This is a genomic window from Nocardiopsis sp. NPDC101807, from assembly GCF_044766605.1.
Taxonomy (GTDB): Bacteria; Actinomycetota; Actinomycetes; order Streptosporangiales; family Streptosporangiaceae; genus Nocardiopsis; species Nocardiopsis tropica.
In genome coordinates this window covers 488,554-543,879 of sequence record NZ_JBIWMK010000001.1, presented here as the reverse complement: position 1 = coordinate 543,879, position 55,326 = coordinate 488,554, and the positions used below count along the sequence as shown (strand labels likewise).

Below are 55,326 nucleotides of genomic sequence, written 5' to 3'. Positions count from 1 at the left end.
CTCCTCGTGACCGGGGTCTGAGCCAGGGACTCCTTCAGGACCGCGGCGATCGTGTCGATGTCCTCCTCGGTGTGGGCCGTGCTCAGGAACCAGGGCTCGTCGGGGTTGGGGTGGAAGTACACCCCGCGCAGCTGGCAGGCGGACTGCAGGGCGCGGTGTCCGGCGCGGTCCACCGCCGACGCCTCGTCCAGGAGGGCCATCGACAGCACGGATCCGACCCGCTCGAACAGCACCGACCTCCCGGCGGCGGTGGCCGCCTCGCGGACGCGCTCCTCGGCGTACGCGCCCAGGGCCTCCAGGTCGTCGTAGAGGTTCGGGGCGGAGCGGATCTTGGTCAGCGTGGCGGCGACGGCGCGCAGGGCGGCGTGGTTGCCCGCGTAGACGCCCGCGTGGAACGCCTCGTAGGTGGTGAGCGGTTCCATGGCCTCGCGGGACCCGCCGAAGGCCGCCACGGGGAAGCCCCCGCCCATCACCTTGGACAGCACGGTCAGGTCGGGGACGACGCCGTACCGCTCCTGGGCGCCTCCGCGTGCCACGCGGAACCCGGTGATCACCTCGTCGAAGACCAGCACCGCGCCCTTCTCCCGGGTGCGCAGCCTCAGCAGCTCCAGGAAGCCGGGGGCCGGGGGCACCACCCCGGCGTTGGCCAGGACCGGCTCGCAGACGACCGCGCCGAGCGCGCCGCCGTACTCGGCGAACACCCGCTCCACGGCGGCCGCGTCGTTCCAGGGGACCTGGACCGTGTGGTTCATCGCCTCGGGGATCATCCCCGCCGCGCCGGGGCGGGGGCGGTCGCCCGCGGTCCCCGGGGCGCGCAGCAGGGTCTCGCTCCATCCGTGGTAGTGCCCCTCGAAGGTGAGGAGCAGGGGGCGGCCCGAGGTCGCGCGCGCCAGCCGCACCGCCGACATCAGCGCCTCGGTGCCGGAGTTGGCGAACCGCAGCTGCTCGACGCCGGGGACCAGTTCGGCCACCAGGCCCGCCGCCTCGCGGTCCAGGCGGTGCGGCAGCCCCGTGAGGTGCCCCCGCCCGAACTGGTCGGCGATCTGGTCGGTGACCTCCCGGTCGGCGTAGCCGAAGACGTGCGGACCGTACCCCATGTTGGCGTCGATCAGCTCGTTGCCCTCCACGTCGCGGATGCGGCAGCCGGACGCCGACTCCACGACGATGGGCGTCACGACGCCCCTGGCCCGCATGTTGCTGCTGACCCCGCCCGCGACGACCGTGTGGATGCCGTCGTAGGCGACCTTGTTGGAGGCCGGGGCCGTGGCGTTCGTGCTGGTGTCCGTCATCGGTGTCTCTCCTACTGTGTCGCGTTCGCGGTCGCGTGGCGGGCTCCGGAGCCGGTCGGGGTCTGCGTGCCGAACCGGTCGGGTGGGAAGGGGGCGAGCAGGGGGTCGCGGCGGTCGTACACGATCTCCTCGGCGGCGAGCCTGCCCAGGAGCGGGCCGAGCGTCGCCCCGCTGTGGCTGACGGCCTCGTAGTAGCCGGGCACGGCGTCCAGGAACCCGACGCTGGCGTGCCCGTCGGCCGGGTAGGCGCGCGTCCCGAGGCGCACCCGCTCCGGGCGGGCGCCTCGGAGGCCGGGCAGGACCGCGGCGGCGCGGCCGACCAGCTCGGCGAGGAGTTCGTCGAGCCGCCGGGCGCAGGGGCGGGCCGCGCCGATGCGTGCGTCGACGGCGTCCGACCTCACCAGGACGGAGTCCGGGCCCGACGGGCGGACGCTGATGTCCGGCCCCAGCAGCATGGCGTCCGTCGCGCCGGTCAGGGGGAGGTCGGCCAGAAGGCCCAGGGTGGGCCCGAGGGTGAGCGGTCCCCCGACGAGTGCGGCGACCTCCTGTCCCTGCGCCCCGGCGGCGTTGACCACCACGTCGGTCTCCACCGTGCCGCCGTCGGCGAGGCGGACGGCGCGCACGGCCCCGTCCGCGCCGGTGCGCACCCCGGCCGCCTCCGCCCCGAACCGGACGTCCGCCCCGCGGCCCCGGGCCTCGCCGAGCATCCAGGCCGCCATGGGGGGCAGGTCGACCCACCCCTCCTCGGGCAGGCGGGCGACCGGCACCGACAGCGCCCCGGGGCCGACCCCGGCCGGGAGTCCGGTGCGGGCCGGGTCCGCGCAGTGGGCCGCGTACCCCCACTCCGCCGCGGTTGCGGCGGCGTCCTCCAGACGCGGCGGGTCGCCGCCCCAGACCAGGCTCGGGCACGGGTGGAACCCGGGGACGCCCCCGGCCCGCAGCCGGTACAGCTCCCGCAGTCCGGCGTGGTTCAGCTCGAAGTAGGCCCGGGGCGCCTTGCCGAACGCCGTGGCGCGGGCGAACGAGGCCGCGCTCGTGACCGAGGCCGGGACCGGCTCCCGCTCCAGGACGGTCACGCGCGCCCCGATGAGGGTGAGGTTCCATGCGACGGAGGCGCCGACGATCCCCCCGCCGACGACGGTCACCTTGCGCATGCGTCGCCCTCCTCCGGTGTCGTCCGCGCGCCCTCGGCGGCCGGGGGCTCCCCGTCCCAGCCCACGGGCCCCTCGGGCCAGGCCGCGTCCACGACGCGGTGGCGCGAGGGGGTCGGCCACCCGGTGCGGTCGCCGCCGGTGAGGTTCACCAGGACCGGGGCGTCCGGGGGGAGCGTCCCCTCGCGCCGCATGCGCACCGCTCCGGCCAGGGCGGTCGCGCTGGCGTAGCAGGCGCTCACCCCCTCGGTCTCCTCCAGCAGGGCGCGGGCCTCGCGGATCTCGGACTCGCCCACCGCGAGGATCCGGCCCCCGGTGGCGTCGCAGACGTACCGGATGTAGGGGTAGGTCCGGGTGGGGTCGCCCCGCAGGATGGCCTCGGCGATGCCGTGCGGCTCCCTGACGACGTGCCGCCCGGAGATGGCGGAGGAACCCTCGCGGTAGGCGTGCGCCATGGGGGCGCAGCTCTCCTGCTGCACGGCCACGAACCGGGGGAGCGCGGACAGCCGGCCCAGGAAGCGGTACTCCAGGGCGCCCTTGTAGGCGCCGAGGAGGCCCATGCCGCTGCTGACCGCCTGGAACACGTACGCGGGCGGCGGGTCCATCTGGTCGAACGCCTCCAGGTAGGCCAGTTTCAGCCCCTCCCGGCGGGCGAGGTTGAAGAAACCGCCCTCGAAGAAGGCCCCGGTGCGGTCGGCGAAGCGGCGTGCGGCCGCGCCCGCCGAGACGAAGTCCCCCTCGACCAGGTACGTCGAGACCGCGTCGTGGTCCGGGTAGTTGAGCCGGTGGCGGAAGCGCCGACCGCAGAAGAGCGCCATCTCGACCCCGTCGAGGAGCTGGACCCCGCGCGCGTAGGAGGTGGAGCTGTTGCCGGTGGAGGCCATCACGAAACGCTTCACGCCGAGTTCGGCGAGGCGGGACAGGCCCACGGAGGCGATGCGGTCCTTGGTGCTGAGCGTCGGGTTGGCGCTCTCGTCCTTGAGGACGAGTCCGGAGAGTCCGACGCGGCGGCCGAAATCCTCCGCGGGGAAGCACGGCGTGTTCCCCTCGCCGAGCCAGGTGGCACTGCCACGGGAGCGCAGGGGGAGCAGGTCGAAGTAGGTCTGGAGGGGGTTGTGTCCCTTTTCGAGGGATACGGAACCGAGGTCATGAATGGCGTCGACGGCCCCACCGCATTTGCCGCAGCGGTTCGCCGGCCCGTCGTCCTTCCACCGGCCGCAGACCACGCACGCCAGTGAGAAGCCGCATCCCCGGCGGATGGACGAGGAATCTCTCATGAGTGCTTCGTAGTGCAGGTTGAACCCCATGGGAACCTTCCGATGGTGATGCCTGAAGACTGTCCGAAAACGCCGTGAGGGCACCCGGGGGAACGGTGTGAGGAAAGGGGCCCGTCCGTTCCCGGCGTCGAGGGGATTCGGCGTGGAATGTGTGGAATCCGTCGGTTGTATCCCCTTGGGGAGGAGGCCGAAGGGGTGCAAAATAATTGTTTCCCTGCAATCGCCGACGGGAATCATTCGTCCGGAGATTTTCTGACGGACGACGGCTTGCCCTGGTCGAGCTCCCCCGATAAGGGAAAGAACGCACATGATCAACGGTGTTTTTCCGGGTGTCGGAGAATGGTCCGATTTTGACGGTTTGAAAGGAATGTGGGAGGAGCGGATTCCCGAGGTGCTCCGCCGGGCCGAACGGAGCGACTTCTACCGCGGGCGCCTCGGCGACGGCCTCCCCGGCAGGGTGGCCGACCTGGAGGGCCTGCCCCTCACCACCAAGGACGACCTGCGCGCGGGCTACCCCTTCGGGATGGTCGCGGTCCCGCGCCGCGCACTCGTCTCGTACCACGAGTCGAGCGGCACGTCCGAGGGGGCGCCCACCGCCTCCTTCCACACCGAGGCCGACTGGGCGGAGATGCTCGACCGCTTCGGCCGGAACACGATGGGCCTGGCCGACACGGACACCGTCCTGGTCCGCGTCCCGTACGCGATGGTCACCATCGCGCACCAGGTGCACGCCGCGGCCAGGGCGGCCGGGGCCCTGGTGGTGCCGGCCGACGCGCGCTCCACGGCCATGCCGCTGCCCCGCGTCCTGCGCCTGCTGCGTGACCTGCGCGTCACCGTGGCCGCGGCCCTGCCCACCGAGCCGCTGCTCTGGGCCGCCTGCGCCCGCCTGGCCGGGGAGTCCCCCCGCGCCCACGCCCCCGGCCTGCGCGCCCTGCTGAGCGCCGGGGAGCCGCTCAGCCCGGCCCGGCGCCGCCGGATCGAGGAGCTGTGGGGCTGCGGGGTCCACCTCAGCTACGGCAACTCCGAGTGCGGCGCCAACCTGGGCGGGGAGTGCCCCGAGGGGAACCTCCACCTGTGGGCCGACCGCTACCTGCCTGAGGTCCTCGACCCCCTGACCGGGACGGCCTCCTTCGAGGGGCGCGGGCGGCTGGTCCTGACGACCCTGTACCGCGAGGCGATGCCGCTGGTGCGCTACGACACCGGTGATTTCGTGGAGCTCTCCTACGGCGGCTGCCCCTGCGGCTGGGCCCTGCCCCGGGTGCGGGTGGCCGGGCGCTGGGACCACGGCGTCTCCCTGCGGGGGCGCCCGGAGCGGGTGTTCGCCTCGGAGGTGGAGGAGGCCGTGTTCTCCCTGCCGTCCGAACTGGGCGTGCTCTTCTGGCGGGCCGTCGAGGACGAGGGGGTTCTCCGCGTGCGCGTCGAGGCGGCGGACGAGGCCGCCGGGGAGGTCTCCGCCGCGCTGACCGGTGAGGTCGAGAGGGTGCTGGGGGTCGAACCCCGGGTCGAGGTGGTGCCCGCCGGGACCCTCGTGCCGCTGGAGGAGCTCACCCGGCGGTCGTTCACCGCCAAGCCCCGGTACCTGTCCCCGGCGGGCGCGCCGGACGGGGGCGGGGCGATGTACCAGGGGCCCGCGCCGGGGTCCGGCGCCGTCGCTCCCGCACCGGAGCCGCACGCGGCCCGGCCCTGAGGCCGGTGTCCCGCCGCACCAGAGGAGAGGGAACCCCCCATGACGAAGACACCAGTGCTGGACGCCCTTGCCGCCGACCGCGACCGCGTCGCCTTCCTGGACGGGCGGGGGGAGGTGGCCGCGGGAGAGGCCCTGGACCTCGTGTACAGGGTCGCCCGCACCCTCCTCGACGGCGGTCTGGGGCCGGGGGGCACCGCGGTCCTCCTGGGACCGGTGAGCACCCGGCTGTACCTGGTCTCCCACGCGGTCGAACTCCTGGGCGCGGCCCAGCTGGACGTCCCCGTGGCCCTGTCCGCCGGGGAGCGGGCACGGCTCGTGGCGGAGTCCGGGGCGACCGCCGTGGTCGCCGACCCCGATGCCGTCGGCGCCGATGCGCTCAGGGCCGCCGCCGACCTCCCCGGCGTCCGGCTCTGGGCCCTGGCCCCGTCGGAGACGGGGGAGGACCTGTTCACGGTGTGCCGGGGGCACTCGGCCCTCCCCTTCGGTTCGCTGGCCCGGCCGGGCGATCCGCGGGCGATCACCCTGACGAGCGGGACCACCGGGCGGTCCAAGGCGGTGGTGCGGCGGTTCCGCTCCGCCCCCGGCTCCAACGCGTCGTGGCTCGCGCGCCTCCTCGCCGGCGCGGACGGCCCGGTGCGCACGCTCCTCACGGACCGGCTCGTCGGCCCGATCCGGGCGCTCGGCGACGCCACCGTGATCACCGGGGGCCGGGTCTCCTCCCTCGCGGACTGCGAACCGGACTCCCTCCGCGGCGCGGTGCGGGACCACGGGATCACCCACACGGCGATACCGGCCACCTACCTGCGCCCCCTGCTGGACCACCCCGCCACGGCCGACGCGGACCTGTCCTCCCTGCGCTGCGTCGTCACCGGCGGGGGGCCGGTCAGCCCCGCCCTGCTCGGGCGCGCGACGGCCCGGCTGGGGCCGGTCGTGCACTGCTCCTACGGGCAGACCGAGGCGGGGCACATCGCCTGGCTGGCCCCGGAGGACTACGCCGACGCGGACCCGGAGGTCATGCGCAGCTGCGGCCGCCCGGTCACGGGGGTCCAGGTCGAGGTCCGCGGCCCCGACGGGCGGGCGCTCGGCGTGGACGAGCGGGGCCGGGTGTGGGTGCGCACGCCCCTCCTGATGGACGAGTACCTGGGGCGGCCTGAGGAGACCGCGCGCGTGCTCCGGGACGGGTGGCTGGACACCGGGGACGTCGGACGCCTCGGGGAGGGGGGCCTGCTCACCCTGCTGGGGCGGGCGAGCGCCGCCGTGGTGATCGGCGGCGAGACCGTCTTCACCGCCGAGGTGGATGCCCTCCTCCAGGAGCATCCGCACGTGCTCGACGCGGCCTCCTTCGACGTCCCCGGCGAGGGCGGCGCGACCCTGCACGCCGCGGTGGTCGCCGCGCCGGGCGCCGAACCCGCGGAGTCCGAGCTGAGGGAGCTGGTCCTGGGACGGCTCGGACCGAACCACGCGCCCTCGTCGGTCATGTCCGTGCCGCGCATCCCGCAGACCCCCGCCTACAAGGTGTGCCGGGAGACGCTGCGGAGCTGGCACGCCTCCCCGCCCGCCCCGGCGGGGTGACCCGCGGCGCGGCCCGGCGCGCATCCCCTCGTGCCGGGCCGCCCGCCTCCGGGGCCGCGCCCGCCCCCGCGCGCCCGCCCACCACCGGGCCGTCACCGGCCCGGGAGCACGACGGCACGGTGGTCGCCCGCGAACTCCTGTTCCTCCGGAACAGCGGCGCACCCCTGGCCCGGCCGGTGCCGCGGACGGGGAAGACCGCCGCCGTCCTGCCGGCGGACCGGTACAGGACCACCCGGCCGTCGAACCCGCGCGCCCTCCTCGCCCGCTACTTCGACGTGAGCATGCGGCACCGGGAGGTCAACGGCGTCGTGTTCCGCGACGCGGCCGTGCTCACCGAACTCGGTCTCGGCGCCCGTGTCCTCGACTGGCGCCGCCGGATCACCGTGCTGCTGGTCGGGGCCGACGCGGGCCTCGCCGAGCTGGCCCGCGCCACCGTCGCCCTGGGCGGGCTCGGGGACTGCGTCGTCATGTTCGGGGACCGCCCGGCCGCCGAGCTGCGGTCCGCCGCCCTCGACGCCGCCTACGCCGCGCTGGGGCTGGACGACGTGGACCGCGCCGCCACGGTGTGAGGGCGCCGGCTCCGGCGGGCGCGCGTACGACGGCGAGAGCCCCGACCCGGCCGCGCCCCCGGGGCGGCGGCCGTCCGCGCGGAAGGCGCGGACCGCGTGGAGGGCTCGTCCCCCGACGCTGTGGAAGAGTGTTCCCGGCACACCGGGAACCCCTCCCCGGCGGACCCGCCCGGGCGCCGGCGGCCGGGCCCGGACCCCCGACACGGAACAGCCTGGAGGCAGCATGGCGACCACGTCCGCCGCACCCGTCCACGACGTCCTGGTGGTGGGCGGCGCAGGGGTGGACACCGTCGTCCGCGTCGACGCCCTGGAGGTGCCCCCGGGCGACTCCGTGTTCGTCCCGCCGGCGCACGACTACGTGGGCCACACCGGGAACGGGGTGGCGCTCGGCTGCCACGCGCTGGGGCTGGCGGTGAAGTTCGTGGACTTCCTCGGGGACGACGTCCAGGGCCGCATGGTCCTGGAGCGCTACGCCGCGCTCGGCCTGGACTTCGAGCACGTCGTCTCCCCGCACGGAACCCCCCGCGGGATCAACCTGGTGGACCCCGAGGGGCGGCGCTTCTCCTTCTACGACGGCCGCCACCCCGCCGACCTGCGGCTGCCCCGGGAGTTCTACCTGCCCCACCTGGAGCGCGCCGCCCACGTGCACCTGTCCATCGTCAACCACAACCGCGACGTGTACGGGGACCTGGAGGGGCTGGAGGCCACCAGCTCCACCGACCTGCACGACTGGGACGGGGAGGACCCCCACCACCTGCACTACGCCCTGCGCTCGGACCTGGTGTTCATGAGCGCGGCGGCGGTTCGCGGCCGGGTCGGCGAGGTGCTGCGCGGCGTCCTGGACCGCGGGCGCGCCCGCCTGGCCGTGGCCACCGACGGGGCCGAGGGCTGCCACGTGCTCGTGCGCGGTGAGGAGGGGCCCCGGCACTTCCCGGCGGTGCGGCCGGAGCGCCCCGTGGTGGACACCAACGGGGCGGGGGACGCCTTCGTGTCGGGGTTCCTGTACGCCCATCTCGGCGGCGCCCCGGTGGAGGAGTGCGTGCTGGCCGGTTCGGTGGCCGGGGCCTTCACGTGCGGGAGCGCGGGGACCCACAGCGACTTCGTCGACCGCGACGGCATGGAGCGGCTGGTCGCCGCAGCGCGCCCCTGAACCGCGCGCGGGGGCGAGCCCCCCGCGCGGCGGACCGGGCCGCGCGGGCGCCCGGTCCGAGGGCTCGCGGCCCCGCCGACGGGACGCGTCCGCCGCACCGGCCCCCCGTGAGTCACCCGTCACAGAGCGCGGGGATTTCACGCCCGAATTCACGTCCTGGCCGGTGCCCCGCACGGAACGTGCCCTAGGGTTGGCCGCTGGGGAGGCTTCTGTGGAGAACGCGTGGTTCGGACGTCGCACGTACCGGTCCTCGGACTGGTCGGTCGAGCGGCTGGTCGAACTCAAACACCGGGGGCGCGGCACGGTCAGCCTGGTGCTGCCGGCGCGCGACGAGGCCGCGACCGTCGGGGGGATCGTCTCCCGGGTCCGCAGGGAGCTGGTCGAGGACGCGCCCCTCCTGGACGAGATCGTCGTCATGGACTCCGACTCCGCCGACGACACGGCCGCCGTGGCCCGCGAGGCCGGAGCGACCGTCCACCGCGTCGGCGACGTCCGGCCCGACCTCGGCCACCACCGGGGCAAGGGCGAGGCGATGTGGAAGTCCCAGTTCGTGACCTCCGGCGACATCGTCGCCTTCCTGGATGCCGACCTCGTCGAGTGGGGCCCCCACTTCGTGTCCGGCCTGCTCGGCCCCCTGCTCGCCGAGCCGGAGGTGTCCCTGGTCAAGGGCTTCTACGACCGCGTCCTGGACCTGTCCGGGGACGGCGGGGCCGCCGGGGGCGAGACCTCCTACGAGGGCGGCCGGGTCACCGAACTCGTCGCCCGCCCCACCATCGCCCTGCGCTGGCCCGCGCTCGCGGGCGTCGTGCAGCCGCTGTCGGGGGAGTGGGCCGTGCGCCGGGAGCTGTTCTCCCAGCTGTCCGTGCCCACCGGCTACGGCGTCGAACTCGCCGTCCTGGTCGACACCCACCTGCGGCGCGGCGTGGACGCCGTCGCCCAGGTGGACCTGGGGCGCCGGGCCCACCGGCACCAGTCGCTGCGCGACCTGGGGGCCATGGCCACCGAACTCCTCGCGGTCGCCGACCGCCGCTCCGGCCTCGACCGGGGCTCCGACCGGGTCGAGCTCCGGCAGTTCGGCTCCGGGGAGGGGAGGGGTGCGCCTCGCGCGACCGAGGTCAGCCTCGTGGAGCGACCCCCGGCGGCCGAGGCGGGGGCGCAGGGGCCGCCGGAGGGCGGCGGAACCGGGCGCGCGGTGCTCCCGGACGGACTGGAGGGGGTGATCGGCCGGTGCTGAGGCTGAGGGGCCGGGAGTACGGCGCGGACACGGCGCTGGTCATGGCGATCGTCAACCGCACACCCGACTCCTTCTACGACAAGGGCGCCACCTGGGACGACGGTCCCGCGTTCGAGCGCGTGCGCCGGGTCGTCGACGAGGGCGCCGACATCGTGGACATCGGCGGGATCAAGGCGGCCCCGGGGGAGGAGATCGGCGCGGACGAGGAGAAGCGCCGGATCGTCGACTTCGTGGCCGCGGTCCGGGCCGAGTTCCCCGACCTGGTCATCAGCGTGGACACCTGGCGGGCGTCTGTGGGCCGGGCGGTGTGCGAGGCGGGGGCCGACCTGCTCAACGACGCCTGGGGCGGGTACGACCCGGGACTGGCGGAGGTCGCGGCCGAGTTCGGCGTCGGCCTGGTGTGCACCCACACCGGGGGCGTCACCCCGCGCACGCGGCCGCACCGGGTGCACTACGAGGACGTGGTGCGCGACGCCGTCGACCGCACCGTCGCCCTGGCCGAGCGCGCGGTGTCCCTGGGGGTGGACCCCGCGTCGGCCCTCATCGACCCGGCGCACGACTTCGGCAAGAACACCTGGCACTCCCTGGAGCTGACCCGGCGCCTGGGCGAGATGACCTCGACCGGGTGGCCGGTGCTGGTGTCGCTGTCCAACAAGGACTTCGTCGGCGAGACCCTCGACCTCCCGGTGGGCGAGCGCCTGACCGGGACGCTCGCGGCGACCGCGGTGTGCGCCTGGCTGGGCGCGCAGGTCTACCGGGTCCACGAGGTGGTGGAGACCCGCCAGGTGCTCGACATGGTCGCCGCCATCCGCGGGGTCCGACCCCCCGCGCGCACCGTGCGGGGGCTGGCGTGAGGAGCCGTCCGTGATCGTGGGAACCGTGGTCTGCCCGCACCCGCCCCTGCTGCTGCGCGAGCTCACCGGGGGCCAGGACGTGGCCGCCGAGCTGCGCAAGGCGTGCACGGAGGCCCTGGGGGCACTGACCGAGCTCGCGCCGGACGTGGTCGTGGTGGTCGGCGGGCACGACGCCCCGGGCGAGCACGCCGGGGACGCGGCACCGGTCCGGCGGTTCGGCGGAACGGGGGAACAGGGGCCCCGGGAGCGGGAGCTGCCGTTGAGCCTGGGCGTGGCGCGCCGGCTGCTCGACGGGGCCGGGTACTCCGGGCCGGTGGAGATGCTGACGGTGGCCTGGGACGCGTCCGCCGCCGAGGCGGAGGCCGCGGGGGCGCGGATCGCCGGGCGGAGCGGCCGGGTGGGCCTGCTCGTCATGGGCGACGGAGGGGCCCGGCGCGGGCTCAGGGCCCCCGGTCACCTGGACGAGCGCGCCTTCGGTTTCGACGAGGGGATCCGCCGGTCGCTGGCGGCGGGGGACTGGACCGGCCTCCTCGGCCTGGACCCCGGGACGGCGGAGGAGCTGATGGTGGCGGGCCGGGCGGCGTTCCAGGTCATGGGGCACGCGGCGGCCTTCAGCGGGACCCCGGTGCGGCCCGGGCTCCTCTACGCCGACGACCCGTTCGGCGTCATGTACTTCGTGGCGACGTGGCTGCGCGGGGCGGGATGAGCCGCGCGGCGCCCGCCGTCCACGGCCCCTCCCCGAGCGCGGCGGCGACCCGCCGGGGACCCGAGACCCTGGAGGCACGGTCGTGCGCCTGCTGTTGAACGACGCCCTGCCCGGGGTCGCCGCCCCGGGCGAACACCTGGACGCGGCGGCGCTGGAGGGCCTCTACGCCTATCCGGGCGGGGCGGGCCGTCCCTGGGTGCGGGCGAACATGGTCGCGACCCTGGACGGCGCGGCGGCGGGCGGCGACGGGCGGACGGGGACCATCAACACCCCCGCCGACCGGCTGGTGTACACCCTGCTCCGCGACCTGGCCGACGTCGTGCTGGTCGGGGCCGGTACCGCCCGGGTCGAGGGGTACCGGCGCACGCGCCCCCGTACCGGGGACCGTGCGGCGCGCGCCGTCGCCGAGGGCCGTTCGGCCTGTCCCGAACTGGCCGTGGTCAGCCGGACGGCCGCGGTGCCGCCGCTGCTCGCGGCGGGCCCCGGGGGCGGGGCCGACGGGGGCCGGGGCGGCGTGCTGATGGTGACCTGCGCGGCCGCGGGCGCCGAGGCGATCGGGCTGGCCCGGAGGACCCTGGGCGCGGACCGGGTCCTGGTGGCGGGCGGCGACTCCGTGGACCTGCCCGCCGCCGTCGGGGCGCTGGCCGCGCGCGGTCTGCCCCGGATCCTGTGCGAGGGCGGTCCGCGCCTGCTCGCCGACGTGGCCGCCGCCGGACTGCTGGACGAGCTGTGCCTCACCGTGGCCCCCGCCCTGGCGGGCGGCGTCGAGCAGCGCATCGCCGTGGGCGCCGTCGCCGACCGCCCGTTCGTGCCCCGGGTGCTGATCGAGTCCGAGGGCACGCTGCTCCAGCGCTGGACCCGCCCCGGGGCCTGACCTCCGCGCTCCGCCGCCCGCGCGCTGCCTCCGGGCGGCCCGCGTGTGCACCGCCGCCGCCCGTACGGCGCCGGGGCCCGGCCTGCGGCGGGGGCGGGCCCGTGACCGGGTGCGACGCCGACCGCTGTGATCCTGGCGTGCCGCGCTTCTTCGGACCCCGCGGGAAGCGGGCCGTGCCGCCGCCGACCCCGCCTCGGACGCGGGGCGGTGCGGCGGACGGGTCAGGCGGAGTGCCCGGCGTACAGCGCGGCCCGGTCCTCGGCGGCCTCCACCATCCGCTCCTGCCTGTCCCCGACGGCCGGCTGCTCGGGCCGCGCGACCCGCTGGAGCTCGCGTCGCCGCCCGTGCCGCGTGGCCAGGGCCACGGCCGCCGACCTGCGCATCCCGAGTTCTTCCGCCTCCGAGGCCAGCGCGTCGCGCACCCGGCGCCGGTGGGCGCGCCGCACGGTGAGGTAGACGGCCGCCGTCGTCGCGAAGATGACGGCGACCTTGGCCAGGACGCCGAGGACGCCGTCGAACAGGGGCGCGTCCAGGAGCCAGTGCAGCGCCATCGCGAGCACCACCAGGAGGGCGGCGCACACCGCCCGGCGGGTCCTCGGCCGCCAGCCCACCGCGGCGAGCAGGCCGACGGCGGTGCCCGCGACGGCCGACATCGCCCAGTGCGACCCCGGGCCGGTCAGCCCCACGCGGATGACGGCGGTCTGCACCACGGGAGCGAGGCCGCCGGTCCCGCCCGCCATGAGCACCGCGTTCATCGAGTAGATGAAGTTCTCCGTCACCTCGAACCCCAGGCCCACCAGGGAGCCGATCGCGAAACCGTCCACGGGCCCGCGTACGGAGGCCGGGAAGGCGACCGCGACGAGCACGATCCCCGCCAGTTTCAGCACCTCCTCGTTGAGCGGCGCGGTGAGCGCGGCGCCCCAGAGCCCCGCCAGGTCCAGCCCCAGGCCCTTGGCCCAGACCGCGCCCAGGCCGCCGTTGGCGACGACCCCGGCGCCGGTCGCCGCGAACAGGCCCCAGGCCACCGCGACCACGGAGGCGTCCGCGTCGGGCTCCCGCACGGGGCGGATGCGGCGCAGCACCCAGAACCCGAAGGCCAGGGTCACGATGCCGAGGGCCGCGGCCAGGAGCGCCTCGGGGGGGAAGGCCAGCACGGGCAGCGTCAGCTGCAGCGCCAGGTAGAGCAGCCCGGCCAGGCACAGCACGGTGATCAGGACGAGGGAGGCCAGTGCCGGCAGCCGCCGGCCGCGCGCGGACCGCCCCTCGCCGGGCCGCGGCGCGGGGACGCGCCGCGGGCCCGGAGGGGGCTGGGGCGAACGGCGCGGGGACGGCACCGTCCCCCGGTCGGTGGCGGACCGGGCGGGCCGGTCGTCGGGTGCGTGGTTCATGCGGCTCCCTCCCTGGTGAACGAGACGGACCGGACGACGTCGGCGACCGCGGCGAGGTCGGCCGTCGTCGCGTCCCGCCCGGCGAGCGTCATCTCCACGGCGAAGCGGCCGTCGGGGGAGGGGTAGACGACCGCCGCGCCCTGCTGGGAGTCGCTCTTGAAGGCGCCCGTCAGCCCCTCGGCGCCGTCCTCGGTCGAGATCGCCTCCGGTTCGCTCAGCCGGGCGGACGCCTCGCCCGCGCGGGCGACCCGGCGCATGCCGTCCCACAGCTCCTCCGCGGTGGGCGGCGGCGAGGTCGTGGGGGTGACGGAGTTGAGCGTCAGCCGCACGGGGCCGCGGTCGAAACGGTAGACCTGCCCGGCCTGGCTGACGCCGGTGTCCAGGAGCCAGCCGTCCTGGGGGAAGGTCAGCGACGCCCGGTACTCCCCCGCGGCGCCGACGGTCACGGGTTCGCCGGAGGGGACGCTCTCGGAGCCGGGCAGGAGCGCGTTGACCAGCGGCCAGCCCACGACGAGGGCGGCGACCGCGGCGGCGGCCAGTCCCAGTGGAACCCAGTTGCTCAGGGATCCGCGCTCCTGCGCGCGCGGGCCGTCCCCTGTCGCCTCCGTCATGGCGCCCCCTCCGTCGCTCACGGTGAACCGTCACCGCCAGCGAAACACCCGGGGGTGCGGGGCGGGGCGGCCCACGGGCGACTTGGCGCACGTTTACGGCGATTTCACCAATCCCGGGGCTTCCTGGGCGAAACGGGCCCGTGTGCCCTGCCGTGACCTCCTCCCCGGGCCGGCTCTCCCCGCCTCCGCGGGCCCCTCCGGTACGCCGACGGCTCCGCCCCGCGCGCCGCGGGGGCGCCCGCCCGGGGCGGGGCCGCCCCGGTCAGGCGATGCCGCCGTTGGCGTAGACCGTCTGGCCGTTGATCCAGCGCCCGGGGCCGGCCAGGAAGGCGACCGACTCCGCGATGTCCTCGGGCAGGCCGAGGCGCTCCAGCGGGGGCTGGGCGGCGAGCCGGTCGACGGTCTCCCGGTCCTTGCCCTCCAGGAACAGCGGGGTGGCGGTGGGCCCGGGGGCGACGGCGTTGACCGTGACGTCGCGTCCCCGCAGTTCGCGGGCGAGGACCGGGGTGAGGGCGTCCACGGCGGCCTTGCTCGCCGCGTACCCCGCGTAGCCGGGGAAGGCGAGTTTGACGACCGAGGACGAGAAGGTGAGGACCGCTCCTCCCCGGCGGACGCGGCGGGCCGCCTCGCGGGCGACCGCGAACGTGCCGCGCACGTTGGTGCGCAGGAGGTCGTCGAGGTCGTCCAGGTCCTGTTCCGCGACCCGGGCGAGCCTGAGCACCCCGGCCGTGTGGGCCACGACGTCCACCCCGCCGAAGGCCCTCTCCGCGGTGTCGAAGAGCGCCTCGACCTGGTCGGCGTCGGCGACGTCGGCACGGGCGGCGAGGGCCCGCCCGCCCCGGCCGGTGATGGAGGCGACGGTCTCCTCGGCGCGTCCGGCGTTTCCCGCGTAGTGCACCACGACGGACATCCCGTCGCGGGCGAGGCGTTCGGCGACGGCGCGTCCGATGCCGCCGGAGGCCCCGGTGACGAGGGCGACCCGGTGGGTGTTCTGGTTGTCCATGGTGCTTCCCCTGGCTTGTATCAGTGTTCCGTTTTTCTGTTATCGAAGATAACAGCAGAAGCGTACCTCCAGTACGTGTTTTACGTAACCCTGATATCGTCGGAGGCTGCGCGGGTGCGCGGAGTGGCTATCCTCGGCACGTGGACACGCGTACGCAGATGCTCGAAGCAGCCGAACGCCTGCTCGACGAATCGCCCGACCGGGACATCGCGACCCGGGCGGTGTGCGAGGCCGTCGGCGTGGGCGCCCCCGTCCTCTACCGGCTCTTCGGGGACAAGAACGGTCTGCTCAGCGCGCTCGTGGACTACGGCTTCGAGCGCTACCTGGGCGCCAAGCGCTCGGCCGGGCACACGGAGGACCCCGTCGCGGACCTGCGCCGGGGATGGGACGCGCACAACGGCTTCGCCCTCGCCCACCCGGCCGTCTACCGGCTGATGTTCTCCCCGCACCTCGCGCAGGTGCCGGGCGCGTCGAAGGAGGCGTTCTCCCTGCTGGAGCGGACCCTCGTCCGCTGCGCGGCGGCCGGCCGCCTGCGGGTCGGCCCCCACCGCGCGGCCCAGGCGATCATGTCCGCCAACGTCGGCGTCGCCCTGAGCATGGTCAGCCAGCCCGACGTCTACACCGACCCCGGCCTGTCCCACCGCGTCCGCGACGCCGTCTTCGCCGGCCTGCTCACCGAGGACCCCGCCCCCGGGGACGCCGGCCCCGCGGAGCCGGAGGCGGGCGCCGCCGCTCTGCGGCTGGCCGCCCTGCTGCCCGACGGCTCGGACGCGCTGACCGGTGCGGAGTCCGCCCTCCTGCGCGAATGGCTCGACCGCATCGCCGCGGGCGCCTCCGCGTAGTCCCCTGGCCGGAGTCCCGCCCGTCCTCCGACGCGGCACGAGGGGCGCCCCCGCGCGCAGCCCGCCGGGCGGCGGTCGCACGGGGGGCGGAGGCCCCCGGCCCGGCCGTGGGGCCGTCCCGGCGATCGGCGGGCGACACGGCCTCGCGGACATGGCGCCGGACCCCCGGCGGGAACACGATGGGGGAGGAGCGTCCCGACCCGAGAGGACAGACATGGCCGAGACCGTCGCCGGAGTGACCGTCCCCGACACCGACCTCGTCCGCGACGCGACCGCGCTGGTCCGCGGCGCCGTGGACGACCTCCTGTTCCACCACTCCCGCAGGGTCTTCCTCTTCGGCGCGCTCCGGGGCCGGGGCCGCGGGATCGGGGCCGACCCCGAACTCCTCTACGTCGGCGCGATGTTCCACGACCTGGGGCTGACCGCCGGGTACGGCAGCGCGGACCGGCGGTTCGAGGTCGACGGGGCCGAGGCCGCGCGGGCGTTCCTGCTGGACCACGGGTGCTCGGAGGCCGATGCCCGCAAGGTGTGGCTGGGGATCGCCCTGCACACCACGCCCGGCGTGCCGGAGTTCCTCGAACCCGAGATCGCCCTGGTGGCCGCCGGTGTGGAGGCCGACGTCCTGGGGCTGGGCCTCGGTGAACTGGCCCCGGACGACATCGGCGCCGTCACCGGGGCGCACCCGCGTCCGGACTTCAAGCGGCGCATCCTGGCGGAGTTCACGCACGGCAACGCCCACCGGCCGCGCACCGTCTTCGGCACCGTCAACGCCGACGTGCTCGCCCACTACGTCCCGGGTTTCGTGCGGGACGACTTCGTGGAGGCCGTCCTGGGCAGCCCCTGGGCGGAGTGAGCCGGGGCGGCCCCCCGGGGCCGTCCCGGTGTGGGCTCCGACCCTCTATGCCTACTTTTCCTACTTGACATATGGGTTTTGTGGGGAAGAGAATTCGGGGGCGGCCCGAGCCCCGCCCCCACGGGCCGCACGACAGCGAGAGCGAGGCCGCCCATGGGTCCACCCCGGCCCGCGCCGCCGGAGGCCACCGTCCTCCGGGTCGCGCGCATCGACGATCCCCTGGCCGCACCGCTGGTGGACGAGCTCCGCCGCGAGTACACCGCGCGCTACGGCAGCGCGGCGGGCGAGGAGATGACCCGGTTCCCGGTCTCCGACTTCGCCCCGCCGCACGGGCTGCTCCTGCTGCTCCTCCTGGGCGGACGGCCCGTCTCCGGAGGCGCCTTCCGCCGCTACGACGAACGGACGGCCGAGGTCAAGCGTATGTGGACCGCCTCGGCGCACCGGCGGCGCGGTTACGCGCGCCTGGTCCTGGCCGCCCTGGAGAGGGCCGCCGCCGCGGCCGGGTACGGCCGCGTGCACCTCACCACCGGACCGCGCCAGCCCGAGGCGCGCGGACTCTACCTCGCCGCGGGGTACACGCCGGGCTTCGACGTCGCGGCCGACCCCGAGAGCGTCGGGCCCCTCGCCTTCGGCAAGGACCTGCCCCCCTTCCCGCAGCGCCCGTGGAACCCGGGGACGGGCGCCGCGGCGCGCGGTCGGCAGACCCGGCGCACCGCCCCGGGGCGGGCCGCGCCCGCCGCCGGGGACACCCCGTGGACCGCCCTTCCCCCCGAACCCGGCCGCGGCCCCCTCCACCCCTGCACGGGCCCCTTCCGGAACGGGGACGGGAGGTGAGCGCCCCGACGGCCACCGGGGCCGCCCCGCCCGTCGGAGGCGGCAGCGAGCCGGCGGACCTGGCGGGACTCCCCGTCCGGCCCGCGCTCCACCCCCTGCGCTGGGCGGCCGGAGCCGTCGTCGCCGTCCTGGTCGCGATGTTCCTCAACATGCTCGTCACCAACCCCGCGTGGAAGTGGGACGTCGTCGCCGAGTACATGTTCGCCGAGTCGATCGTCGACGCCCTCTGGCTGACCGTCCGGCTCACGGTCTACGGCACCGTCATCGGCTTCGCGGTCGGCGGCGTTCTCGCCCTCATGCGGCTCTCCCGGAGCCCCCTGCTGGCCGGGGTCGCCTGGGTCTACGTGTGGGCGTTCCGGTCGATCCCCCTCATCGTCCAGCTGCTGTTCTGGTACAACCTGGCGATCCTGTACGACCGGTTGTCCTTCGGGATCCCGTTCGGCCCGGCGTTCGTCACCTTCCCCACCATGGAGCTCATCAGCCCCATGACGGCGGCGGTCCTGGGACTGGCCCTGCACCAGGCCGCCTACGCGGCGGAGATCGTCCGCTCCGGAGTGCTCTCCGTCGACCAGGGCCAGCGCGAGGCCGCCGCCGCGCTCGGCCTCCCGCGGGGGCGCCAGATCCGCCGGATCATCCTGCCCCAGGCCATGCGCACCATCATGCCGACCGCCGGCAACGAGGTCATCGGCCTCTTCAAGGGCACCTCCGTGGTGTACGTGATGGCGCTGGGCGAGCTCTTCTACCGCGTGCAGGTGATCTACAACCGGACGGGCGACGTGGTGCCCATGCTCATGGTCGCCACCCTCTGGTACATCGTCCTGACCACGCTGCTCTCCGTCGCCCAGTTCCACGTCGAGCGCCACTACGCCAAGGGCTCCGTGCGCGTCCTGCCGCCCACACCGCTCCAGCGGCTCCGCTCGGCGGGGGACGCCCTCGCCCGCCGGGCGGAGCGCGGCGGACCGGCACCGGGAGGAGGAACCCCGTGAGTACCCCCATGGTGGAGGTGCGCGGCGTCCACAAGAGGTTCGGGGCCCTGGAGGTGCTGCGCGGCGTCGACCTGACCGTCGAGGCGGGCCACGTCACCGCCGTGCTCGGCCCCTCGGGCTCCGGCAAGAGCACCCTGCTGCGCTGCGTCAACCACCTCGAACGCGCCGACCGCGGCTACGTCGCCGTCGACGGCGAGCTCATCGGCTACCGCCGGGGCCGCGGCGTCCTGCACGAGCTCAAGGAACGGCAGATCCTGCGCCAACGAGCCGCCATCGGCTTCGTGTTCCAGAACTTCCACCTGTTCCCCCACATGACCGCGCTGGAGAACGTCGTGGAGGCCCCCCGGTTCGCGCTCCGGCGTCCCGCCGCCGAGGCCGAGGCCGAGGCCCGCGCCCTGCTGGACCGGGTCGGACTGGCCGACAAGGCGGACGTCCACCCGCGGCGGCTCTCCGGAGGCCAGCAGCAGCGGGTGGCGATCGCCCGGGCCCTGGCACTGCGCCCCAAGGTCCTGCTCTTCGACGAGCCCACCAGCGCCCTCGACCCCGAACTGGTGGGCGAGGTCCTCGACGTCATCCGGGACCTCGCGGCGGGCGGGACCACGATGGTCGTCGTCACCCACGAGATCGGGTTCGCCCGCGAGGTCGCCGACTCCGTCGTGTTCATGGACGAGGGGCTGGTCGTGGAGTCCGGGCCGCCCGCTCAGGTGCTGGACGCGCCCCGCCACGAGCGCACCCGCGCCTTCCTCGACAAGGTCCTCTGACCGGTGGGGCGCTCCCGTGCCCCACCCTCCGCCCCCGCCGCCTTCCCCCGCCCGGTCCCGTCCGCACACGGGACCCGTCCCCCGAGGAGCCCCATGCCGATCCCGACCCCCGTCCCCTCCACGAGGGCCCCCGCCGTGCTGGCCGCCCTCGCGGCCCTCTCCCTGACCCTCAGCGCGTGCGCCGACCCCGAGGAGGGCGCCGCCGCGGCGGACGGGGCGGGGGAGGAGAGCCCCTTCAACCTCACCCCCGACCAGGACAGGGTCCGGGCGGAGGCCGTCCCCGAGATCGCCGCGCTCGTCCCCGACGGGATCCGGGCCTCCGGTGAGCTGAACGTGGGCCACTCCAGCGGCGGGGCGCCGCCCCTGGCCTTCTACGCCGACGACGACGAGACCGTCATCGGGGTGGAGACCGACGTCGCCCAGCTCGTCGCCGACGTCCTGGACCTGGAGTACGTCCCCGAGGCGACCGGCTGGGAGAACCTCTTCCTCTCCGTGGAGAGCGGCCGGTTCGACGCCGCGTTCTCCAACGTCACCGTCACCGAGGAGCGCAAGGACCTCTACGACTTCGCCACCTACCGGGTGGACACCGTCTCCTTCGAGAGCAGCGTCGGCAGCGGCATCGGGGAGGTCGACGGGCCCGCGGACGTCGCGGGGCTCTCGGTCGCGGTCAGCTCCGGCACCAACCAGGAGGAGATCCTCCTGCGGTGGGACGAGCAGAACCAGGAGGCGGGCCTGGAGCCCCTCGACCTCCAGTACTACGAGAACTCGAGCGACTACTACCTCGCCCTCCGGTCCGGGCGCATCGACCTCTACCTCGGCCCCACGCCCAGCGCCGCCTACCACGTCGAGGTCGCCGAGGAGACCGAGATCGTCGGCACCGTCTCCGGCGGCGGTGAGATCAGGGCCGAGATCGCCGCGATGACCCTCAAGGACAACGGCCTCGTCGCGGCGCTGGAAGCCGCCCTCGACCACGTCATCGAGGGCGGCGAATACCAGGAGGCGCTGGAGCGCTGGGCCGTCGGCGGCGAGGCCGTCACCGAGTCCGAGACCAACCCGCCCGGCCTTCCCAGGAGCTGAACCATGCCCTACCCACTGCACATCGGCGCCGCCCTCGACGGCGTGGAGGACCCGTTCGACCTCGCCTCGTACGCCGCGGCGGCGCGCCTCGCCGAGGAGGCGGCCCTCGACTTCGTGGCGCTGGACGACTCCCTCACCGGGGCGGACCGGCCCGACGCCCTCCTCACCCTGGCCGCCGTCGCCCCGCTGACCGGCCGGATCGGCCTGGTGCCGACGGTCACCACCACCCACACCGAGCCGTTCCACGTGGCCAAGGCGGTGGCCTCCCTGGACCACGCGAGCCTGGGGCGGGCCGGCTGGCGGGTGGAGGTGTCGCGCACGGAGGCCGACGCGCGGGCCGTCGGGCGACGGGAGACCGCCCCGGACGCCGCGCTCTGGGCGGAGGCGGAGGCGGTCGCCGACGTCGCCTCGCGGCTGTGGGACAGCTGGCAGGACGACGCGGAGATCCGCGACACCGCCACCGGGAGGTTCGTCGACAGGGAGAGGCTGCACTACGTGGACTTCGAGGGCCCGGGCTGGAGCGTGCGCGGCCCCTCGATCACCCCGCGCCCGCCCCAGGGGCACCCGCTGGTCGTGGTGCGCGCCGACGGCGAACCCTCGCTGCGCGCGGCCGCGACCACCGCCGACGTGGTACTCGTGGCCCCCGCCACCCTGGGCGGGGCCCGCACGTCCCGGGACCGGGTGCGCGAGGCGGTGGCGGAGGCGGGGCGCGACCCGGAACGGGTGTCGGTGCTGGCCGACGTGAACGTCTTCCTCGCCCCGGACCGGCCCGTACCCCCTCGGGCGGTGGCGGGGCTGACCCACACCGGCTCCCCGGGGGCGCTGGCCGAGACCCTCCTGGAGTGGGGGCGGGTCGTGGACGGGTTCACGGTCAGGCCCTCCTCGGCCGCCGCGGACCTGCCCGTGTTCGTGGAGCGGGTGCTGCCGCTGCTGCGGGAGTCGGGCGCGTTCCGGGGGGAGTACGCCGAGGACACCCTGAGGGCCCGCTTCGGCCTGCCCCGTCCCGCCAACCGCTACGCGCCCGCGTGAGCGGGGCGGGGCCCGGGGGCGGCGAGGCGGCCGCGCACCGGTACTGGATGGGACTGGAACTCGGGGTGAGCCCGATCCCGCCGCCGCGGGAGCCGGAGGCTCGCACGGGGGAGGGGGCCGGGCCCCCGGCAGCGACCCCGGCCCCGGGGCGCGGGGACCGCGCGCCGGGGGGCCGCGGCAGGGCCCGGTGCGGCCGGATCACAGGGACGACCGCTGAGGCGGGAACCGCGGAGACGGACGAAGGAGAACGTGATGGGCGCCAGTGAGTCCGAGGTCCGGCAGGTGCGGCTGGTCGCGCACTTCCCGGGCGTGAACAACACGACGGTGTGGAGCGACCCGGCGTCGCTGAGCCAGATCGACTTCTCCTCGTTCGAGCACCTGGCGCGCACCGCCGAACGGGGACGGTTCGACTACCTCTTCCTGGCCGAGGGGCTGCGCCTGCGGGAGCACCAGGGACTGATCCACGACCTCGACGTGGTGGGGCGGCCGGACACGCTCACGGTCCTCGCCGCACTGGCGTCGGTGACCGACCACCTCGGGCTGGCCGGCACCCTCAGCACCACCTACAACGAGCCCTACGAGCTCGCCCGCCAGCTCGCCACCCTGGACCACCTGAGCGGGGGGCGCTCCGCGTGGAACGCGGTGACCTCCTCCGACGCGTTCACCGGCGAGAACTTCCGGCGCGGCGGCTACCTCGACCACGCCGACCGCTACGAGCGCGCCTCCTCCTTCGTGCGCGCCGTCCGCGCGTTCTGGGACGCGGCGGGGGAGGACGCCGGCGGCACGGGGGCCGGCACGGCCCGCCACCACGACCGGTTCTTCGACATCGAGGCGCGGCCCACCCTTCCGCGGGCGCCGCAGGGGCAGCCGGTCGTCATCCAGGCGGGGGACTCCCCGCAGGGGCGGGATTTCGCGGCGGCCTCGGCCGACGTCGTCTTCTCCCGGCACGGCGGGTTCGAGGAGGGCAAGGCGTTCTACGCCGACGTGAAGCGGAGGGTGAGGGCCCACGGGCGCGATCCGGAGTCGCTGCTGATCATGCCCGGCGTCACGTACACGGTCGGCGACACCGCGGCCGAGGCCGACGAGAAGGCGCTGCACGTCCGCTACCAGCAGGTGAGCGGGCAGACCGCGATCCGGTTCCTGGAATCGGTCTGGGGCAGGGACCTGTCCGACCACGACCCGGAGGGTCCGCTGCCGGACGCCGACCCGGTGGCCGGGGACACCGGCATCACCCGGGGCCGCACCAGGCTGGTCCGCGACCCCGCGGCCACGGTGCGCGAGTGGAGGGAGCTGGCCGAGGCCAAGCGGCTGAACATCCGCGACCTGGTCGTGGAGGTGTCCGCGCGTCAGACGTTCGTGGGCACCCCGGAGTCGGTGGCCGCGGACATCGTCACGCACGTGCGCGAACGCGCCAGTGACGGGTTCGTGCTGGTCCCGCACCTCACCCCGGGAGGGCTGGACGAGTTCGTGGACCGCGTCGTGCCCCTGCTCCAGGAGCGCGGCGCGCTGCGCGCCGAGTACACCGGCGCGACGCTCCGCGAGAACCTGGGGCTCCCTCCCCGCTGACCCCGCGCTCCCCGCGGCGGTGTCCGGACCGGGAGGGGGGACCGCCCGAGGACCCCTCCGGGCCGTGCGCGCACCCTTCGCCCGTGCGCCGCCCGGAGGCCTCCCGCGCCCCGGCCCCGGGAGCGCCGCCCCGTGCCGGGGCGGCGAGGGCCGCGCCTACCTGTCGGCGGAGCGGTGGCTGACGACCGTGCCCTCCAGCGGCGGCCCGCTCGGCGCCGCGGCGTGCGCCACGACCTGCGGTCGGTGCGGGGCCTGACGGGGCGACGGGCCGGGGCCCGTGTCCCGGACGCCGTCGGACTCGGCGTCGGCGTCCGCGCCGGGCTGCCCGTCGGCGCCGGTGGCCTTGAGCTCCGTCTTCAGGATGCGTGCGCTGCGCCCCAGCGAGCGGGCGAGGGCGGGCAGACGCTTCGCGCCGAACAGCAGGAGCGCGATGACGAGCAGTACCAGGATCTCGCGTGCTCCGATGCCCATGTGCGGCTCCTCAGGTGGGTTCCCGTAGCGACGTCGCGCGCCTTGTCCCGGTGGACGCGGGTCCGGGCGTGACGGATCGATGGTAGACCCGTCCCCGCCGGTCGCGGCGCCGGGGGCGTCCTGTGGGACCGCCGGGGCGCCTCCCGCGGTCGGGAGCCCCGGCCGCCGGGGCCCGGGCGGCCCGGGCCCGGTCGCGGGCGCGCTCCCACGGCGGCGCCACCCCCCGTGGGCCCCGCCCCCTCAGCCCCGGTGCTCCCCGCCCACCCTGCGGTCGCTGCGGCGGGGGAGGGGCGGGGCGTGGCCGGCGCGGTGCTCGACGACGGAGTCCACCAGGAGGTGGAGGCGGTCGCGGTGGACGTAGCGCCAGGTGCCGTCGCGGTTCTGGTAGCCCCAACTGAAGCCGTTCTTGAGGCCGATGGAGACGTTGCCCAGGTAGGCGGGCCCCACCAGGGCCCGGTCGACCTCGGTCCCGGGGGTCCAGGGGAAGCGCCGCCACTCCACGGTGAAGGCGAGTCCCCTCAGGTCCATGAATGCCTCTGCCGCCCTGGCGAACACGTCCGTGTTCAGGTTCGTTCGGTCCATGTTCCCAGCATCGTGGAGAAGCCCCTCACCGCACCAGCGATAGGAATTTCTCCCGGTCCGTGTGGTCGAATGTGCACCACGGTGCTTCAATTTCCACCATGGGTGCAAATATTTTCGGGACATCTCTGCGTAAGGCACGTGAATTGAACGGCTACACGCAGCGCCAGTTGGCCCAGAGGCTCGGTTCGGGCGTCGCCGCCTCGACCCTGTCCCGGTGGGAGAGCGGCAAGGCGCGCCCCCGCCAGGACAGGGTGAAGCAGCTGAGCGACCTGCTCGGCGGCAACGGGGTGCTGCTGCGGGAGTGGCGCCTGGAGGTGTCCGGGGCGGAGATCCCCTCGTTCATGCGGTCCCTGGGGGACCTGGAGAACGAGGCGGTGACGATCGACACGGTCACGGTGTCGGTGGTCCCGGGGCTGGTGCAGTGCCTGTCCTATGCGCGCGAGGTGTTCCGTGCGGGGCGTCCGACCGAATCGGACGACGAAATAGAGCGTTTGTCGCAATTGCGGGTGAGTAGGCACGAGGCGCTGGTGGGCAGGAACAATCCTCTGATCACCGCGGTTTTTCCGCAGTTCGCGCTGGAATGGATGCCGGAAACGGTCAGGAAGGAGCAGGCGGAGTCGCTCCTGCACATGGTGGCGCGCGGCCGGACGACCGTACAGGTGTTCCCCAACGGCTCCCTGTACCTTGCATCGGTTGCTCCGGTCCAGGTGTACAGGTTGCGCGACGGGACGATCATTGCGTCCTCGGACCACGGAGGGGGAAACTTCGTGCACCAGGCGCCCTCCGAGACGGCCGTCCTGGAGAGGAAGGTCCGCGACGCGCTGAGCATGGCACTTCCCGTGAGCCACACGGTCGAGTTCCTGCGGAGGATGCTGTGAACGCCTGGCACAAGTCCACCTACTCCGAGAGCGGGTCCCACTGCGTGGAGGCCCGCGAGCACGAGAGCGGGGCCGACGTGCGCGACGCCCGGAACCGGGAGGCGGGGTTCCTGTCCTTTCCCGCCGACGAGTGGCGGGTGTTCCTCGGCTGTTCGCAGGCGGCCCGGCAGCGGGGCTGAGGCGGTCCGCGGCCCGGCTCCGTGACGCCGGGCGCACGGGGCGGGGACGCGCCACGGGGGAGCGCGGAGCGCGGCCCGGCGGCGGCCGGTATGCCCTCCCACCTGAGGAGATGCGATACTTCCGTGATGCACGACACTCCCGCGCCACTCGATCCCCGGGCCCAGCGCGCGGTCGTCGACCTGCTGGCCCGGGTGGAGTCGGGCGACCAGCTCTCCGCCGAGGACGTGCGCTCGCTCCTGGGACCGGTGGACGACGGGGTGGTCGTCCGCGCGCAGCGGGCCGCCGCCGGGTTCGGCAGGCTGCGGCGCCGCGACGGCGAGCTGTCCGCCCTCATCGCCAGCACACGCGACCTGGTCGAGGTCCGCGACGTGCAGGCCCTGCTGCGCAAACTCGTGGACCGCGCCCACGACCTGGTCAGCACCGACGTCACCTACCTCTCCGTCTACGACGAGAGCACCGACGAGCTGTTCGTCCGCGCGAGCCGGGGCACGGTCTCCCCGCGCTTCCAGGGGCTGCGCGTCCCCGCGGGGATGGGCATCGCCAGCCGGGTGGTGCGCACCCGGTCGCCCCAGTGGACGGCCGACTACGGCGCGGAGCACGACCTCGACCGCGACCCCGAGATCGACGCCGCCGTGGGGGAGGAGCGCCTGCGGTCCCTGCTCGGCGTGCCGATGGCCGCCAACGGCGAGGTGCTCGGGGTCCTCTTCGCCGCGGACCGGGCCACACGCTCCTTCGCCAGCGACGAGATCGCCCTGCTGTCGGCCTTCGCCGACCACGCCGCGGTCATCCTGCACACCGCCCGGCTGTTCTCGGCGGTGACCGACGCCGCCGACCGCGCCGAGGACGCCCAGTCCCGCGCCGAGCGCCACCTGGAGGCCATGAACGCCTCCGCCCGCGTCCACGAGCGGCTCACCGCCCTGGTGCTGTCCGGCCACGGCCCCCGCGAGGTCGCGGCCACGCTCGCCGAGTCGCTGGGGCGGCCCGTCGCCATCGCCGACCGGGAGCTGCGGCCGGTGGCCGCGACCGCCGAAGGGGGCGGCCGCTGGTGGACGCGGGGGCGGCTGGCGGCCCCGGCGGTGCGGGCCGCCGAGCGCAGCCGCGCCTCGGGCCACTGCGCCCCGGTCGGCGCCGAGGGCCTGGACGTCGTCGCCGCCGCGATCGCGGGCTCGGAGCTGCTGGGCCTGCTGCTCGTGGGCGTCGGCCCGGCCCCGCTCACCGACGTGGAGCGCCGCACCATCGAGCGCTCGGGACAGATCGTGGCCCTGCTGACCATGCAGCGCGAGGCCCTCACCGACGCGGAGGAGCGCGTACGGGGCGAACTGGCCCTGGACCTGGTCTCGGGCTCGGCCGACATGGACGCGCTGGAGCGGCGGGCCGCCGCACGCGGCATCGTCCTGGACCAGCCCTGGTCGGGGGTGGTGGTGCCCGTCCCCGACCGGGCGCGCCATCCGCTGCTCCGCGCCCTGTCCTCCGCCAGCCGCAGGTGGCTGGTCGCGGCCCAGGGGGAGGGGGTGGCGGTGCTGGTCCCCGGAGGAGACCCCGGCGAGGCGGCCCGCCAGGTCCGCCGGGGCCGGGGAGCGCGGGAGGAGGGGCCCATGCTCGCGGTCGCCTCCCGGGTCAGCGGCCCGGACGGCATCGGCGCGGCCCTCGCCGAGGCGTGGGAGTGCGCCGGCCTCCTCCCCGCGCTGGGCGTGTCCGACGGGGCGCACGAGGCCGACGAGTACGCCCCCTACCTGGCGATGTTCGGCACCGACGGCGCCCGGGCGCTCGCCTTCGTCGACCGCATGATCGGACCCGTCGTCGACTGGGACCGCGACCACCGCACCGAGCTGGCCGCGACGATCGCCGCCTACGCGGACAGCGGCGGCAGCGTCTCCCGTGCCGCACGGGCCCTGTACGTGCACCCCAACACCGTCAAACAGCGCCTGGAGAGGGTCAACGCCCTGCTCGGACCGGACTGGAGGTCCCCCGACCCGATGTTCCGGGTGGGCGTCGCCGCGCGACTCCACCGGCTGCGCGCTGCAGGAAACAGACATGTGAACGCGGCTCCCGTTGTCTGAACCGGACATGTCGTCCGTGTGACGTTCGCTGCTTACATGGACCGGACAGCAGTGACGCACCGCACACCGGTGCCCGTTCCACGGGGGAAGCACGCAGTGGCTCAGAACAGCAGGTTGACCGGGTTCCGCACGCTCACGGTCCAGGAGCGCCGGGAGGCCGTGGCGAGGGAGAGCGGCGTGGAGCCCGCCGTGTTCGACGCCCTGGAGCCGGGCGGGCTGGGCGTGGAGGCTGCCGAGCACATGATCGAGAACGTCGTCGGCGTCATGGGCATCCCCGTCGGCGTCGCCACCAACGTGACCGTCAACGGGCGGGACGTGCTGGTGCCGATGGCGACCGAGGAGCCGTCCGTGGTCGCGGCGGCGAGCAACGCCGCCCGGATCGCCCGGGTGCGGGGCGGTTTCACCACCAGCAGCACCGGACCCGTCATGCAGGCCCAGGTGCAGGTCGTGGACGTCGTCGACCCGGCCGGCGCCCGGCTGCGGGTGCTGGAGGCCCGCGACGAGCTGATCGCCCTCGCCGCCGCGCAGGACCCCAAGCTCGCCGAGGTGGGGGGCGGGGTCCTGGACCTGACCGTGCGCACCGTGGAGGCGCCCGGCGCCACCTACGTCGTCGCGCACCTGGTCGTGGACGTGCGCGACGCCATGGGCGCCAACGCCGTCAACACCATGGCCGAGGCCGTGGCCCCGCGCCTGGCGGAGATCGCGGGCGGCCGGGCCGTGCTGCGCATCCTCACCAACAAGGCCGACCTGCGGCTGAGCCGGGCCCGCGCCGTCCTGGACGCCGAAGCCCTCGGCGGGGCCGAGATCGTGGACGACATGATCCACGCCTACCGGCTCGCCGCCGCCGACCCGTACCGGGCCGCCACCCACAACAAGGGCATCATGAACGGCGTGTCCGCCGTGGTCCTGGCCACCGGGAACGACACCCGCGCGGTCGAGGCGGGCGCCCACTCCCACGCCGTGAACGCCGACGGCGTCTACTCCTCGCTGTCCACCTTCGAGAAGAACGCGGACGGCGACATCGTGGCCACCCTGGAACTGCCGATGCCGGTCGGCCTGGTCGGCGGGGCGACCCGCTCCCACCCGGCCGCGCGCGCGGCCATCGCCGTCACGGAGGTGACCACGGCCCGGGAACTGGGCGAACTCGTCACCGCCGTCGGCCTCGCCCAGAACATCGCCGCCGTGCGCGCCCTGGCGGGCGAGGGCATCCAGCGGGGCCACATGTCCCTGCACGCGAAGAACATCGCCATCGCCGTCGGCGCCGCCGGCGACGAGGTGGACCGGGTCGTGGCGGTCCTGATCTCGGAGAAGGCCTTCCGGCACGACCGCGCCGAGGCCGTCCTGGCCGAGCTCCGGAGCCGGTGACGCACCGGACCCCGTGCCGGGGCGCGGCAGCCGCCGCCCCCGCACGCCCCCACCCGGCGCGGCGCCCGGGGCCGCAGGGCCCTCCGCGCGTCCGCCACCCTCAGTGAACGGAACCAACCATGTCCAACCTCCTGGAGATCTGGGGCGACACCGTCGACTCCCGGCACACGCTCGGCGCGATCGCGCTCGGCGTGGGCATCGCCACCCCCCTCTACCTGGTCGCCGACCTCTTCTTCTCCCGCGGCTCCGGCGACGACTCCCTGTCCGGGTCCTACGCCCTGCTCGTGGGCCTGGCCGGCTGCCTGATCGCCGGGTTCGTCGGCGCCCGCCTCTTCGCGCCCAAGCGCGTGGTCACCGAGCAGCAGTCCTCCCGCGAGGGCCGCGCGGAGGCGATGGACGCCATCGAGGCCGAGTACGGGCCCCTGGGCGACCCCGGCGAGCTGCCCGGCCCCGTCCAGGACGAGATCCGCGCGCTGGGCCTGTACGAGGACCTGCGCGCGCAGCACGAGCGCCGCGGCGGGGCGGTGGCCGAATGAGCCCCGAACTGCTCACCGACGCCGCCTGGGCCCTGGGCATGGGCCTGGTCGGCGCGATGGTCTTCGCGCTGATCGGGCTGGTCTCGGGCACCGACGAGACCGCGACGGTGGCCCCGCTGACCCTGCTCGTGGTGCTGCTGGGCGTTCCCGCGCCCGGGGTGTTCACGTTCTTCATGGCGGGGATCGTCGCCAAGCACATCACGCACGCCATCCCCACCACGCTGCTGGGCATCCCCGGCGACACCATGGCGGTGCCGATGCTCAGGGACGCGCAGATGCTGCGCGAACTCGGGGTGCCGCACATCGCGCTGCGCAAGGCCATCTCGGGCGGTGTGGTCGCCGCGTTCATCTCTGTGCCGCTGGCGGTGCTGTTCGCCTGGCTGCTCAGCCCCTTCGCCGACACCATCGGCAAGGCGGCGCCGTGGATCTTCGTGGCCGCGGCCGTGCTCATCGCCTACACCTCCAAGGGCCGTCTGGCCTCCGTGCTGGCGCTGGTGCCGTTCGTGCTGCTGGTCGTGGGCCTCCAGGCCTTCGTCACGAACACCACCGGGACGTCCTTGTCGATCAGCTTCTTCCTGGGCATCGCGACCGGCCCGCTGATCGCCGACCTGCTCATGTCGCTGTCGCCGTCGGGGCGCGCCTCGCTGCGCCGGGAGGCGCCGCGCACCTTCGACCTGGCCCCGGACACCCGGACCTGGAAGGGGCGGGTGCCTAACCCGCTGAAGGTGCTCGACCGCAAGCAGCTGGGGTACACGAGCGCGGCGGCCGGCGTCTCCAGCGCGACGTTCGTGTTCTCCCCGGTGGCCATGACCGTGCTGATGGGCGAGATCGCCGGCGCGCGCATCAAGAACGGCTACCACCGGCTGACCTCGGTGATGTCGGTGCGCAACGGCACGACCGAGTCCACCTACATCGCGGAGACGCTGATCCCGCTGATCGCGCTGGGCCTGCCGCTCTCGCCGATGGCCGCCGGTCCGGCCGCGCCGCTGTTCAACGCGCCGCCCGTGTACACGGTGGACACCGAGACCGGTGCCACGAACAACCTGCACGACCTGCTGTCGGGCGGCGAGTTCCTGGTGTACGGGCTGCTGGGCGTGGCGCTGGCGTCGGCGGTGGCGTACCCCTTCGCAATGACCTACGCGCACCGCGCCGCGTCGTTCGTGATGCGCAAGGTCTCCCACGAGGCGATCATCGGCGCCTTCGCCGGTCTGATCATGGTGATCTGCCTGTACGAGGGCGGGTTGCTCGCGGTCGGCGTCACCCTCACGGTGGGCCTGGTCGGCGGGCTCCTGAACAAGTTCCTCAACATGCACACGGGTGTGCAGTTCATGGGCTTCTACGTGGCGGTCCTGACCGTCCCGGCCCTGCTGGCCCTGGCCGGCTGAGGGGCGGGGTCCGATGGCCCCGGTCGCGATCACGCGGCCGGGGCCCTCGCATGCCCGGCCGCCGGTTCCGCCCTAGATCCGGGCGCCGATGGCCCCGGCGGCGCGGGAGATCTCGGGCAGCAGGGCCAGGAGCTCCTCCGGAGCGGTCGTCTCCGTGGTCGTCACCAGGTTGATGGCCGCCGCCGCGCCGCCGTCGTGGCCGGGGACCGGCCGGGTGAGGCTGAGCGCACCGAGCTCGCGCTCGGACTCGGCCAGGTGGTAGCCGGTCTCCCTGATGCGGTCGAGCTCCGCGCGCAGGTCGTCCGGGGTCTGCACCCGTCCGTCCGCGAGCCGGGCGTCGGGCAGGTCCGCGAGGTAGCCGTCGAGTTCCGCGTCGTCCCCGTGGGCGAGGAGGACCTTGCCGCCGCCGAGGTCCAGCGGGACCCGTCGCCCGATGGGGAACTGGTAGCGCAGGGGGTCCACCCCGTCCACGCGTGCGACGAGGATGCGTTCGAGCCCGGAGCGCACGAAGAGCGACGAGGTCAGCCCGGTCGAAGCCGACAGCTCGGTCAGGATCGGCGTCGCGACCGTGCTGAGCCGGTCGTTGACGACGAACGCGTGGGCCAGCGACAGGATCACCGGACCGAGCGAGTACCCGAGGCCGTCCTGCTGGATGTACCCGCGCCGCACGAGCTGGTTGACGGTCCGCTGGGTCGTGGCCAGGTGGAGGTCGCTCTCCCTGGCGATCTCGCTGAGCCGGAGCGGCCCGCGCGCACGCTCCAGGCACTCCAGGACGTCCAGGGCCCGGTCGAGCGTGCGTCCCTGGTTCCCGGTCCCGGTCGGGGCTCCCATACTCGCTGTCCCCAGCCCTTCCGTTGCGATTCCGGCTTGTCCCGGGGGTCGTTCCGACGCCTTCGTGAGGGCCGCGGCCCCGGCGGGCACGGCGGTTCCGCCGCTCGGTCCTCGCTCCCAAGGTAGCGGACGGGTTTCCGCCGGGTTGACAGCGTGAAGCGTCGCAGGTCACACTTCCTCTCAATTGGTAATAGTAACTATCACTGAATGATAGAAGGTGTGACGATGAAGGTCGCCGTCCTCGGGTTGGGCGAAGCCGGAGCCACCTACGCCACGGCGTTCGCGGCAGCGGGTTGGGAGACCTCGGGCTACGACCCGGGCGAGACGCCCACCCCCGCCGGAGTGGGGCGGGCCGACTCCACCGCCGACGCCGTCGCGGGCGCCGACCTGGTCCTCGGACTCACCACGGCGGCGCACGCGGTCGCGGCCGCCGACGCGGCCCGCCCCGCACTGCGCGACGACGCGGTCTACGTGGACCTCAACGCCTCCTCGCCGGAGACCAAGATCCGCGTCGCGCAGGCCCTCGGCGCGTCCGCGCGGGTCGTGGACGGGGCGATCATCGGATCGGTGCTGGTGCTCGGCGCCAGGGCCAAGGTGCTCCTGTCCGGCGCGGCCTCCGATGACGCGGTGCGTCTGCTGGGCGCGGTCGACGCCGGGACCGAGCCCATCGGCGGCGAGGTCGGCGACGCCACGCGCCGCAAACTGCTGCGCAGCGTCTTCATGAAGGGCCTGGGAGCCCTCATCACCGAGGCCGTGGACGCCGGCGCCGCCGCGGGGGAGGAGGCCTGGGTGCGCGAGCAGATCGCCGACGCCCTGTCCGAGGGCCCGGCCGCCCTGGACCGTCTGAACAAGGGCACCCGCCTGCACGCCCTGCGCAGGTCCAACGAGCTCCGGGCCAGCATCGACCTCCTCGCCGGCCTGGGCGTCGACGCCCCGGTCAGCGCCGGAGCCGCCGACCGCCACCTGGCCCTGGCCCGCCGCGCCCAGGACGACACGCGCGCCCTGGCCGACGCGTTCGCCGGGATCCCCACCGCCGCCATCGGCGACGGCCGCGACCGCCTCGGCTTCGTCGCCCCCCACATCCGGTCGGTGTGGCCCGGCGCCCGTGTCGCGGGGCGCGCGCTCACCGTCCTGACGCGACCCGGCGACAACCGGGCCCTGCACCGGGCCCTCGGCCAGGCCCTTCCCGGGGACGTCCTGGTGGTCAACGGCGGCGGGGACCGCTCCCGCGCACTGCTGGGCGAGCTCATCGCCGAGCGCGCCCTCAACCGCGGCATCCGCGGCATGGTGGTCGACGGGGCGGTCCGCGACGTCGACGAGCTCCGCGACCTCGGCTTCCCCGTCTGGGCGGCCGGGGTCTCCCCGGCAGGGCCCTACAAGGACGGCCCCGGCCACGTCGGCGTGCCGATCGCGGTGGGCGGCGCCGTCTGCGCCACCGGGGACATCGTCGTCGCCGACGGCGACGGCGTGTTCGTCGTCCCGCGCCTGGAGGCCGAGCAGGCCCTCCGCGCCGCCCGGGGCGTCGTCGAGGACGAGGCGCGCCGCCGCGACGCCATCCGCGGTGAACGCGGATGAGACGCCGCCCCGGCCCGTCCGCCGTCCTTCCCCCCGCCGCCGCGGGTCCGGCGCTCCCCGCCGCCGGAGCCTTCTCCGCGGCCCTCCCGGCTCCCACCGCCCCCACGGCCCCCGCCGTCCTCAGCGGCTCCGCAGCCCCCACGGCCCGTGCCGGTGCGGAGCCCGCGGGTACCGGACACCGCCAGCACCAGCCCGCCCCACCCCCGAAGGTCGCACCATGCCCACCGCACTCCTAGCCCTCGCGGCCTTCATCGCCGTGATCATCGTCTGGAACGTCGTGTTCAAGAGGAACATGGGCGAGGCGATGCTCCTCGGGATGATCACCACCGCGCTCTTCGCCGGGGCGCAGGCCCCCGCCTACCTGCTGGGCGGGCTCGCCGACGCCCTCACCCACGACGTGCTCTACGCCGCCCTGGCGTTCGTGTTCATGGCCCACCTGATCGACGTCACGGGTCTCATCCAGAAGATCCTGGCCATCCTCAACTCGGTCTTCGGGCGCATCCGCGGCGGCCCCGCGTTCATCGACACGGCGGGGTCGGCGGTCTTCGGCTCCCTCTCGGGGTCCAACTCCGCCAACACCGCCTCCAGCGGCTCCTTCACCGGGCCGTGGATGGTGCGCACCGGGTGGACCCCCACCCGCGCGGCGACGGTGCTCGCGGGCAACGGGGGCATGGGCGCCGCACTGCCGCCCAGCGCGTCCATGGTCATCATGGTCGGGTTCACCGGCGGCATGGTCACCACGGGCCAGGTCTACCTGGCCCTGCTCGCGGCCGGCGCCTACCAGATCCTGCTCAGGATCGGCCTGGTCATGTACTTCGTCCGCAAGGACGGCATCCCCAAGGCCGACAGGCACGACCTCGTCCCCCTGCGCACGTCGCTCAGGGAGGGCGCGGGCGCGCTGTCGATCTTCCTGGGCGCCCTCATCCCCATCGTCGTCACGATCGGCCCCCTGGCCGACTTCCTCGCGACGTCCACCCCCGTCGGCGACGCGCTGGGCGAGATCTCCCTGCTGACCTGGATCCCGATCATGATCATCGGGTTCTCCCTCGTCGCGGGGCGCGACCGGCTGCCCGGGAACCTCCGCGGCTGGTCGGCGCTGCTCGACGGCGCCATGCCCAAGTTCGCCACCATCGGCGCCCTGCTGTTCTTCGCGATCGCGTCCAGCGAGATCCTCGGCCGGCTGGGGCTCGCCGAGGACGTCAACGCGCTGCTCGCGGACCTGCCGGTCAACCGCTTCCTGCTCGTCGCCGTGGTCGGCCTGGTGGTGGCCCTGGTCGCCGGGCCGCTCTCGTCCACGGCGACCCTCACGGCGGTGGGCCAGATCTCCTTCCTGGCCCTGGTGGGCGTGGGCGTGGACCCGCTCCTCGCGGTCGTCGCCATCCTCGTGTTCGCCTCCACGGAGGGGGCGTCCCCGCCGGCCTCCGGGTCGATCTTCGTGGCGGCGGGCCTGACCGGCGCGCGCCCCGAGAGCACGTTCCTGCCGCTGATCGCGTACTACATGATCCCGATCTTCCTCATCGGCTGCCTCATCGGATGGGGCTTCCTACCGGTCCTGGGGGGCTGAACATGACCGCCGTCAAGTCTCGGGCGTTCACCGTCGTCCGCGCGCTCTTCAAGCTGGGGCTCCTGGCCTGCTTCGCCCTCGGGAGCCTTCTCGTCCTCGGCCAGCTGGCCGGGGTGGTGGCCCAGCGGCCGGACTGGATCACCGCCAGCTCCACGTGGCTGTTCGTGCCGACGATCACCGCCGCCGCGGTGTTCGGCGTCCTCGGGTACATCGGCAACTACCTGGCGCCCGAACCCGCCGAGGGGGGCGAGTAGGCACGACGGCCGGGGCGGGCTCCGGCGGCCCGGGCGGGCGGGGCGGGTCGTTCCCGCCCGCCCGCCGTGTCAGGCTTGTCCCTCCGGGGAGGGGCGTCCCGCGCGGCGGGCCCCCTCCCCGGGGCCGTGGAGCGTCGTACCTGAGGAGGGGCCCGTATGGGCGAGGACCGCATGCAGATCGGTGAGGTCGCCGAGCGCACGGGGCTGTCGCTGCGTACGATCCGCTACTACGGGGAGGTCGGGCTGGTGGAGCCGTCGGCGCGCTCCAAGGGCGGGTTCCGCCTCTACACCGGCGCCGACGTCGAACGCCTGCTCCTCGTCAAGCGGATGAAGCCGCTGGAGTTCAGCCTGGAGGAGATGCGCGACCTGCTCGGCGCCTTCGACGCCCTGGAGGCCGGCGGGGTGACGCCGGACGAGCGCGCCGGCCTGCTGGCCAGGCTGGACGCCTTCGGCGAGGCGGCGGCCGAGCGCTGCCGGGTCCTGCGCGAGCGGCTGGACATGGCGGAGGAGTTCGCCGGGCGCCTCCGGGACCAGCGGGCCAGGCTCGACGGCGGCGGGTGAGGCCGCGCCGCCGCGGGGCCGTGCCGCCCGCCGCCCGGTGAGTCGTGGCGGGCCGTGCCGCCCGCGGGTCCACGGGGTCCGCGCGCACCCCTGAGGCCCCCGGCCCCCGGCCCCCGGCCCCCCGTGCCCGGCGGGGGCGCCGCCCCCTCATGCCTCCGGGGCGGCCGGTTCCCCGGCGACCGGCGCCGTGCGGCCGAAGACCTCGTCGAGACGACCCCGGAGTTCCGCCTCGGCCTCCTCCGACCCCTGGAAGCCCGAGACGACGTAGGCGGACAGGCCTGTGGCCAGGGCCAGCAGTCCGATGGCCACCGAGCGGACCTCGCGCCCCGGCGGGAACCGGCCGCCGCGCCGCGCCTCCTCCAGGAGGCCGCTCAGCTCGGGGAGCAGTTCGTCCGGGCCCGACGCGTGCGGTTGGGCCGCCAGGTCCGGGTCGGTGAGCGCGAGGGCCGCGTACGCGGCGTGCACGCAGTAGAGGTCGGTGCTCGGCCGTGGCCCTCCATGCCGGCGGGGCTCTGAGCGACCGCCACGGGGCGGGCCGGGTCACCCTGGCGGGAACGGCGCTCCTGGTGGCGGCGACACTGCCGTTCACGGTCGCCGACGCTCCGGCTGCTCCGCTGACTGCCGTCCTCCTCGTCGCCCGGGGGGCGGGTCTGGCCCTGGTCCAGATGCCCGCGACGGCGGTGGCCTACTCCTCCGTGTCGACCACCGAGATCGGGGACGCGACCACCCTGGTCAACATCGTGCAGCGGGTCGGCGGCGCCCTCGGGGCGGCGGGGGTGGTCGCGGTGCTCACCCGGGCGGGGGGCGGAGGGGACGGCCGTGCGTGGGCGTTCGCAGCGCTGTCCGCGCTGTCCGCACTCATCCTGCTCCCCGCGCTGCTCCTGCGCCGTGCCGAGCGCGTCCGGGAGGCCGGATGACCCGTGCCGCCGGACGAGCGGGCCTGCGTGGCCCGCGCCGTCCGCGGGCCGTCGGCCGTCCGCGGACCGCAGTCCGTGCGCGGGGCAGGGCGTCTTCCGTGGAGGTGGCGGCCCCTGCGACCGCTTCGGCGGAGACTTCCGGGCCGTGCCGGCGGCACACTCCCGTCGCGTGGGGCGTGGGGCGTGGGGCGTGGGGCGTGGGGCGTGGGGCGTGGGGCGTGGGGCGTGGGGCGTGGGGCGTGGGGCGTGGGGCGTGGGGCGTGGGGCGGTAGAGACGGCGGATGGCGGTGTGAGGGCCGTCTCGGTCCCGCCACGGGATTCAACCCTTACGTAAGGGTAGAGTTGAGGCGGGCGGTGCCACAGCGAGGAACCCCCGCGCGCGTTCGCCCCGATCCCGGTGGACCGTCTGCCCCCGCCCGCCGCCCCGCGCCCCTGCCGTCCGGCGCACCGCCCCCCCGGGCGCCGATGCCGCACCACAGACCTGCACACAGCGGTCCGCGCCGCGGGCCGCCCGAATCGGACGGGTTCCATGAATCTGCCTGTGAAGAACCCTTCGAGGGCCCTGCTGTCCAAGCTCCCCGGCGGGGCCCAGCTGCGCGCCGACGTGATGGCCGGGCTGGTCGTCGCGCTCGCGCTGATCCCCGAGGCCATCGCCTTCTCCATCATCGCGGGGGTCGACCCCCGCGTGGGCCTGTACGCCTCCTTCGTCATGGCCGTGTCGATCGCCTTCCTGGGCGGGCGTCCGGCGATGATCTCCGCCGCCACGGGGGCCATGGCCCTGGTGGCCGCGCCGCTGTCGATGGAACACGGCGTCGACCACCTCATCGCCGCCACCGTCCTGGCCGGGATCATCCAGGTCGCCCTGGGCCTGCTCGGCGTCGCCAAGCTGATGAGGTTCGTGCCGCCCAGCGTGATGACGGGGTTCATCAACGCGCTGGCCGTCCTTATCTTCCTGGCGCAGATGCCGCACCTGGTCGGGGTCGGCGTACCGGTCTACGCGATGGTCGCCGTGGGGCTGGGCATCGTCTTCGGGCTGCCGCGGCTCACCAAGGCCGTCCCGGCCCCGCTGGTCGCCATCGTCGTGCTCACCGTGGCCGCGATCGGCCTGGGCATCCCCGCCCGGACGGTCGGGGACATGGGGCAGCTGCCCGACACGCTCCCGGTCCCGCTGATCCCGGACGTGCCCTTCACCCTGGACACGCTCGTCCTCATCGCGCCCTACTCCCTGACCCTCGCCCTGGTGGGGCTGATGGAGTCGCTGATGACCGCCAAGGTCGTCGACGACCAGACCGGCACCTCGTCGGACCACGCGCGCGAGGCCCGCGGACAGGGCATCGCCAACGTCCTGGTCGGCTTCTTCGGCGGCATGGCCGGCTGCGCGATGATCGGCCAGACCATGATCAACGTCAGCTCCGGCGCCCGAACCCGCGTCTCCACGTTCCTGGCGGGGGCGTTCCTGCTCGTCCTGTGCGTCGGGCTGGGCGACCTCGTGGGGATGATCCCCATCGCCGCCCTGGTCGCGGTGATGGTGTTCGTGTCCGTCGTGACCTTCGACTGGCACAGCATCGCCCCCGCGACGGTCAGGAGGATGCCCTGGACCGAGACCCTGGTCATGGTCGTCACCGTCGTCGTGGTCGTGGCCACGCACAACCTGGCCCTGGGCGTGATCGTGGGCGTGGTCGTGTCGATGGTCGCCTTCGCCGGAGGGGCCGCCGTGCAGGCGGGCGTCACCAGCGTGCTGGACCCCGACGGCGGCACACGCGTGTACTCGGTCAACGGCGAGGTGTTCTTCGCCTCCACCGGGGCGCTGGTCGACCGGTTCGACTACACCGAGGAGGGGGTGGAGAAGGTCGTGGTGGACATGAGCGGGGCCCACGTGTGGGACTCCTCGGCGGTCGCCGCCCTGGACCAGGTGACCGAACGCTTCCGCAGACGGGGCGTGGAGGTGGAGATCACCGGGCTCAACCGCCCCAGCGCCCACCTGCACCGGGAACTGTCGGGCAAGCTCCCCGCAGGGCACTGACCGGGCCCCGGAAGGCGGACGTGCCGCCCCGGTGCGGCGGTGCTCCCGGGGCGGATCCGCGGGGGCGGTGCCGCACGGGCCGACGGTGTGGGTAGCCTCGTGGACGTGGCCACGGCAACGACGACGACCGTGAGGCCGCTCTGGACCAGGGCGGCCCTCGTCGTGCTGTCGGCCCTGGGCCTCGTGGCCGTCCTGCTGTGCCATCCGCACGCGGCCCCGTCCGAGGACTCCGCCGCCTCCCCGCACACGGCGGGCGGGGCGGTCGCGCACGCGGCCCCCGTCTCCGACGCACCGCACGCCGACGGGCACGGCACCTGTGACGAGGACGCGGACGTCGTGGCCGACCAGCGCGGCGGGTCGCTCTCGGCCTCCGCCCTGCTGGGCCTCGGCGTCTTCGCGTTCGCCGGCCCGCTCCTCCCCGCGCCGCGCCCGGTCGGCGGCCGCCGACCGCCGCGGCGCCGCCGAGGGCTGCCCCTCGCGGGCACGAGGGCACTCGTGTCGCTGTGCGTCCGCCGGGTGTAGACCGGCCGACCGGCAGCACCCCCGAGCCCGCGCGCCCGCGCGTCCGCCCGAGGCTCCTCGTGACCTGAGGGCCGCGGGTCGGCGCGCCCGGCCGCGCCCCGGGCGCCGCCCCTCCGGACCTCCGCCGATCCCGGCGCCGGTGCGGTGTGCGCTGCGCCCGCTCCGGGGGCTCCGCCGCCAGCCGGCCCGCGGCCCGCGCCGCGCCGGCCCCGACGAAGCCTTCTGTCCCGCAGCGCTCCGCGGAGCGCGCCACCCCATGACGAGGCCGACATGGACGACCCACCGCCCCGGAGGACCCGAGGACCGCGCGGAGCACGCCCCAGGAGAGGGGAGGCCGTCGTGGCCGCGCCGGACGCGGCCCGCCGGAACACGCCGAGGCCCCCTGCCGCAGCCCGGCGGCGGCCGGCGGCGAGCCCGCGCCCGGAGCCCGCACTGCTGCTCCTGCTGACGGCCGCGCTCGTGCTGGGCGTGGGCGCGATGCACACGCTCGGGCACGTGTCCGGGGGCCACCACGGCGGAGGGCACGCGCCGGAGGCCGCGGCCTCGTGGCAGGACCCTGCCGCCGACGCCGACGCCGACGCGTTCACGGTGGCCGCCGTCCCGGAGCGGGCGGCGCCCGGCCACGGCGCCGACGAGCCCCCGCCCACGGACCCCACGCTGATGTGCCTGGCGGTCCTCGGTCTGGCGGCCGTCCTCCTGGGCGTCGCCGCGGTGGCGTTCGCCCGGTGGCCCGAAGCGCCCCCGCGCACACCGCCGTCGGTCCGGCGGGCGGCCGGGCCCCTGCGCCGGCCCCCCGACCCGCCCTCTCTCGCCCGGTTGCAGGTGCTCCGCATATAGGAGCCCCGCGGACGGCGCCCGGAGGACCCGGAGCGCCTTCCGACCGACAGCTCCGCAGCGACGCCGCACCGGCCCGGCCCGGGCGGGCGGCGGCAGGACCACACCGAAGAGAGAAGGACCGACCATGACCCAGAACAAGCGCACCCTCGCCTCGGCGGCGGCCGCGGTCGCCGCAGCCCTGCTCCTGGCCTCGTGCGGCGGAACCGGCGACGGCCCGGCGCCCGAGGCGGCCGACCGGAGCGCCGCCGCGTTCAACGGGGCGGACGTGGAGTTCGCCCGGATGATGATCCCGCACCACCGCCAGGCCGTGGAGATGTCGGAGCTGGCCCGGACGCGGGCCGGTGAGGACGTCCGCGCGCTGGCGGAGGAGATCGAGGCGGCCCAGGGGCCGGAGATCGACAGGATGAACGGCCTGCTGGAGGCGTGGGGCGAGGACACCGGCGACACCGGCGACACCGGCGCCGAGGACCACGCGGGCATGGACGGCATGCTGTCGCAGGAGCAGATGGCCGAGTTGGAGCGGGCCGAGGGCGAGGCCTTCGACACCCTGTTCCTGGAGCTGATGGTCCTCCACCACGAGGGGGCCGTCGCGATGGCCGAGACCGAGCTGGAGGAGGGCGCCGACCCGGAGGCCCGGGAGCTGGCGCAGGAGATCGTCGACGCGCAGCGGTCCGAGATCGAGCTGATGGACACCATGCTCGGCGGCGCCGGTGGCGGCGACCGGGACGAGTCCTCCGGGAGCGGGGAGCACGGCGGTCACTGACCGCGTCCACGCGGGCGCCGGGCGACCGGCCCGGCGCCCGATCGGCCTTCGGAGGAAACGGTGGGAAGAATGAGCACGGGACAGAGGACGCGGCTGTCGGCCGCGGCCGCGACGGCGGCCCTGGCGGTCATGGCGGCCGGGTGCGCGGCGCAGGGGCAGGAGGGGGCCGACCCGTCGTCCGGGACGGCCGCGGCGGGCGTCGCGCTGCCCGGGGAGGTGTCGCACGTGCACGCCGTGGACGTCGACCCCGAGGGCGGCGACATCCTGGTCGCCACCCACGAGGGCCTCTACGTCCTGCCCGCCCCGGGCGCGGGGGAAGGGGCCGCCGAGGCGCGCAGGGTCGGTCCGGCCATCGACCTGATGGGCTTCGCGGTCGCCGGGCCGGGGCGCTACGTGGCGAGCGGACACCCCCACCCGGGGGTGGACATGCCCGACCCGGTGGGCCTGATCGAGTCCCGCGACGGCGGGGCGACCTGGCGGGCGCTGTCGAGGGCGGGGCGGTCGGACTTCCACGCCCTGGCCGCGACGCCCGACAGGGTGGTCGGGTTCGACGGCGCCCTGCGCGCGACGGAGGACGGCACCGCGTGGGAGGCGCTCGACGAGGCCGTCGAGCCGTTCTCCCTCGGGGTGTCCGACGACGGCCTGACCGTCGTGGCGACCACGCGGGACGGGCTGGTGCGCTCGACCGACGGCGGGTCCGGGTTCTCCGCCGTCGACGGGGCGCCGCCGCTGGCGCTGGTCGACTGGGCCCCGGGGACGGACACCGTCCTCGGGGTCGCGCCGGACGGCGACGTCCACCGCAGTGAGGACGCCGGCGCGTCGTGGGAGCCGACCGGACGGATCGACGGCGGGGCGCAGGCGCTCCACGCCGACGCCGACCAGGTCGTCGCGGTGGCCGGCGGCCGGGTGGTGCGCTCGACCGACGGGGGCGCCGTCTTCGGTTCCTGGTGAGGCAGGGGGCCGCGGCGGCACGCGCGGCGGCCGCGGCCCCCGCCCCCCGCGGCCCCCGGCCCCTCTGCGCTCCCGTCCCCCGCGACGGGGGCCGGCCCTGCCGATCGCGTCCGCGACGTGCTCGGAGGCCGCCCCGCCCCCCCGCGACCGGGATCCGCGCTCCGGGCCCCGGGCCCCGGGACCCCGGGGCCGGTACGGGCCCTCCGGGTCGGCCCGGCCCCGGCAGGCCCGGCCCCGGACGGGAGGAGCCGCCGCGGACCGGGGACCCGGCCCGCGCCCTACAGGTACAGACCCGGGCCGGTCCACGCGGTCCCGTGCCCGGGCAGGCCGACGGGCACGTCCTCCGGGGCGAGCGTGCGCAGCACGTCCCCGTCGCCCAGGTCCAGCTCCGCCACCCGCGCCGCCTGGGCGCGGGCCGTCCGCTCGAGGAGGTCCTCCGCCAGGCGGGCGTTGGCCGGGGACTCCGGCCGCCCCCGCAGCAGCAGCCCGCGCACGGCCTCGGCGGTGCCCGGGGCCAGGCGGAACCCCGCCTCCTGGGCGAGCCCGGAGAACACCGCCGCCAGGTCCTCCTCGGACAGGTCGGCGAAGCGCAGCCTCCGGGTGAGCAGCGCGTCGAGCTCCGGACGCGCCTCCAACAGGCCCGGCAGCCCCTCCGCGGAGCCGGACACGACCACCATCAGATCGTGCCGGTGCACACCCGTCAGGTGCACCAGTTCCCGCACCGCCTCGTCCACCGACGCGTCGGCTCCGGGTCGGGCCAGCACCGTGTGCGCCTCCGCCACGAACAGCACCCCGCCCAGCGCCGACCGGACCGCCGACGCGGTCAGCTGCGCGCTCTGCCCGGGCATCGCCCCCAGCAGTTCCTCCCGCCCCACCCGCACGACATGTCCCGACGACAGCAGCCCGCGGCGGCCGCACACCGCTCCGGCGAGCTCCGCGAACGTCGACCGCCCGGTGCCCGCGGGGCCGAGGAGCGCCATGTGGTCGATCGCGCCCGACACGGTGATCCCCGCGGAGCGGCGGGCCTCCTCCACCCCGGCCCGCGCGTCCAGCGCGCGCAGCTCCCGCCGGGCCGCCTCCTGGCCGACGAGCCGCTCGGCGGAGGCCAGGGGGTCCTCCTGCGCGGGGGCGCCGACCCGGGCGCCCGCGCTCAGGGGGAGGTCGGAGGGCAGCAGCTCGCGCAACTCGTCGGCCGACCGCTTCCTGCCGTCGGTGATGCGCTCGGCCTGCAGGGCCGTCGCACGCTCCAGGAGGTTGCGCACGAGCCGCGCGTTGCCGAACGCGTGGTCGCGCCCCGTGGCCCGCAGCAGGCGGCGCACCCGGTCGGCGGTGCCCGCGCCGAGCGCGAACCCGGCCTCGCGCGCCATGACCCCGAAGATCTCCGCGAGCTCGTGGTCGGTGTAGTCGGGGAAGGAGAGGTGCCGCGGGAACCGCGACGCCAGGCCGGGGTTGGAGGAGAGGAACCGCGCCATCTCCTCCGGGTACCCGGCCACCACCACGACGAGGTCTTCGCGGTGGTCCTCCACCAGGCGCAGCAGCGTCGCGACGGCCTCGGCCCCGTAGTCGTTGGTCGAGGTCGAGGAGGTGAGCGCGTACGCCTCGTCGACGAACAGCACCCCGCCCAGCGCGCTGCGCACCACGCGCTCCACCTTCGGAGCGGTCTGCCCGATGTACTCGCCCACCAGGTCGCCGCGCGAGACGTCCACCAGGTGCCCGGACGACAGCAGGCCCAGTTTCGCGTAGACCGCGCCGAGCATCCGGGCGACCATCGTCTTGGCCGTGCCCGGGCTGCCGGTGAACACCATGTGCCGGGCCGGCGCGGACACCGGGACCCCGGAGGCGGCGCGCAGCCGGTCGGCCTCGGCCTCGGCCGCGTACAGCCGTACCTCCCGCTTGACCGTCTCCAGGCCCACGAGCGCGTCCAGCTCGGCCAGCGGATCCTCCGGAACCCCCGACGTCCCCCGCCCGACGGCGACCGCGGCGACCGACTCCGGGTTCTCGGGCAGGTCCTCGGCCAGCAGGCGGCGCAGCCGGTCGGTCTCGCCGTCCGAGGCGTCGGAGCCCGCCCCCAGGCCCGCCGGCGAACCGGCGGGCGAGGCCGCCACCCGGACCGCCTGCCGCGACAGGGCGCGGTCCAGCAGCATCCGGGCCGTGCGGGCGCCGGCGGAGCCCCGGCCGCGCGCGAGGCGTTCCAGCAGCCTCCCGGCCCTGGCCACGGCTTCCGGATCGGCCTCCAGGCCCCCGTCCTCGACCATGGCGGCGAAGATCGCGGTGAGCTCTCCGCCGGTCGGCTCGCCGAACGGCAGCCGTCGGCCGATCCGGGCGGCCAGCCGCGGGTGGGCCGACAGCAGGCGGCCGAGGGACTGCTCGGTGTCGGCGAACACCACCACCAGTTCGTCGGCGTGCTCGTCCATCTTGCGCACCAGCGCCGCCAGTGCGTCGGCGCCCGGGTTGCGCCCGCTCTCGGAACCGGCCAGCGCCGCCGCCTCGTCCACGAGCAGCACGCCGCCCAGGGCGCCGCGCACCACCTGGGCGACCCGTTCGGCCACGCCGCCGGAGTGGTCGGCCACCAGGTCGGCCCGGCCCACCTCGGTCACCCGGCCCGTGCGCAGCAGTCCCGCGTCCGCGTAGAGCGCCCCGATGATCCCGGCCACCGTGGACCTGCCCGTGCCGGGGGACCCGGCGAACACCAGGTGCCGGCCCGGGGCGGCGACCGACAGACCGGCGTGTGCCCGGCGGCGCGCGGTCTCGGCCTCGGCGGCCACGGCCCGGACCTCCCGTTTGACCTCCTCCAGCCCGACCAGCGCGTCCAACCGCTCCAGCGGGGTGGGGCCGAGCGCCGGATCCGCGGTGCGCGGCCGCGCGGCCTGCTCCGGTCCGTCGGCGCCGGGCAGCCCCGGAACCGTCACGGGCGTGCTCGGCGGCCGGCAGTAGCGGCGCAGGTCGGTCTGGAACCCGCTGACCGGCAGGGGGCTGGTGAACCGGCTGGACTTGCGCACCTCGTTGCCGCTGGAGCTCAGGGCCAGCGCGCAGCGCGTGCCCATGTCCAGCCAGGTCCGGCACGCGTCGGCCTCCCCGGCCACGACGCCCTGCCACAGCCAGGTGCGCACCCGGTCCTGCCACGCGGCCAGGTCGAACTCCTTCCTGCGCGCGGCGAAGTCCCCCGACAGCTCCCGGTACTCGCCGGGGCCGAGGAGGGAGCTGGTCATCGGCGGCAGGCCGTACAGGCCCAGTCCCAGGCACAGGTCCACCAGGGTGGCGGACAGCGACGGGACGTCGTGCGCGACCGCGGCCAGCCGCGCGTGCGCGGGGGCGAACCTCTCGTGGGCCCAGGCCAGGAACCGCGCGGGCGGCGCGAACTCGGGGATGCGCGTGAAGTGCTCGGCGTCGATCGCCGCCGCCCAGGTGGTCCGCAGGTCGCGGGGGCTCGCCGACATGTCGAACTCCAGGTCGGCGGGGTGGGCGGCACGCCGGTCGAGCAGGTCGCGCCAGGCCCGGCGGCGCTCCTCCCAGGGCTCGACGCCCTCGGCCGCGTCCAGGACGTCGCCGATGAGGGCGAAGGCGGTGCGGCGGTGCTCCCGCTCCTTGGCCACCTCGATCAGGCCGTAGCACGGCGGCATGGTCAGGGTGTCCAGGAGCCACTGGTGGGACTGCGACGTCAGGTTGTCCGCGGTGGAGTGGCGGCCGATGAGGATGGAGGGCATGCGCGAGCTGCTGCCGCCGACGACCCGCAGCGGCCCCTGGAGGGTGACCAGGTGGTCGACGACGTCGCCCCGGAGGCGCTTGTGCCGCTGCTGCTCCGTCCCGGAGGGCTGCCCGGGCGGGAACTCCCGGCCGCGCGGGTCCTCGATGACCGCGTCGAACAGCTCCACGAGTTCGTCGACGAGCCGGTTCGGCACCCGCCAGGGCCCGTACTCGTAGATGTCGAGGACGGGTTCGTCGGTGAGCAGCAGTTCCAGGTGCTCGGGCAGACGGATCGCCGACACACGGACTCCTTCGGGGGGAGGGGGCGGGACAGGCGCTGACGCCGTGTGAGGATACGGTCCTGGTTACCGGCGACGACAGACATTTTCCGCCCGTACCGGGGCGGCGCCCGCGCACACGGGCGACCGCGCGGCACCGCCCGCGGCCCGCTGCGGCTGTACCCCCCGAGGGCGGAATCCGGCCCTCGGGGGCCCCGTGCGGGCGGGGGAGGGGCGTCGGCGTGCCCCTCCTCCCGACCCTTCCCGTCCTGGTCCCGCGCGGGCGGGGGAGGGACCCCCGCCCGCGCGTGCCCACCGGGCGGGGTCACTCCTCGTCGGACTCCTCTTCCTCCTCGTCCTGCTCCTCACCGTCGGAGTCCTCGCCGATCTCGTCCACGATCTCGGACACCACGTAACCCGCGGCCAGGCCGCCCACGACACCCGCGGCGGCCCCGCCGACGACGCCGAGCATGCCGCCGCCGCGCCCCTCTTCCTCCTCGTGGTACTGCTCCCCGTAGCCGTGGTGCTGACCGCCGAACAGATCGCGGTGGCGCCGGAGGGACTCCTCGATCCAGGAGTCCAGCGTCGCCGCCCAGTCCAGGCGGTCGGCGTCGTCGTGCCCGACGCGGAACCCGCTGTGCACCTCCCCGCCCTCGGAGAACATCCCGCCGCGGCGGTCGAACTCCACCACCGCCGACACGCCCTCCGGGTCGGGGAGGAGCGCGATCTCGACCTCGCCGACCTCGTGGGCGTACCGCTCGGAGGGGTGGAACTCGAACTCCTGGAAGAACGGGTACTCCTGCGCCGTCCCCGCCAGGTAGCCGCCCTCCACACCGGTGGAGCCGAGTCCGAACCCCAGCTGCGCCAGGCCCTCCAGCACGCGGTCCTGCACGGGCAGCGGGTGGACGTGCAGCCGGTCCAGGTCGCCCTTGTCGGAGGCGCCGTCGACGACGACCTCGGTGCGCAGGCCCACCAGGACGCCCGGCAGGGGGCCGCCCCCGGCCTCGGTGAGGGGTGTCTGCCACGGGATGCCGAACGTGAAGGGGACGGACAGGGTCTCCCCGGCGGCCAACCGGACCCCCGAGGCCACCGGGACCCGTGCGAACTCCACGCCCTCGTGCTCGTCGCCGTCCTGGGCGCTGACGACCAGGGCCAGGACGATCTCCGCGATCTCGGCGTCCCCGTCCCCGCCGCTCAGCTCGACGCGCCCCTCCAGGGCGGAGCCGGGGCGGACGTGGGGGTTCTCGACGACGGTGTCGATGCTGAGCCCGCCGATGCCGAAGGCCGCGAGCAGACGTTTGAAGACCATGGATTTCCTTCCGGGAGGGCCGCATGCGTGGGGTCGCCCGCGGGGGCGGGCGCCGAACGGCTCGTCACGTTCTGCGAACGCGGGGCCTCCCGGTCCGGTTCCGCCGGGGGAGCGGCGGAACCGGGGACCACCGCTTCGGGGACGTCCCAAATGGGAACGGGGCGGCGGCCGGGGCGCGCGGACCACGCGCGACCTGGGCGTCGCCCCGTTCCCGTGCGGTGGGACGACGGCAGAGGAGCCGGACCGGAAACCGCGGCTCCCGGGGCCCCGGGCGGCTGCTCGGGCAGGAGGGCGGACGTGCCCCGGGGGTTGCGGGCGCGGACCGGGGCCCGCCGGAGCGGTCGGCCTCCGGCCGGACGCGCCGTGCCGACGCCTACGCCCCGATCCGTTCACGGGCGCCGGCCGACCGGAGCAGGGCCTCCGTGCTCGCCTCCGGGCGGAGGTCGAGCCGGCGCAGCAGCTGCGCGTTCAGGGCGACCACGACCGTCGACAGCGACATCAGCACCGCGCCCACGGCCATCGGCATCACGAAACCGACGGGGGCGAGCACGCCCGCGGCCAGCGGCACCGACACCAGGTTGTACCCGGCGGCCCACCACAGGTTCTGCCGCATCTTCCGGTACCCCGCACGCGACAGCTCGATCACCGACAGGACCGACCGCGGGTCGTCACTGGCCAGGATCACCCCGGCCGAGGCGATCGCGACGTCGGTCCCCGCGCCGATCGCCAGCCCGACGTCGGCCCGGGCGAGTGCGGGGGCGTCGTTGACGCCGTCCCCGACCATGACGACCTTGCGCCCCCCGCGCTGGAGCTCGGCGACCTCGGCCCCCTTGTCCTCGGGCCTGACGCCGGCGAGGACCTGGTCGATGCCCAGCTCGGCGGCGACGGAGTTCGCGACCGCCTCGGCGTCCCCGGTGATCATGACGACCCTGATGCCGAGCGAGTGCAGGGCCTGCACCGCCTGCCGGGACTCCTCCCGGACCTCGTCGGCCAGGGCGAGCGCGCCGACGACCTCCCCGTCGGACAGCACGTGCAGGATGATCGCGCCCCGGTCCTTCCAGGTGCGGGCGACCGCCATCTCCTCGGCGCCGTGCGCCTCCAGCATGCCCGGACCGCCCACGTCGACCCTTCGGCCCCGGACGGTGCCGGAGACCCCCACGGCGGTGGAGGCGCGGAAGTCGGTGGCCCGGGGCACGTCGACGCCCCTGCGGCGCGCGGCGGCCACGACGGCCCTGGCGAGGGGGTGCTCGCTGTCGGCCTCCACGGCGGCGGCCATGGCCAGGAGCTCGTCCTCGCCGAGCCCGGCGCCGGGGGCGGTGTCGGTGACGGTGGGCTCGCCCTTGGTCAGGGTGCCGGTCTTGTCGAAGAGGACGGTGTCGGCGGTGCGCATGCTCTCCAGCGCCATGCGGTCCTTGACCAGGACGCCGCCCCGGGCGGCCCGCTCCGTGGCGATGGAGACCACCAGGGGGATGGCCAGCCCGAGGGCGTGGGGGCAGGCGATGACCAGCACGGTGATGGTGCGGACCAGGGCGTCCTCTGGCGTCCCCAGGAGCGACCAGGCGACGAGGGTGAGGACCGCCGCGCCCAGCGCGAACCAGAACAGCCAGGCCGCAGCCCTGTCCGCGAGGCGCTGCGCCCGCGACGAGGAGTTCTGGGCGTCGGCGACCAGGCGCTGGATGCCGGCGAGCGCGGTGTCCTCGCCCACGGCGGTGATCCGCACCCGGAGCGCCGAGTCCGTGGCGACGGTCCCGGCGACGACGTGGTCCCCGGGTCCCCGGCCGACGGGGCGGGACTCACCGGTGATCATCGACTCGTCGACGTCCGCGGTGCCCTCCGTGACCAGGCCGTCCGCGGGGACCCGTCCGCCGGGGCGGACGACGACCGTGTCCCCGAGGACCAGGTCGGCGGGGGCGACGGTGACCACCTCGTCGCCGACGACCTTCTCCGCCTCGTCGGGCAGCAGCGCGGCCAGGGACTCCAGCGCGGACGAGGTCTGCGCCAGCGAGCGCATCTCGATCCAGTGGCCGAGGAGCATGATCACGACGAGCAGGGCCAGCTCCCACCAGAAGTCCAGCTCGTGGGAGAGGACGCCCAGGCTCGCCCCCCAGGAGGAGAAGAAGGCCACGGTGATGGCCAGGGCGATCAGCAGCATCATGCCCGGCCGGAGGGCCCTGATCTCGTCGACCGCGCCCGTCAGGAACGGCCGGCCGCCCCAGAGGTACATGACGGTGCCGAGCACCGGCGAGACCCATCCGACGCCGGGAACCCCCGGAACCGTGTAGCCCGCGATGGAGGCGAACATCGTGCTCAGGCCGACCGTGGGAACGGCCAGGACCAGCATGATCCAGAACAGCCGCCGGAACCGGCCCACGTGGTCGCCGTGGCCCGCGTGCCCGGAGTGCCCTCCGTGCCCGGAGTGGTCAGAAGGTCCTCCGTGTCCGCTGTGGTCGGCGTGGCCGGTCCCGGGGTGCTCGCCCCGCCCGTGCCCCGAGGGGGCGGCGCCGTCCGGGGGCACGGAGCGGTCCGCGCCGGGTGCGCGCCCGTCGGGGGCGGTGCGCCCCGTGCGGTCGGCGGGGCCTGGGCGGTCGTGGTGCGGGTCGTGTTCTCGCGGTGTCTCGTCCATGGCGCCCACGGTATACCCCTAGGGGGTATGTGACAAGGAAACGGATCCCGTGTTCCACCGTGTCGTTCCGGCCCGTGCCGTTCCGGAGGGGCCCGGCGGGGCGGTCGGCCGGACCCCGGGGGCCTGCGCCCGTACGTCCCCCAGGGCCGGGGCCCGCGCCCCGCCGGGTCAGCCCGCCGGGCCGTCCGCACCGCCGGAGGGCCCCGGCCGCCGCTTGCGGAGCCGGCCGCACATGCCGAAGTGCCGCGGCCCGGGAAGCGGCTCGGTGCGCACCACGGCCGCCTCCGCCATGGCGCCGGGGTCGCCCCGCTCCAGCGAGGCCAGCTGCCGCCGGGTCAGCTCCGCCTCGCGCTCCACCCCCTCGCGCCAGATCTCCCGCCACGCCTCCACCCGGGGGCGGACGATCTCCGCCGCGAGCCGGTGGAAGTCCCGGAGGGCCTCCCCGCCGTCCTGCCCGGCCGCGGAGACGAGTTCCAGGTACCCCTCCACGGCGAGGTCGCGCCGGGCGCGGGCCAGCGCCGCCCGCTCCTCCTCGGGGGCGTCCTGGGAGAGGCGGGCGGCGGCCTCGTAGGCCGCGCGGTCGGCCAGCACCGCCCGCGGGAAGGTGAGGACAGCGTCTCCCGCCTCCGGGAGACCCGCGTTCTGCATGACCGCGGTGATCTCCAGCCCGCCGTGGTTGACCAGGCGGTGCACCGTCCCCGGGCCGAACCACAGGACCGTCCCGGGGTCCAGGGCGTCGGCGGCGGTCCCCTCCGGGGTGACGGTGTGGACCTCCCCGCGGCCGGCGACCACGACGTACGCCTCGGACGAGGCGGTGTGCACGTGGGGCGTGCCGCCGTGGAGCCCGTCCGCGGCCTCCCAGTCGTAGACCCGCAGGTTGCTGACGGCCGCCCCTCCGGGGAACCCCGGCGCGGCGCTCACAGTGCGAACTCCGCCGCGAGGGCCCCGACCTCGTCGGGGGCGCACATCCGGTCGACGAACACCAGCCGGTGGCGGAGGTCCAGGACGCCGCCCGGTTCGAGGACGACCGTCTCGTCGAAGGACGGCGAGGGGCTGAACACGGGGAACGGCTCGGAGCGCACGAACCACCGGATGGGCGCCGCGCCGCTCGACGTCCCCGCGAAGCAGAGGACGGTCGCCCCGCCGTCGATCTCGTCGTGCTGTCCGGTCAGGGCGATCCAGTCGGACCGGGTGCCCATGACGTCGCCCCCGGTGATCCCCGTCGCGCTCACCACGTCGCACCCCGTCCACGACCGCGGACCGCGCCAGAACAGCCCGGTGTAGCCCGCGGCGTCGCGGCCGTGCGTGGTGGGGCTGCCCAGTTCGAGGGCGCTGCCGCGCTCGTTGGTCAGCGAGGTCGCGAAGTCCAGGGCCCAGATCCCCCGGGCGGGGTCCGCCGAGTGGAAGCGGTGCGTGCGCCTCTCCCCGATCCACCGCTCGCCGGTCGAGGCGGTCCAGGCGAGTCCCTCGGTGAACGCGGCCTCGCCGTCGCCCTCGACCACGGCCTCGAAGCGCTCGTGGCGGATCGTCCCGACGTTGTCGAGCCACTGGTAGCCGCTGCCGCGCACGAAGGTCGGCCCGCCCCAGAAGTTCTGCCCGGAGACGTGGGACCAGGTCATCTGCAGGCCCTTGTGCCAGCGGTGGTCCCACGGCCGTACGGCCGTCAGGGGGGCGCCGCCGAGGGTGCGGAGGGGGTGGAGGAAGGGTTTGGGGGCCTCGACCGCCGGGGCGTCGGGCCGCAGGACGTAGCGGGCGATCTCGGTTCCCGCCGCCGTGACGGTGAGCGCGTCGGGGCCTGTGGACAGGGTGATCGTGTCGGGCATTGGTCCTCGCCTCGGGTCAGGTGAGGGCTGCCGCGGCCCTGGCCGCGTCGCCCCCGTGCATGGAGTGGTAGAAGCTGTCGTCCGGGGTCAGGTCCTGGCGCCGCACCGTCCCGCCGAGGAAGGCCGACCGGTACATGCCCGCGACGAGTTCGAGGGCCCGGCGCCCGTCGTGGCCGCCGGCGCGGGGCCGTTCGCCGCGCTCCATCGCGTCGAGGAGCGCCGCCAGCTGGGTCCGGTGGGAACTCGGCACGTCCTCCTGCGGCTCCCAGGCCGTGCCCGACCCGGCCCGCGCGGCGTGCGGCGCGGGGGTCCAGCGCCAGTGGCTGTTGTCGTAGCCGTAGAGGTGCTCCAGCTCGACCGTGGCGTCCTCGAAGTCGAAGCGCAGGTAGCTGGTCTCCCGGGGCGAGAGCAGGCTGTTGACCACGGAGAGCGTGGCGCCGGACTCCAGCCGCACGATCGCCGACGACACGTCCTCCGTCCGGGTGGACCTGGCGAGGGTGGACATCGAGGCCGTCACCTCGGACCAGTCGCCGAGCAGCGAGAGCGCGAGGTCCATCTGGTGGATGCCGTGGCCCATGCTCGGGCCCCCGCCTTCGGTGTCCCACCGGCCCCGCCAGGGGACCTCGAAGTAGGCCGGGTCCCGGTACCAGAGGGTGTGGCACACCCCGACGAGGGGGCGGCCGAGGGTGCCCTCGGCGATGTGGCGGCGCAGGCGCTCGGCGCCGGATCCGAAGCGGTGCTGGAACACGTAGCTGGCGAAGGGGCCGGTCCCGCCCCCCTCGTGGGCGACGACCTCGTCGTACTCGGCGAGGGAGAGGGCGGGCGGTTTCTCGCACCACACCCAGGCCCCGGCGTCCAGGGCGGCGACGGTCGCGCCCTTGTGCGCGGAGGGCGGTGTGCAGACGATCACGAGGTCGGGGGACTCCGCCGCGAGCATGGCGTCGACGTCCGTGTACCTGCCGGGGACGCCGTGCTCGTCCGCCGCCGCCTCCACGCGTGCCGCGTCGAGGTCGGCCAGGGCGGTCACGTCCACCCGGTCGCCCATGGCGGCGAGGGCGGGGAGGTGCCTGCCCGTGGCTATCGCGCCGCTGCCGACGACGGCCACACGGATCGGGGGTCTGGAACCGGTCACGGGCGCTCCTGGGGGGCTCGGAGAATAGTGAACGTTCACTTTTTGTGGCCCGGCCTAAGGTATGAGCGTTGGCGCCGCGCGTCAAGACCCTCCCCACCCGCGAAAGAAGGTCGGATGTCCACGTCCGGGACGCCGCGTCGGCCCACCATCATGGAGGTCGCCCGCCTCGCGGGGGTCTCCCACCAGACCGTCTCCCGGTACCTGCGCTCCGAGGGAGGGCTCAAGGAGTCGACCCGGGAGCGCGTGGGCGCCGCGGTCAGGGAGCTCGGCTACCGGCCCAACCTCATCGCGCGGTCGATGCGCACCCGGCGGACCGGACGCCTCGCGGTCCTGCTGCCCGGCCTGGGCTCCTTCAGCCCCGACCGCATGCTCCTCGGGGCCATCGCCGCCGCACGCGCAGCGGGGTTCGCCGTGGAGGTGCAGAGCGTGGACGGCGGTTCCGGCGCGCGCGCCGAACGGGTGCTCGAACTCGCCGACTCCGGGCAGGTGGAGGGCGTCCTGTCCCTGGCCCCGGTCGTCCGCGAGGGCGACCGGACGCCGGCCGGAGGGGTCCCCGTCATCGTCTGCGCCGGGTACGACGACCAGATGCGCGGCATCGGCGAACTCGCGGACGGGTCGGTCGTGGCCGACCTCGTGGCGGGCCTGGCCGCGGCGGGGCACCGGCGGTTTCTGCACGTGTCGGGCCCGTCGGGCTTCGCCTCCGCCCGGGGCCGCAAGGAGACCTTCCTCCGGACGGTCGAGCGCCTCGGTCTGGAGTTCCACGGCGTGGTCGACGGCGACTGGTCGGCCGAGTCCGGCCGCGACGCCGTGCGCTCCCTCCCCGAGGGCAGCGGGGTCACCGCGGTGATCGCGGCCAACGACGCGGTCGCCGCCGGGGTGGTCCGCGGAGCCCTCGAACGCGGCTGGAGCGTGCCGGGGGACCTCAGCGTGACGGGATGGGACAACAACCCGGTGGGCGCCTACCTCTCCCCGGCGCTCACGACGGTCGACGTCGACCGGGAGCGGCTGGGCCGCGACGCCATGGAGCGCCTGGTCGCCTCGGTCCGGGGGACCGAGCCCGAGCTGTCGGACGGGCCGCTCAACAGGATCGTCTGGCGCGAGTCCACCGGTCCTGCGCCGCTGCGGCCCCGGTAGGGCCGCGGCGGGCGGCGCCGCGGGCGCTCAGCGGAAGACGGCGGCGTTCTCCGAGGCCCACCGCTCGAACGGGGCCGCCGGGGGAACCGGTGACCAGTTCCACCGTGTCGTGGATCCCGAGCAGCCCGTCGTTGGCGTCGCCCCCGGGGAGGCCCGCGTTCGCGGCGTCACGTGTGAGGCCGCGCGGCCGGAGCGGTCCGCGTGCGGCCGGCTCCCCCAGGAGGACCCGTCCGATGTTTCCGGTGGCTCCGGTCACGAGGACCACCGGTGGGCTCCCCTCTTCCGCCGGGGTGTCCTGGGAGACGCCAGAACCTCGGCCTCCATCGAGGCCGAGGGCGCCTCCGGGGCCCGTCGGAACCCCGCGGGCAGGGGCGGAGCGGTCCCGTGCCCGGGGCCGCTCGCCGGTAGGCGAGGGGTGTCATGGGATGATCCGCTCGCACCTGCGATTTCTGGGACTCTTGGGACTCTCGGTGCGCATGGGATGAAAGCGGTTGTCTGGAGGGGGCTTCATGGGGGTCGGGCGGTCACCGGGACAGGCATGGCTGTGGCCGCTCCTGGCAAGCGTGGTGCTGACCCACACCGCCCTCAACCTCGCCCGGCCGCTCATCTCCTACCGGACCATCGCCATCGGCGGGGACGCGGTCGCGGTCGGCCTGGTCACGGCCGCGTACGCCCTGCTCCCCCTGCTCATCGCGGTCCCCGTGGGCCGGGCCACCGACCGCGCCCGGCGCACCGCCTGGATCGTCGGGCTGGGGGCGCTGATCCTGGCCGCCGGCTGCGTGTTCCTGGCGGCCACGACGGGCCTGGTCTCCCTCGCGGTCGCCAGCACCGTGGTCGGCGTGGGCCACCTGCTGTGCATGGTCGCGGGCCAGGGGCTCATCGCCAGGTTCTCCCCGCCGGAGAACCTGGACCGCGACTTCGGCTGGTTCACGGCCGCCGCGTCGCTGGGCCAGCTCGCCGGACCGCTCATCTCCGGGGCGGTCCTCGCCGACGCCTCCGGCCCGGCCCTGCTCTCCGCGACGTCGACGGCGCTCGTGATCGCCTGCGCCACCGCCGTCCTGGGCTTCCTGCCGATCCTCTTCCTGCTGCGCCTGCGCTCCCCGGCCCCCTCCGGGGGCGTCGCCCCCGGGCCCGTCCCGACCCTGTCCCTCCTGCGCAGGCCCGGTATGCCGTCCGCGCTCCTGGCCAGCCTGGCCCTGCTCTCGGCGGTGGACATCCTCACCGCGTACCTCCCGCTGATCGCCGAGAGCCGGGGCATCCCGCCCGTGCTCGTGGGGGTCCTGCTGAGCCTGCGGGCGGGAAGCTCCCTGCTCTCGCGGCTGATGCTCTCCCGGCTGCTCACGCGCTGGTCGCGCAAGCAGCTGATCGTGGCGAGCACCGCCGTGGCGGCGCTCGCCCTGGCGCTGGTCGCGGTGCCGAACGGCGGGCCGGTCGCCCTGGGGGCCGTGCTCGTCGCGGGCGGGTTCCTGCTGGGGCTGGGGCAGCCCCTGACCATGGCGGAGGTCGCCACCGCGGCGCCGAAGCAGGCGAAGGGCGCGGCCCTGGCCCTGCGCATCTGGGGGAACCGGCTCGGCCAGGTGGCCATCCCCGCCGCCGCGGCGGCGATGGCGGGGACCGCCGGAGCGCCCGGGGCGCTGCTGTTCTCGGCCGCGGTCCTGCTGGCGGCGGCGGTCACGGCCGCCTGAGCAGGGGGCCGCGACGGAGGCGCGGCCCCGGACCGGGCCACCCCGCTCGGCACCGCCGCCGGACCCGCCGGGGGCGGCCGACGCGCGGCC

Annotated in this window: 50 protein-coding genes (1 of these 50 only partly in view); 34 read left to right on the top strand and 16 right to left on the bottom strand. The window is 75.4% G+C overall.

Features of this window, described 5'->3' with window-relative positions; translation table 11 throughout:
* The 3 genes in view from ACIRPH_RS02325 to ACIRPH_RS02315 are tightly spaced (at most 11 nt apart) and all read right to left on the bottom strand, a layout consistent with a single transcriptional unit that may run on beyond the window.
* Nucleotides 1-1,289 carry the 5' portion of an aspartate aminotransferase family protein gene (locus ACIRPH_RS02325; protein ID WP_402908307.1) on the bottom strand. Its footprint begins 10 nt before the window's first position, so 1,289 of the gene's 1,299 nt are visible here — the first part of the coding sequence; it begins with the start codon at nt 1,287-1,289; its stop codon lies off the left edge, out of view.
* An 11-nt stretch (nt 1,290-1,300) separates the two neighbouring features.
* Nucleotides 1,301-2,443: an NAD(P)/FAD-dependent oxidoreductase gene (locus ACIRPH_RS02320; protein WP_402908305.1), complete on the bottom strand. Its 1,143-nt coding sequence runs from the start codon at nt 2,441-2,443 to the stop codon at nt 1,301-1,303.
* Nucleotides 2,431-3,747 carry a pyridoxal-phosphate dependent enzyme gene (locus tag ACIRPH_RS02315; RefSeq protein WP_402908303.1) on the bottom strand — a complete coding sequence of 439 codons (1,317 nt, stop codon included), beginning with the start codon at nt 3,745-3,747 and terminating at the stop codon, nt 2,431-2,433. Before ACIRPH_RS02315 ends, ACIRPH_RS02320 begins: the two co-directional genes overlap by 13 nt.
* A 337-nt stretch (nt 3,748-4,084) precedes the next feature.
* Here ACIRPH_RS02315 and ACIRPH_RS02310 point away from each other — a divergent pair, with 337 nt between their 5' ends.
* From ACIRPH_RS02310 to ACIRPH_RS02275, 8 genes are all read left to right on the top strand, one after another.
* Nucleotides 4,085-5,404 (top strand): phenylacetate--CoA ligase family protein, encoded by a 1,320-nt coding sequence (locus ACIRPH_RS02310; protein ID WP_402909467.1) that lies wholly within the window; start codon nt 4,085-4,087, stop codon nt 5,402-5,404.
* A 39-nt stretch (nt 5,405-5,443) separates the two neighbouring features.
* The gene (locus tag ACIRPH_RS02305; RefSeq protein ID WP_402908301.1) at nt 5,444-6,976 is read left to right on the top strand and encodes an AMP-binding protein; all 1,533 of its coding nucleotides are present in this window, start codon (nt 5,444-5,446) and stop codon (nt 6,974-6,976) included.
* Nucleotides 6,977-7,095: 119 nt separating this feature from the next.
* Nucleotides 7,096-7,545, top strand: coding sequence for a hypothetical protein (locus tag ACIRPH_RS02300; RefSeq protein ID WP_402908299.1), 450 nt, complete (start codon nt 7,096-7,098; stop codon nt 7,543-7,545).
* 223 nt (nt 7,546-7,768) lie between these two features.
* Nucleotides 7,769-8,695 carry a carbohydrate kinase family protein gene (locus tag ACIRPH_RS02295; RefSeq protein ID WP_402908297.1) on the top strand — a complete coding sequence of 309 codons (927 nt, stop codon included), beginning with the start codon at nt 7,769-7,771 and terminating at the stop codon, nt 8,693-8,695.
* A 211-nt stretch (nt 8,696-8,906) separates the two neighbouring features.
* The gene (locus ACIRPH_RS02290; protein ID WP_402908295.1) at nt 8,907-9,929 is read left to right on the top strand and encodes a glucosyl-3-phosphoglycerate synthase; all 1,023 of its coding nucleotides are present in this window, start codon (nt 8,907-8,909) and stop codon (nt 9,927-9,929) included.
* Nucleotides 9,923-10,783 (top strand): dihydropteroate synthase, encoded by an 861-nt coding sequence (gene folP / locus ACIRPH_RS02285; protein WP_402908293.1) that lies wholly within the window; start codon nt 9,923-9,925, stop codon nt 10,781-10,783. Before ACIRPH_RS02290 ends, folP begins: the two co-directional genes overlap by 7 nt.
* A 10-nt stretch (nt 10,784-10,793) precedes the next feature.
* A complete protein-coding gene (locus ACIRPH_RS02280) occupies nt 10,794-11,489 on the top strand; it encodes a hypothetical protein (RefSeq protein WP_402908291.1) in 696 nt (231 codons plus the stop codon).
* An 82-nt stretch (nt 11,490-11,571) separates the two neighbouring features.
* Nucleotides 11,572-12,363 carry a pyrimidine reductase family protein gene (locus tag ACIRPH_RS02275; protein ID WP_402908289.1) on the top strand — a complete coding sequence of 264 codons (792 nt, stop codon included), beginning with the start codon at nt 11,572-11,574 and terminating at the stop codon, nt 12,361-12,363.
* A 221-nt stretch (nt 12,364-12,584) separates the two neighbouring features.
* Here ACIRPH_RS02275 and ACIRPH_RS02270 read toward each other — a convergent pair whose 3' ends face one another.
* The 3 genes from ACIRPH_RS02270 to ACIRPH_RS02260 form a co-directional block, all read right to left on the bottom strand.
* Entirely contained in the window at nt 12,585-13,751 is a 1,167-nt protein-coding gene (locus ACIRPH_RS02270) for a PrsW family intramembrane metalloprotease (protein WP_402908287.1), read from the bottom strand.
* Entirely contained in the window at nt 13,748-14,362 is a 615-nt protein-coding gene (locus ACIRPH_RS02265) for a hypothetical protein (RefSeq protein ID WP_402908285.1), read from the bottom strand. Before ACIRPH_RS02265 ends, ACIRPH_RS02270 begins: the two co-directional genes overlap by 4 nt.
* Before the next feature lie 262 nt (nt 14,363-14,624).
* Nucleotides 14,625-15,365, bottom strand: coding sequence for an SDR family oxidoreductase (locus tag ACIRPH_RS02260; protein WP_402908283.1), 741 nt, complete (start codon nt 15,363-15,365; stop codon nt 14,625-14,627).
* A 140-nt stretch (nt 15,366-15,505) separates the two neighbouring features.
* Between ACIRPH_RS02260 and ACIRPH_RS02255 the strand changes: the two genes are divergently transcribed.
* From ACIRPH_RS02255 to ACIRPH_RS02220, 8 genes are all read left to right on the top strand, one after another.
* Nucleotides 15,506-16,207, top strand: a complete 702-nt coding sequence (locus tag ACIRPH_RS02255) for a TetR/AcrR family transcriptional regulator (protein WP_402908281.1) — start codon at nt 15,506-15,508, stop codon at nt 16,205-16,207.
* 214 nt (nt 16,208-16,421) lie between these two features.
* A complete protein-coding gene (locus ACIRPH_RS02250) occupies nt 16,422-17,060 on the top strand; it encodes an HD domain-containing protein (protein WP_402908279.1) in 639 nt (212 codons plus the stop codon).
* A 153-nt stretch (nt 17,061-17,213) separates the two neighbouring features.
* Nucleotides 17,214-17,894 (top strand): GNAT family N-acetyltransferase, encoded by a 681-nt coding sequence (locus ACIRPH_RS02245; RefSeq protein WP_402908277.1) that lies wholly within the window; start codon nt 17,214-17,216, stop codon nt 17,892-17,894.
* Nucleotides 17,891-18,880 carry an amino acid ABC transporter permease gene (locus ACIRPH_RS02240; RefSeq protein ID WP_402908275.1) on the top strand — a complete coding sequence of 330 codons (990 nt, stop codon included), beginning with the start codon at nt 17,891-17,893 and terminating at the stop codon, nt 18,878-18,880. Before ACIRPH_RS02245 ends, ACIRPH_RS02240 begins: the two co-directional genes overlap by 4 nt.
* An 8-nt stretch (nt 18,881-18,888) precedes the next feature.
* The gene (locus tag ACIRPH_RS02235) at nt 18,889-19,641 is read left to right on the top strand and encodes an amino acid ABC transporter ATP-binding protein (protein ID WP_402909464.1); all 753 of its coding nucleotides are present in this window, start codon (nt 18,889-18,891) and stop codon (nt 19,639-19,641) included.
* Between the two features lie 93 nt (nt 19,642-19,734).
* A complete protein-coding gene (locus ACIRPH_RS02230; protein ID WP_402908273.1) occupies nt 19,735-20,718 on the top strand; it encodes an ABC transporter substrate-binding protein in 984 nt (327 codons plus the stop codon).
* Nucleotides 20,719-20,721: 3 nt separating this feature from the next.
* On the top strand, nt 20,722-21,747 hold the full coding sequence (locus tag ACIRPH_RS02225; protein ID WP_402908271.1) for an LLM class flavin-dependent oxidoreductase: 1,026 nt from the start codon (nt 20,722-20,724) through the stop codon (nt 21,745-21,747).
* A 252-nt stretch (nt 21,748-21,999) separates the two neighbouring features.
* Nucleotides 22,000-23,313, top strand: coding sequence for an NtaA/DmoA family FMN-dependent monooxygenase (locus ACIRPH_RS02220; RefSeq protein ID WP_402908269.1), 1,314 nt, complete (start codon nt 22,000-22,002; stop codon nt 23,311-23,313).
* A gap of 156 nt (nt 23,314-23,469) precedes the next feature.
* Here the strand turns inward: ACIRPH_RS02220 and ACIRPH_RS02215 are convergent, their stop codons facing one another.
* A complete protein-coding gene (locus ACIRPH_RS02215; RefSeq protein ID WP_402908267.1) occupies nt 23,470-23,784 on the bottom strand; it encodes a twin-arginine translocase TatA/TatE family subunit in 315 nt (104 codons plus the stop codon).
* A gap of 240 nt (nt 23,785-24,024) precedes the next feature.
* A complete protein-coding gene (locus ACIRPH_RS02210; protein ID WP_402908265.1) occupies nt 24,025-24,366 on the bottom strand; it encodes a hypothetical protein in 342 nt (113 codons plus the stop codon).
* Between ACIRPH_RS02210 and ACIRPH_RS02205 the strand changes: the two genes are divergently transcribed.
* The 6 genes from ACIRPH_RS02205 to ACIRPH_RS02180 all read left to right on the top strand — a co-directional run bounded on the left by ACIRPH_RS02205 (nt 24,315) and on the right by ACIRPH_RS02180 (nt 30,770).
* Nucleotides 24,315-25,244 (top strand): Scr1 family TA system antitoxin-like transcriptional regulator, encoded by a 930-nt coding sequence (locus tag ACIRPH_RS02205; RefSeq protein WP_402908263.1) that lies wholly within the window; start codon nt 24,315-24,317, stop codon nt 25,242-25,244. The genes ACIRPH_RS02210 and ACIRPH_RS02205 overlap by 52 nt on opposite strands.
* On the top strand, nt 25,241-25,423 hold the full coding sequence (locus tag ACIRPH_RS02200) for a DUF397 domain-containing protein (RefSeq protein ID WP_402908261.1): 183 nt from the start codon (nt 25,241-25,243) through the stop codon (nt 25,421-25,423). Before ACIRPH_RS02205 ends, ACIRPH_RS02200 begins: the two co-directional genes overlap by 4 nt.
* Before the next feature lie 126 nt (nt 25,424-25,549).
* Nucleotides 25,550-27,484, top strand: coding sequence for a helix-turn-helix domain-containing protein (locus ACIRPH_RS02195; RefSeq protein WP_402908259.1), 1,935 nt, complete (start codon nt 25,550-25,552; stop codon nt 27,482-27,484).
* 96 nt (nt 27,485-27,580) lie between these two features.
* The gene (locus tag ACIRPH_RS02190; RefSeq protein WP_402908257.1) at nt 27,581-28,849 is read left to right on the top strand and encodes a hydroxymethylglutaryl-CoA reductase, degradative; all 1,269 of its coding nucleotides are present in this window, start codon (nt 27,581-27,583) and stop codon (nt 28,847-28,849) included.
* Nucleotides 28,850-28,968: 119 nt separating this feature from the next.
* Entirely contained in the window at nt 28,969-29,385 is a 417-nt protein-coding gene (locus ACIRPH_RS02185) for a hypothetical protein (RefSeq protein ID WP_402908255.1), read from the top strand.
* Nucleotides 29,382-30,770, top strand: a complete 1,389-nt coding sequence (locus ACIRPH_RS02180) for a tripartite tricarboxylate transporter permease (protein ID WP_402908253.1) — start codon at nt 29,382-29,384, stop codon at nt 30,768-30,770. Before ACIRPH_RS02185 ends, ACIRPH_RS02180 begins: the two co-directional genes overlap by 4 nt.
* A 72-nt stretch (nt 30,771-30,842) precedes the next feature.
* Here ACIRPH_RS02180 and ACIRPH_RS02175 read toward each other — a convergent pair whose 3' ends face one another.
* Nucleotides 30,843-31,601: an IclR family transcriptional regulator gene (locus ACIRPH_RS02175; protein WP_402908251.1), complete on the bottom strand. Its 759-nt coding sequence runs from the start codon at nt 31,599-31,601 to the stop codon at nt 30,843-30,845.
* 207 nt (nt 31,602-31,808) lie between these two features.
* Between ACIRPH_RS02175 and ACIRPH_RS02170 the strand changes: the two genes are divergently transcribed.
* From ACIRPH_RS02170 to ACIRPH_RS02155, 4 genes are all read left to right on the top strand, one after another.
* On the top strand, nt 31,809-33,176 hold the full coding sequence (locus tag ACIRPH_RS02170; RefSeq protein WP_402908249.1) for an NAD(P)-binding domain-containing protein: 1,368 nt from the start codon (nt 31,809-31,811) through the stop codon (nt 33,174-33,176).
* Between the two features lie 217 nt (nt 33,177-33,393).
* The gene (locus tag ACIRPH_RS02165) at nt 33,394-34,740 is read left to right on the top strand and encodes a TRAP transporter large permease subunit (RefSeq protein WP_402908247.1); all 1,347 of its coding nucleotides are present in this window, start codon (nt 33,394-33,396) and stop codon (nt 34,738-34,740) included.
* A 2-nt stretch (nt 34,741-34,742) separates the two neighbouring features.
* Nucleotides 34,743-34,994 (top strand): hypothetical protein, encoded by a 252-nt coding sequence (locus ACIRPH_RS02160; protein ID WP_344178698.1) that lies wholly within the window; start codon nt 34,743-34,745, stop codon nt 34,992-34,994.
* Nucleotides 34,995-35,150: 156 nt separating this feature from the next.
* On the top strand, nt 35,151-35,555 hold the full coding sequence (locus ACIRPH_RS02155; protein WP_402908244.1) for a MerR family transcriptional regulator: 405 nt from the start codon (nt 35,151-35,153) through the stop codon (nt 35,553-35,555).
* A gap of 147 nt (nt 35,556-35,702) precedes the next feature.
* Here ACIRPH_RS02155 and ACIRPH_RS02150 read toward each other — a convergent pair whose 3' ends face one another.
* Entirely contained in the window at nt 35,703-36,020 is a 318-nt protein-coding gene (locus ACIRPH_RS02150) for a hypothetical protein (protein ID WP_402908242.1), read from the bottom strand.
* Between the two features lie 23 nt (nt 36,021-36,043).
* On the opposite strand from ACIRPH_RS02150, the gene ACIRPH_RS02145 reads away from it, so the two are divergent.
* From ACIRPH_RS02145 to ACIRPH_RS02120, 6 genes are all read left to right on the top strand, one after another.
* On the top strand, nt 36,044-36,472 hold the full coding sequence (locus tag ACIRPH_RS02145; protein WP_402908240.1) for an MFS transporter: 429 nt from the start codon (nt 36,044-36,046) through the stop codon (nt 36,470-36,472).
* A gap of 529 nt (nt 36,473-37,001) precedes the next feature.
* Complete coding sequence (locus ACIRPH_RS02140) at nt 37,002-38,495, top strand: SulP family inorganic anion transporter (RefSeq protein WP_402908238.1); 1,494 nt, start codon at nt 37,002-37,004, stop codon at nt 38,493-38,495.
* Nucleotides 38,496-38,600: 105 nt separating this feature from the next.
* Nucleotides 38,601-39,017 carry a hypothetical protein gene (locus tag ACIRPH_RS02135; RefSeq protein WP_402908236.1) on the top strand — a complete coding sequence of 139 codons (417 nt, stop codon included), beginning with the start codon at nt 38,601-38,603 and terminating at the stop codon, nt 39,015-39,017.
* 339 nt (nt 39,018-39,356) lie between these two features.
* Nucleotides 39,357-39,854, top strand: a complete 498-nt coding sequence (locus tag ACIRPH_RS02130; RefSeq protein WP_402908234.1) for a DUF6153 family protein — start codon at nt 39,357-39,359, stop codon at nt 39,852-39,854.
* Nucleotides 39,855-39,978: 124 nt separating this feature from the next.
* Complete coding sequence (locus tag ACIRPH_RS02125) at nt 39,979-40,617, top strand: DUF305 domain-containing protein (protein WP_402908232.1); 639 nt, start codon at nt 39,979-39,981, stop codon at nt 40,615-40,617.
* Between the two features lie 69 nt (nt 40,618-40,686).
* Nucleotides 40,687-41,568 carry a F510_1955 family glycosylhydrolase gene (locus ACIRPH_RS02120; protein WP_402908230.1) on the top strand — a complete coding sequence of 294 codons (882 nt, stop codon included), beginning with the start codon at nt 40,687-40,689 and terminating at the stop codon, nt 41,566-41,568.
* Between the two features lie 278 nt (nt 41,569-41,846).
* Here the strand turns inward: ACIRPH_RS02120 and ACIRPH_RS02115 are convergent, their stop codons facing one another.
* The 6 genes from ACIRPH_RS02115 to ACIRPH_RS02090 all read right to left on the bottom strand — a co-directional run bounded on the left by ACIRPH_RS02115 (nt 41,847) and on the right by ACIRPH_RS02090 (nt 52,417).
* Nucleotides 41,847-45,554, bottom strand: a complete 3,708-nt coding sequence (locus tag ACIRPH_RS02115; protein ID WP_402908228.1) for an AAA family ATPase — start codon at nt 45,552-45,554, stop codon at nt 41,847-41,849.
* Nucleotides 45,555-45,855: 301 nt separating this feature from the next.
* Nucleotides 45,856-46,839, bottom strand: a complete 984-nt coding sequence (locus ACIRPH_RS02110) for a sporulation protein (RefSeq protein WP_402908226.1) — start codon at nt 46,837-46,839, stop codon at nt 45,856-45,858.
* 373 nt (nt 46,840-47,212) lie between these two features.
* Complete coding sequence (locus ACIRPH_RS02105) at nt 47,213-49,462, bottom strand: heavy metal translocating P-type ATPase (protein WP_402908224.1); 2,250 nt, start codon at nt 49,460-49,462, stop codon at nt 47,213-47,215.
* A 168-nt stretch (nt 49,463-49,630) separates the two neighbouring features.
* A complete protein-coding gene (locus ACIRPH_RS02100; protein ID WP_402908222.1) occupies nt 49,631-50,383 on the bottom strand; it encodes a cupin domain-containing protein in 753 nt (250 codons plus the stop codon).
* Nucleotides 50,380-51,285: a PmoA family protein gene (locus tag ACIRPH_RS02095; RefSeq protein WP_402908220.1), complete on the bottom strand. Its 906-nt coding sequence runs from the start codon at nt 51,283-51,285 to the stop codon at nt 50,380-50,382. Before ACIRPH_RS02095 ends, ACIRPH_RS02100 begins: the two co-directional genes overlap by 4 nt.
* 16 nt (nt 51,286-51,301) lie before the next feature.
* The gene (locus ACIRPH_RS02090; RefSeq protein ID WP_402908218.1) at nt 51,302-52,417 is read right to left on the bottom strand and encodes a Gfo/Idh/MocA family protein; all 1,116 of its coding nucleotides are present in this window, start codon (nt 52,415-52,417) and stop codon (nt 51,302-51,304) included.
* Between the two features lie 114 nt (nt 52,418-52,531).
* Between ACIRPH_RS02090 and ACIRPH_RS02085 the strand changes: the two genes are divergently transcribed.
* Nucleotides 52,532-53,551 (top strand): LacI family DNA-binding transcriptional regulator, encoded by a 1,020-nt coding sequence (locus ACIRPH_RS02085; protein WP_402908216.1) that lies wholly within the window; start codon nt 52,532-52,534, stop codon nt 53,549-53,551.
* A gap of 509 nt (nt 53,552-54,060) precedes the next feature.
* On the top strand, nt 54,061-55,236 hold the full coding sequence (locus tag ACIRPH_RS02080) for an MFS transporter (RefSeq protein WP_402908214.1): 1,176 nt from the start codon (nt 54,061-54,063) through the stop codon (nt 55,234-55,236).
* Nucleotides 55,237-55,326: the final 90 nt, after the last annotated feature.

What these genes read in the sequence shown, in the direction of transcription:
- ACIRPH_RS02220 (WP_402908269.1), top strand. Translation starts at nt 22,000, where the DNA reads ATGGGCGCCAGTGAGTCCGAGGTCCGGCAGGTGCGGCTGGTCGCGCAC.
- ACIRPH_RS02165 (WP_402908247.1), top strand. Translation starts at nt 33,394, where the DNA reads ATGCCCACCGCACTCCTAGCCCTCGCGGCCTTCATCGCCGTGATCATC.
- ACIRPH_RS02270 (WP_402908287.1), bottom strand. Translation starts at nt 13,751, where the DNA reads ATGAACCACGCACCCGACGACCGGCCCGCCCGGTCCGCCACCGACCGG.
- ACIRPH_RS02155 (WP_402908244.1), top strand. Translation starts at nt 35,151, where the DNA reads ATGGGCGAGGACCGCATGCAGATCGGTGAGGTCGCCGAGCGCACGGGG.
- ACIRPH_RS02215 (WP_402908267.1), bottom strand. Translation starts at nt 23,784, where the DNA reads ATGGGCATCGGAGCACGCGAGATCCTGGTACTGCTCGTCATCGCGCTC.
- ACIRPH_RS02210 (WP_402908265.1), bottom strand. Translation starts at nt 24,366, where the DNA reads ATGGACCGAACGAACCTGAACACGGACGTGTTCGCCAGGGCGGCAGAG.
- ACIRPH_RS02265 (WP_402908285.1), bottom strand. Translation starts at nt 14,362, where the DNA reads ATGACGGAGGCGACAGGGGACGGCCCGCGCGCGCAGGAGCGCGGATCC.
- ACIRPH_RS02105 (WP_402908224.1), bottom strand. Translation starts at nt 49,462, where the DNA reads ATGGACGAGACACCGCGAGAACACGACCCGCACCACGACCGCCCAGGC.
- ACIRPH_RS02195 (WP_402908259.1), top strand. Translation starts at nt 25,550, where the DNA reads ATGCACGACACTCCCGCGCCACTCGATCCCCGGGCCCAGCGCGCGGTC.
- ACIRPH_RS02140 (WP_402908238.1), top strand. Translation starts at nt 37,002, where the DNA reads ATGAATCTGCCTGTGAAGAACCCTTCGAGGGCCCTGCTGTCCAAGCTC.
- ACIRPH_RS02175 (WP_402908251.1), bottom strand. Translation starts at nt 31,601, where the DNA reads ATGGGAGCCCCGACCGGGACCGGGAACCAGGGACGCACGCTCGACCGG.
- ACIRPH_RS02180 (WP_402908253.1), top strand. Translation starts at nt 29,382, where the DNA reads ATGAGCCCCGAACTGCTCACCGACGCCGCCTGGGCCCTGGGCATGGGC.
- ACIRPH_RS02305 (WP_402908301.1), top strand. Translation starts at nt 5,444, where the DNA reads ATGACGAAGACACCAGTGCTGGACGCCCTTGCCGCCGACCGCGACCGC.
- ACIRPH_RS02095 (WP_402908220.1), bottom strand. Translation starts at nt 51,285, where the DNA reads ATGCCCGACACGATCACCCTGTCCACAGGCCCCGACGCGCTCACCGTC.
- ACIRPH_RS02125 (WP_402908232.1), top strand. Translation starts at nt 39,979, where the DNA reads ATGACCCAGAACAAGCGCACCCTCGCCTCGGCGGCGGCCGCGGTCGCC.
- ACIRPH_RS02225 (WP_402908271.1), top strand. Translation starts at nt 20,722, where the DNA reads ATGCCCTACCCACTGCACATCGGCGCCGCCCTCGACGGCGTGGAGGAC.
- ACIRPH_RS02245 (WP_402908277.1), top strand. Translation starts at nt 17,214, where the DNA reads ATGGGTCCACCCCGGCCCGCGCCGCCGGAGGCCACCGTCCTCCGGGTC.
- ACIRPH_RS02160 (WP_344178698.1), top strand. Translation starts at nt 34,743, where the DNA reads ATGACCGCCGTCAAGTCTCGGGCGTTCACCGTCGTCCGCGCGCTCTTC.
- ACIRPH_RS02110 (WP_402908226.1), bottom strand. Translation starts at nt 46,839, where the DNA reads ATGGTCTTCAAACGTCTGCTCGCGGCCTTCGGCATCGGCGGGCTCAGC.
- ACIRPH_RS02235 (WP_402909464.1), top strand. Translation starts at nt 18,889, where the DNA reads ATGGTGGAGGTGCGCGGCGTCCACAAGAGGTTCGGGGCCCTGGAGGTG.
- ACIRPH_RS02170 (WP_402908249.1), top strand. Translation starts at nt 31,809, where the DNA reads ATGATAGAAGGTGTGACGATGAAGGTCGCCGTCCTCGGGTTGGGCGAA.
- ACIRPH_RS02320 (WP_402908305.1), bottom strand. Translation starts at nt 2,443, where the DNA reads ATGCGCAAGGTGACCGTCGTCGGCGGGGGGATCGTCGGCGCCTCCGTC.
- ACIRPH_RS02250 (WP_402908279.1), top strand. Translation starts at nt 16,422, where the DNA reads ATGGCCGAGACCGTCGCCGGAGTGACCGTCCCCGACACCGACCTCGTC.
- ACIRPH_RS02185 (WP_402908255.1), top strand. Translation starts at nt 28,969, where the DNA reads ATGTCCAACCTCCTGGAGATCTGGGGCGACACCGTCGACTCCCGGCAC.
- ACIRPH_RS02205 (WP_402908263.1), top strand. Translation starts at nt 24,315, where the DNA reads ATGCCTCTGCCGCCCTGGCGAACACGTCCGTGTTCAGGTTCGTTCGGT.
- ACIRPH_RS02310 (WP_402909467.1), top strand. Translation starts at nt 4,085, where the DNA reads ATGTGGGAGGAGCGGATTCCCGAGGTGCTCCGCCGGGCCGAACGGAGC.
- ACIRPH_RS02315 (WP_402908303.1), bottom strand. Translation starts at nt 3,747, where the DNA reads ATGGGGTTCAACCTGCACTACGAAGCACTCATGAGAGATTCCTCGTCC.
- ACIRPH_RS02295 (WP_402908297.1), top strand. Translation starts at nt 7,769, where the DNA reads ATGGCGACCACGTCCGCCGCACCCGTCCACGACGTCCTGGTGGTGGGC.
- ACIRPH_RS02085 (WP_402908216.1), top strand. Translation starts at nt 52,532, where the DNA reads ATGTCCACGTCCGGGACGCCGCGTCGGCCCACCATCATGGAGGTCGCC.
- ACIRPH_RS02120 (WP_402908230.1), top strand. Translation starts at nt 40,687, where the DNA reads ATGAGCACGGGACAGAGGACGCGGCTGTCGGCCGCGGCCGCGACGGCG.
- ACIRPH_RS02260 (WP_402908283.1), bottom strand. Translation starts at nt 15,365, where the DNA reads ATGGACAACCAGAACACCCACCGGGTCGCCCTCGTCACCGGGGCCTCC.
- ACIRPH_RS02230 (WP_402908273.1), top strand. Translation starts at nt 19,735, where the DNA reads ATGCCGATCCCGACCCCCGTCCCCTCCACGAGGGCCCCCGCCGTGCTG.
- ACIRPH_RS02080 (WP_402908214.1), top strand. Translation starts at nt 54,061, where the DNA reads ATGGGGGTCGGGCGGTCACCGGGACAGGCATGGCTGTGGCCGCTCCTG.